The 57,671-nt window shown below is 62.3% G+C and carries 49 protein-coding genes (1 of these 49 only partly in view); 30 read left to right on the top strand and 19 right to left on the bottom strand.

Annotation, left to right across the window (positions count from 1 at the left end; all coding sequences use genetic code 11):
• The first annotated feature begins 922 nt into the window (after nucleotides 1-922).
• The 6 genes from zwf to AC1DX3_RS18620 all read left to right on the top strand — a co-directional run bounded on the left by zwf (nucleotide 923) and on the right by AC1DX3_RS18620 (nucleotide 7,891).
• Nucleotides 923-2,434: a glucose-6-phosphate dehydrogenase gene (gene zwf / locus AC1DX3_RS18645; RefSeq protein WP_476990836.1), complete on the top strand. Its 1,512-nt coding sequence runs from the start codon at nucleotides 923-925 to the stop codon at nucleotides 2,432-2,434.
• Nucleotides 2,427-3,203: a 6-phosphogluconolactonase gene (pgl, locus tag AC1DX3_RS18640; RefSeq protein WP_476990835.1), complete on the top strand. Its 777-nt coding sequence runs from the start codon at nucleotides 2,427-2,429 to the stop codon at nucleotides 3,201-3,203. Before zwf ends, pgl begins: the two co-directional genes overlap by 8 nt.
• Nucleotides 3,204-3,214: 11 nt before the next feature.
• Nucleotides 3,215-5,029 (top strand): phosphogluconate dehydratase, encoded by a 1,815-nt coding sequence (gene edd, locus AC1DX3_RS18635; protein WP_476990834.1) that lies wholly within the window; start codon nucleotides 3,215-3,217, stop codon nucleotides 5,027-5,029.
• Nucleotides 5,030-5,034: 5 nt separating this feature from the next.
• A complete protein-coding gene (gene glk / locus AC1DX3_RS18630; protein ID WP_476990833.1) occupies nucleotides 5,035-6,051 on the top strand; it encodes a glucokinase in 1,017 nt (338 codons plus the stop codon).
• A 43-nt stretch (nucleotides 6,052-6,094) separates the two neighbouring features.
• Nucleotides 6,095-6,727, top strand: a complete 633-nt coding sequence (gene eda, locus AC1DX3_RS18625) for a bifunctional 4-hydroxy-2-oxoglutarate aldolase/2-dehydro-3-deoxy-phosphogluconate aldolase (protein ID WP_476990832.1) — start codon at nucleotides 6,095-6,097, stop codon at nucleotides 6,725-6,727.
• 129 nt (nucleotides 6,728-6,856) lie between these two features.
• Nucleotides 6,857-7,891: a LacI family DNA-binding transcriptional regulator gene (locus AC1DX3_RS18620; protein WP_476990831.1), complete on the top strand. Its 1,035-nt coding sequence runs from the start codon at nucleotides 6,857-6,859 to the stop codon at nucleotides 7,889-7,891.
• Between the two features lie 6 nt (nucleotides 7,892-7,897).
• Here AC1DX3_RS18620 and AC1DX3_RS18615 read toward each other — a convergent pair whose 3' ends face one another.
• A complete protein-coding gene (locus tag AC1DX3_RS18615) occupies nucleotides 7,898-10,594 on the bottom strand; it encodes a hypothetical protein (RefSeq protein ID WP_476990830.1) in 2,697 nt (898 codons plus the stop codon).
• A 630-nt stretch (nucleotides 10,595-11,224) separates the two neighbouring features.
• Here AC1DX3_RS18615 and AC1DX3_RS18610 point away from each other — a divergent pair.
• The 6 genes from AC1DX3_RS18610 (at nucleotide 11,225) to AC1DX3_RS18585 (ending at nucleotide 20,827) form a co-directional block, all read left to right on the top strand.
• A complete protein-coding gene (locus AC1DX3_RS18610; RefSeq protein WP_476990829.1) occupies nucleotides 11,225-13,879 on the top strand; it encodes a glycoside hydrolase family 3 protein in 2,655 nt (884 codons plus the stop codon).
• A 194-nt stretch (nucleotides 13,880-14,073) separates the two neighbouring features.
• Nucleotides 14,074-15,678, top strand: coding sequence for a sodium:solute symporter family transporter (locus AC1DX3_RS18605; protein ID WP_476990828.1), 1,605 nt, complete (start codon nucleotides 14,074-14,076; stop codon nucleotides 15,676-15,678).
• 105 nt (nucleotides 15,679-15,783) lie between these two features.
• Nucleotides 15,784-18,159 (top strand): GH39 family glycosyl hydrolase, encoded by a 2,376-nt coding sequence (locus AC1DX3_RS18600; protein WP_476990827.1) that lies wholly within the window; start codon nucleotides 15,784-15,786, stop codon nucleotides 18,157-18,159.
• A gap of 58 nt (nucleotides 18,160-18,217) precedes the next feature.
• Nucleotides 18,218-18,568 carry a hypothetical protein gene (locus tag AC1DX3_RS18595; RefSeq protein ID WP_476990826.1) on the top strand — a complete coding sequence of 117 codons (351 nt, stop codon included), beginning with the start codon at nucleotides 18,218-18,220 and terminating at the stop codon, nucleotides 18,566-18,568.
• Nucleotides 18,568-19,140 (top strand): YbhB/YbcL family Raf kinase inhibitor-like protein, encoded by a 573-nt coding sequence (locus tag AC1DX3_RS18590; RefSeq protein WP_476990825.1) that lies wholly within the window; start codon nucleotides 18,568-18,570, stop codon nucleotides 19,138-19,140. The genes AC1DX3_RS18595 and AC1DX3_RS18590 overlap by 1 nt, the downstream gene beginning before the upstream one ends.
• Before the next feature lie 88 nt (nucleotides 19,141-19,228).
• Nucleotides 19,229-20,827: a winged helix-turn-helix domain-containing protein gene (locus tag AC1DX3_RS18585; protein ID WP_476990824.1), complete on the top strand. Its 1,599-nt coding sequence runs from the start codon at nucleotides 19,229-19,231 to the stop codon at nucleotides 20,825-20,827.
• Here AC1DX3_RS18585 and AC1DX3_RS18580 read toward each other — a convergent pair.
• The 5 genes from AC1DX3_RS18580 to AC1DX3_RS18560 form a co-directional block, all read right to left on the bottom strand.
• Nucleotides 20,810-22,849 carry a TonB-dependent receptor domain-containing protein gene (locus AC1DX3_RS18580; protein ID WP_476990823.1) on the bottom strand — a complete coding sequence of 680 codons (2,040 nt, stop codon included), beginning with the start codon at nucleotides 22,847-22,849 and terminating at the stop codon, nucleotides 20,810-20,812. The genes AC1DX3_RS18585 and AC1DX3_RS18580 overlap by 18 nt on opposite strands.
• A 105-nt stretch (nucleotides 22,850-22,954) precedes the next feature.
• Nucleotides 22,955-24,091: a PAS domain-containing sensor histidine kinase gene (locus tag AC1DX3_RS18575; RefSeq protein WP_476990822.1), complete on the bottom strand. Its 1,137-nt coding sequence runs from the start codon at nucleotides 24,089-24,091 to the stop codon at nucleotides 22,955-22,957.
• On the bottom strand, nucleotides 24,092-24,826 hold the full coding sequence (locus AC1DX3_RS18570) for an alpha/beta fold hydrolase (RefSeq protein ID WP_476990821.1): 735 nt from the start codon (nucleotides 24,824-24,826) through the stop codon (nucleotides 24,092-24,094).
• A gap of 184 nt (nucleotides 24,827-25,010) precedes the next feature.
• Entirely contained in the window at nucleotides 25,011-25,448 is a 438-nt protein-coding gene (locus AC1DX3_RS18565; RefSeq protein WP_476990820.1) for a response regulator, read from the bottom strand.
• A gap of 12 nt (nucleotides 25,449-25,460) precedes the next feature.
• Nucleotides 25,461-25,649: an ATP-binding protein gene (locus tag AC1DX3_RS18560; protein WP_476990819.1), complete on the bottom strand. Its 189-nt coding sequence runs from the start codon at nucleotides 25,647-25,649 to the stop codon at nucleotides 25,461-25,463.
• Here AC1DX3_RS18560 and AC1DX3_RS18555 point away from each other — a divergent pair.
• Nucleotides 25,636-25,983, top strand: a complete 348-nt coding sequence (locus AC1DX3_RS18555) for a response regulator (protein ID WP_476990818.1) — start codon at nucleotides 25,636-25,638, stop codon at nucleotides 25,981-25,983. The genes AC1DX3_RS18560 and AC1DX3_RS18555 overlap by 14 nt on opposite strands.
• Nucleotides 25,984-26,096: 113 nt before the next feature.
• Here the strand turns inward: AC1DX3_RS18555 and AC1DX3_RS18550 are convergent, their stop codons facing one another.
• Genes AC1DX3_RS18550 through AC1DX3_RS18540 form a run of 3 tightly spaced genes read right to left on the bottom strand, consistent with a single transcriptional unit; the run spans nucleotide 26,097 to nucleotide 30,279 of the window.
• On the bottom strand, nucleotides 26,097-27,548 hold the full coding sequence (locus AC1DX3_RS18550; RefSeq protein ID WP_476990817.1) for a PepSY-associated TM helix domain-containing protein: 1,452 nt from the start codon (nucleotides 27,546-27,548) through the stop codon (nucleotides 26,097-26,099).
• Complete coding sequence (locus AC1DX3_RS18545) at nucleotides 27,545-28,150, bottom strand: hypothetical protein (RefSeq protein ID WP_476990816.1); 606 nt, start codon at nucleotides 28,148-28,150, stop codon at nucleotides 27,545-27,547. The genes AC1DX3_RS18550 and AC1DX3_RS18545 overlap by 4 nt, the downstream gene beginning before the upstream one ends.
• A 5-nt stretch (nucleotides 28,151-28,155) precedes the next feature.
• Nucleotides 28,156-30,279, bottom strand: coding sequence for a TonB-dependent siderophore receptor (locus tag AC1DX3_RS18540; protein ID WP_476990815.1), 2,124 nt, complete (start codon nucleotides 30,277-30,279; stop codon nucleotides 28,156-28,158).
• Nucleotides 30,280-30,516: 237 nt separating this feature from the next.
• Here AC1DX3_RS18540 and AC1DX3_RS18535 point away from each other — a divergent pair, with 237 nt between their 5' ends.
• Genes AC1DX3_RS18535 through AC1DX3_RS18505 form a run of 7 tightly spaced genes read left to right on the top strand, consistent with a single transcriptional unit; the run spans nucleotide 30,517 to nucleotide 38,450 of the window.
• Entirely contained in the window at nucleotides 30,517-31,875 is a 1,359-nt protein-coding gene (locus tag AC1DX3_RS18535) for an MBL fold metallo-hydrolase RNA specificity domain-containing protein (RefSeq protein WP_476990814.1), read from the top strand.
• Nucleotides 31,872-33,401, top strand: coding sequence for a thymidine phosphorylase family protein (locus AC1DX3_RS18530; protein WP_476990813.1), 1,530 nt, complete (start codon nucleotides 31,872-31,874; stop codon nucleotides 33,399-33,401). Before AC1DX3_RS18535 ends, AC1DX3_RS18530 begins: the two co-directional genes overlap by 4 nt.
• Nucleotides 33,398-34,276 (top strand): ribose-phosphate pyrophosphokinase, encoded by an 879-nt coding sequence (locus tag AC1DX3_RS18525; protein WP_476990812.1) that lies wholly within the window; start codon nucleotides 33,398-33,400, stop codon nucleotides 34,274-34,276. Before AC1DX3_RS18530 ends, AC1DX3_RS18525 begins: the two co-directional genes overlap by 4 nt.
• A 59-nt stretch (nucleotides 34,277-34,335) precedes the next feature.
• The gene (locus AC1DX3_RS18520; RefSeq protein ID WP_476990811.1) at nucleotides 34,336-34,812 is read left to right on the top strand and encodes a (2Fe-2S)-binding protein; all 477 of its coding nucleotides are present in this window, start codon (nucleotides 34,336-34,338) and stop codon (nucleotides 34,810-34,812) included.
• A 2-nt stretch (nucleotides 34,813-34,814) separates the two neighbouring features.
• Nucleotides 34,815-37,004, top strand: a complete 2,190-nt coding sequence (locus AC1DX3_RS18515; RefSeq protein ID WP_476990810.1) for a xanthine dehydrogenase family protein molybdopterin-binding subunit — start codon at nucleotides 34,815-34,817, stop codon at nucleotides 37,002-37,004.
• Between the two features lie 7 nt (nucleotides 37,005-37,011).
• Entirely contained in the window at nucleotides 37,012-37,863 is an 852-nt protein-coding gene (locus AC1DX3_RS18510) for an XdhC family protein (RefSeq protein WP_476990809.1), read from the top strand.
• On the top strand, nucleotides 37,860-38,450 hold the full coding sequence (locus AC1DX3_RS18505; protein WP_476990808.1) for a nucleotidyltransferase family protein: 591 nt from the start codon (nucleotides 37,860-37,862) through the stop codon (nucleotides 38,448-38,450). The genes AC1DX3_RS18510 and AC1DX3_RS18505 overlap by 4 nt, the downstream gene beginning before the upstream one ends.
• Here AC1DX3_RS18505 and AC1DX3_RS18500 read toward each other — a convergent pair.
• From AC1DX3_RS18500 to AC1DX3_RS18490, 3 genes are all read right to left on the bottom strand, one after another.
• The gene (locus tag AC1DX3_RS18500) at nucleotides 38,419-38,613 is read right to left on the bottom strand and encodes a hypothetical protein (RefSeq protein ID WP_476990807.1); all 195 of its coding nucleotides are present in this window, start codon (nucleotides 38,611-38,613) and stop codon (nucleotides 38,419-38,421) included. The two genes, AC1DX3_RS18505 and AC1DX3_RS18500, sit on opposite strands and share 32 nt — an antisense overlap.
• A 74-nt stretch (nucleotides 38,614-38,687) precedes the next feature.
• The gene (locus AC1DX3_RS18495) at nucleotides 38,688-39,257 is read right to left on the bottom strand and encodes a hypothetical protein (protein ID WP_476990806.1); all 570 of its coding nucleotides are present in this window, start codon (nucleotides 39,255-39,257) and stop codon (nucleotides 38,688-38,690) included.
• Nucleotides 39,254-39,739 carry an RNA polymerase sigma factor gene (locus AC1DX3_RS18490; protein WP_476990805.1) on the bottom strand — a complete coding sequence of 162 codons (486 nt, stop codon included), beginning with the start codon at nucleotides 39,737-39,739 and terminating at the stop codon, nucleotides 39,254-39,256. Before AC1DX3_RS18490 ends, AC1DX3_RS18495 begins: the two co-directional genes overlap by 4 nt.
• A gap of 121 nt (nucleotides 39,740-39,860) precedes the next feature.
• Here AC1DX3_RS18490 and AC1DX3_RS18485 point away from each other — a divergent pair, with 121 nt between their 5' ends.
• On the top strand, nucleotides 39,861-41,759 hold the full coding sequence (locus tag AC1DX3_RS18485) for a glycine betaine ABC transporter substrate-binding protein (protein ID WP_476990804.1): 1,899 nt from the start codon (nucleotides 39,861-39,863) through the stop codon (nucleotides 41,757-41,759).
• Nucleotides 41,746-42,555: a quaternary amine ABC transporter ATP-binding protein gene (locus AC1DX3_RS18480; protein WP_476990803.1), complete on the top strand. Its 810-nt coding sequence runs from the start codon at nucleotides 41,746-41,748 to the stop codon at nucleotides 42,553-42,555. The genes AC1DX3_RS18485 and AC1DX3_RS18480 overlap by 14 nt, the downstream gene beginning before the upstream one ends.
• Before the next feature lie 6 nt (nucleotides 42,556-42,561).
• Here the strand turns inward: AC1DX3_RS18480 and AC1DX3_RS18475 are convergent, their stop codons facing one another.
• From AC1DX3_RS18475 to AC1DX3_RS18460, 4 genes are all read right to left on the bottom strand, one after another.
• Nucleotides 42,562-43,611 carry an endo-1,4-beta-xylanase gene (locus AC1DX3_RS18475; RefSeq protein ID WP_476990802.1) on the bottom strand — a complete coding sequence of 350 codons (1,050 nt, stop codon included), beginning with the start codon at nucleotides 43,609-43,611 and terminating at the stop codon, nucleotides 42,562-42,564.
• A complete protein-coding gene (locus AC1DX3_RS18470) occupies nucleotides 43,611-44,024 on the bottom strand; it encodes a flagellar export protein FliJ (protein WP_476990801.1) in 414 nt (137 codons plus the stop codon). Before AC1DX3_RS18470 ends, AC1DX3_RS18475 begins: the two co-directional genes overlap by 1 nt.
• A 70-nt stretch (nucleotides 44,025-44,094) precedes the next feature.
• Nucleotides 44,095-45,426, bottom strand: a complete 1,332-nt coding sequence (fliI, locus tag AC1DX3_RS18465) for a flagellar protein export ATPase FliI (RefSeq protein ID WP_476990800.1) — start codon at nucleotides 45,424-45,426, stop codon at nucleotides 44,095-44,097.
• A 101-nt stretch (nucleotides 45,427-45,527) separates the two neighbouring features.
• On the bottom strand, nucleotides 45,528-46,415 hold the full coding sequence (locus AC1DX3_RS18460) for a CmcJ/NvfI family oxidoreductase (RefSeq protein ID WP_476990799.1): 888 nt from the start codon (nucleotides 46,413-46,415) through the stop codon (nucleotides 45,528-45,530).
• Between the two features lie 122 nt (nucleotides 46,416-46,537).
• Between AC1DX3_RS18460 and AC1DX3_RS18455 the strand changes: the two genes are divergently transcribed.
• Nucleotides 46,538-47,350: a hypothetical protein gene (locus AC1DX3_RS18455; RefSeq protein ID WP_476990798.1), complete on the top strand. Its 813-nt coding sequence runs from the start codon at nucleotides 46,538-46,540 to the stop codon at nucleotides 47,348-47,350.
• Here the strand turns inward: AC1DX3_RS18455 and AC1DX3_RS18450 are convergent.
• Nucleotides 47,347-48,192, bottom strand: a complete 846-nt coding sequence (locus tag AC1DX3_RS18450; RefSeq protein ID WP_476990797.1) for a tetratricopeptide repeat protein — start codon at nucleotides 48,190-48,192, stop codon at nucleotides 47,347-47,349. The genes AC1DX3_RS18455 and AC1DX3_RS18450 overlap by 4 nt on opposite strands.
• Nucleotides 48,193-48,321: 129 nt before the next feature.
• On the opposite strand from AC1DX3_RS18450, the gene AC1DX3_RS18445 reads away from it, so the two are divergent.
• From AC1DX3_RS18445 to AC1DX3_RS18435, 3 genes are all read left to right on the top strand, one after another.
• Nucleotides 48,322-49,221 carry an SIMPL domain-containing protein gene (locus AC1DX3_RS18445; protein WP_476990796.1) on the top strand — a complete coding sequence of 300 codons (900 nt, stop codon included), beginning with the start codon at nucleotides 48,322-48,324 and terminating at the stop codon, nucleotides 49,219-49,221.
• A gap of 18 nt (nucleotides 49,222-49,239) precedes the next feature.
• Entirely contained in the window at nucleotides 49,240-49,569 is a 330-nt protein-coding gene (locus AC1DX3_RS18440; protein ID WP_476990795.1) for a ribonuclease E inhibitor RraB, read from the top strand.
• 72 nt (nucleotides 49,570-49,641) lie between these two features.
• Nucleotides 49,642-50,547 (top strand): SIMPL domain-containing protein, encoded by a 906-nt coding sequence (locus AC1DX3_RS18435; RefSeq protein ID WP_476990794.1) that lies wholly within the window; start codon nucleotides 49,642-49,644, stop codon nucleotides 50,545-50,547.
• Between the two features lie 322 nt (nucleotides 50,548-50,869).
• Here AC1DX3_RS18435 and AC1DX3_RS18430 read toward each other — a convergent pair whose 3' ends face one another.
• Nucleotides 50,870-52,540: an EAL domain-containing protein gene (locus tag AC1DX3_RS18430; RefSeq protein WP_476990793.1), complete on the bottom strand. Its 1,671-nt coding sequence runs from the start codon at nucleotides 52,538-52,540 to the stop codon at nucleotides 50,870-50,872.
• A 219-nt stretch (nucleotides 52,541-52,759) separates the two neighbouring features.
• Between AC1DX3_RS18430 and AC1DX3_RS18425 the strand changes: the two genes are divergently transcribed.
• From AC1DX3_RS18425 to AC1DX3_RS18415, 3 genes are all read left to right on the top strand, one after another.
• A complete protein-coding gene (locus tag AC1DX3_RS18425) occupies nucleotides 52,760-53,929 on the top strand; it encodes a patatin-like phospholipase family protein (protein ID WP_476990792.1) in 1,170 nt (389 codons plus the stop codon).
• 200 nt (nucleotides 53,930-54,129) lie between these two features.
• On the top strand, nucleotides 54,130-55,026 hold the full coding sequence (locus tag AC1DX3_RS18420; RefSeq protein WP_476990791.1) for an SEL1-like repeat protein: 897 nt from the start codon (nucleotides 54,130-54,132) through the stop codon (nucleotides 55,024-55,026).
• A 46-nt stretch (nucleotides 55,027-55,072) separates the two neighbouring features.
• On the top strand, nucleotides 55,073-56,038 hold the full coding sequence (locus AC1DX3_RS18415) for a hypothetical protein (protein WP_476990790.1): 966 nt from the start codon (nucleotides 55,073-55,075) through the stop codon (nucleotides 56,036-56,038).
• 3 nt (nucleotides 56,039-56,041) lie between these two features.
• Here the strand turns inward: AC1DX3_RS18415 and AC1DX3_RS18410 are convergent, their stop codons facing one another.
• Nucleotides 56,042-57,409: a hypothetical protein gene (locus tag AC1DX3_RS18410; RefSeq protein WP_476990789.1), complete on the bottom strand. Its 1,368-nt coding sequence runs from the start codon at nucleotides 57,407-57,409 to the stop codon at nucleotides 56,042-56,044.
• Nucleotides 57,410-57,621: 212 nt separating this feature from the next.
• Here AC1DX3_RS18410 and aqpZ point away from each other — a divergent pair, with 212 nt between their 5' ends.
• Nucleotides 57,622-57,671 carry the 5' portion of an aquaporin Z gene (gene aqpZ / locus AC1DX3_RS18405; RefSeq protein WP_476990788.1) on the top strand. 640 nt of this gene lie beyond the right edge of the window, so only the first 50 of its 690 coding nucleotides appear in the window; the start codon lies at nucleotides 57,622-57,624; the stop codon falls past the right edge of the window.

The raw sequence follows: 57,671 nt of genomic DNA, 5'->3' as shown, positions 1-57,671 counted from the left end.
TCGGACGTGGTCAAAAACTTGGTCATGTTTGTTGCATAACGCAACAAACAGCACGCGTCAAGGCGTCTCGTGACAAAAAGAAGTGCGGCGAACGGCCGGATTAAGACCCATATTACGCCGGATAAGGACAAGGGCATGGCCGATAAATGGGTGGAAATGGATGAAAATGGATGAGGCAAGCTGGCTAAGGCGTGATCAGGTCGCGCCTTTCGCTGGTGCGGCGACAAAACTATGTCCATTCGACGGCCTCCAAACCACGATTTAAGGCCAGATAAGCCCTTTGTAACCGCTCCATACCACCTCCGGGACGGCAAAACGCGTCCGAAACCGCGCAATTTATCGTGGTTTTCACCTTCCAATTCGGCCATTTCGCGCCCCTGCGGCTTGCCAAGCCGCGAGCGCTGGCCGTCGTGAATGCGCCAGCCATCTCAGCATGAATTATATTTTGTCGTAACTATTATCTTATTTCGTAATTTAACCCTTGACATGGCAAGGCGACTTTGTCACGCTGACCGGTTTCCTGAAGCTTGATGTGAGGTGTCACCCTGTCCAAAATACCCGGCCGCGTTCCCAACCGAAGAGATATGCAGCGACACCCCGTTTCGTCCTGACATAGTTGACGATGACGCGAACCATAGGCGAACCCGGCATGCATAGCCTTATGCAGAACCCCCGCCCAGCCTTGCTGACATATTTCATGATGGCGGGAAATGTCGGATCGCCACCGCCGATCCAGCGGGGCTTTACAGCCATATGCCGGCGCAAACGCGACAAACGGTTCTTGTGTTCCCGGACGGTTTTTCCTATAGCGAAGCGCCGTGCCATTTTCATAGTTGACCCTGCGAAGTAGGACGTATATGACAGCGCTGTCAAGGCGCCGGTCACAAGGCGTTCCGCTAAGGTCGAGGAACACAGGATACTCATGTCGACACAACCGTCTGCGTCTGGTTCAGCCCCCGGTGGCCGCCAACAGGTTTTTGTTCTGGTCGGAGGGACCGGGGATCTGGCGATCCGCATGTTGTGGCCATCCCTGGCCATGCTGGATCAGGACGGTTTCTTAAGCAGCAATCTGCGCATGATTTCGGTCGCTCGTGAAAAGGTGGCCCACGACGCCTTTGTGACGCGCGTTTCGGACGCTGTGCAAAAGCGTGTCGGCGGCGATCTCGAGCCCGAAACCATGGGTCGTTTCACCGAGCGCCTCAGCCATATTTCACTGGATGTCGCCGACGCCGAATGGGGCGACAAGCTGAAGGCCGAACTGCTGCGTGTCGGCGGCGGCGATCTGGGTGCCCTGGAAGTCACCTATTTTCTGTCGGTTTCGCCCAGCCTTTTCAAGCCGATCTGCGAGCACCTGCGCAAGGCGGGCTTAAGCCACGCCCCCAACCGCGTCATTATCGAAAAGCCGATCGGCCGCGACCTGGCCTCGTCCAGGGTCATTAATGACTCGGTCGCCCACGCCTTCGACGAAAGCCGCACCTTCCGCATCGACCACTATCTCGGCAAGGAGACGGTGCAGAACCTGATCGCCCTGCGTTTCGGCAATACGGTGTTCGAGCCGCTATGGAACGCCCAGAGTATCGATCACGTCCAGATCACCATCGCCGAAACCGTCGGCGTCGCCGATCGCCTGGGCTATTACGACGAGTACGGCGCATTGCGCGACATGTTGCAAAACCACCTGTTGCAGCTGTTGTGCCTGACCGCCATGGAGCCGCCGTCGGGCCTGTCGTCCGACGCGCTGCGCGACGAAAAGGTCAAGGTGCTGCGCAGCTTGAAGCCGATCGATGCGTCGAACGTCCACGCGACGACGGCGCGCGGCCAGTACGGCCCGGGCTTTGCCGAAGGCCAGCCGGCCGCCGGTTATGAGGCGGAAAAAGGCTCGCCGTCGAACACTGAGACCTATGTCGCCGTCAAGGCCGAGATCGCCAACTGGCGCTGGGCCGGCACGCCGTTTTACCTGCGCACCGGCAAGTGTCTGCCGTCGCGCGCCACCGAAATCTCCATCCAGTTCAAGGCCTTGCCGCACTCGATCTTCGGCGGAGAGGCGCGCGCCAATCAGTTGGTCATCCGCCTGCAACCCGACGAAGACATCAAGCTGACCCTGATGAACAAGGCGCCGGGCCTGACCGCCGACGGCATGCATTTGCAGCCGCTCGACCTTAGCCTGTCCCTGACGGCAGCCTTTGATGGCAACGGAAACAAGCCGGCGCGCCGCCGCATCGCCTATGAGCGGCTGATCCTCGATGCGCTGAACGGCAACAATGCCCAGTTCGTGCGTCGCGACGAGGTCGAGGCGGCGTGGACCTGGGTCGACGGCATTATCGAAGCCTGGCAAAAGGCCTATCCGAAGCCGCAGATCTATCAGGCCGGCACCTTCGGGCCGATGAGCGCCTATACCATGCTCGACCGCGACGGGCGCACCTGGAATGACTGAGTCCGGCGGCGAGCTTCTGACCTTTCCCGCCGCCCAGGGCGAGGTCCGCGTCCATTGTTTTGCGTCGAAGGATGAGGCCGGCGCCTATGTCGCCGGTGTGATCGCCGGCGCCTTGCAAGGCGCCGTCTCGGAACGCGGCAAGGCCCTCTGGATCGGTTGCGGCGGCACCACGCCCAAGCCGATCTATGAGCGCCTGGTCGCGCTCGATCTCGAATGGGGCAAGATCGTCCTGACCCAGGTCGACGAACGCTTCGTGCCGACCGACGACGCGGCGTCCAATACGCGCATGATGCATGAGGCTTTGGAGCCAGTGCTCGACGACGCCATGGGCGACAAGGGCATGTTGTTCGTTAGTCTGGTCCAGGATATCTCCGATGCCGCCACCTGCGCCGCCAAGGCCGAGGCAAAGCTGCTCGAGCTGGGCGGAGGCGCTGCGCCGGACTTCGATATCGCCTTGATGGGCATGGGGCCGGACGCACATTATGCCTCGATCTTCCCAGGCCATGCGATCAACGGCTTCGTCTATGGCACCGACGCCCTGGTCGTGCCGGTCGACGCGGCTACCGACGGCGCTGAGCCGGTTTTGCCGCGGATTACCCTGAGTGTGCCGGCCATCAATCGCAGCCGCCGCATCGTCTTTTTCATCACGGGCCAAGCCAAGCTGGATGTGCTAAAATCCGCGGCGCTGTCCACCGACCCGTACACCTCCCCGATCGGCGCCTTTCTGGCGCAATGCCCTGTACCCGTTGACTTCGTATGGGCGGCGTAAGGAAGATACCTATGACCCAACTGCATCCCGTCCTCGCCGAAGTCACCAACCGCATTATCGAAAGGTCGAAAGCCGCGCGTGAAAAGTTCATGGCGCGCGCCGACCGCTACAAGTCGACCGAACCGCGGCGCAAGAAGCTGTCCTGCGCCAACTATGCCCACGTGGTGGCGGCGTCGACCAGCGACGAAAAGCTGCAGGCCGCGTTGGACAGCGTGCCCAATATCGGCATCGTCACCGCCTATAACGACATGTTGTCGGCGCATCAGCCCTATCACGACTATCCCGAAAAGATCCGCCTGGCCGCGCGCAAGGTCGGCGCCACATCCCAGGTCGCCGGCGGCGTGCCCGCCATGTGCGACGGCGTGACCCAGGGGCGCCCAGGCATGGAACTCAGCCTGTTTTCGCGCGACGTCATCGCCATGGGTACGGCGGTCGCCTTGAGCCACGACGCCTTCGACGCCGGCTTGATGCTGGGTATCTGCGACAAAATCGTGCCGGGCCTGGTCATCGGCGCCTTGTCGTTCGCCCATTTGCCGATCATCTTCGTGCCGTCGGGCCCGATGGGTTCAGGCTTGCCCAATCCCGAAAAGGCCAAGGTGCGCACGCAATACGCCCTGGGCCAGGTCGGGCGCGACGCCTTGCTCGCCGCCGAAATGGCGTCCTATCACGCCGCGGGGACCTGTACCTTCTACGGCACGGCCAATTCCAACCAGATGCTGATGGAAATGATGGGCCTGCACGTGCCGGGCGCCGCCTTCGTCCATCCGTCGACGCCCCTGCGCGAGGCTCTGACCGCCGCCGCCGTTGAGCGCGCCGCCAAGACCGCCGAGAACAGCAAGAACCCGAGCCGCCTGGCCGATGTTCTCGATGCCAAGGCCTTTATCAATGGCGTCGTCGGTTTGATGGCGACGGGCGGATCGACCAACCACGCCCTGCATTTGCCGGCCATGGCGCGCGCCGCTGGTGTCATCCTGACCTGGGAAGACATGGACAATATCTCGCGTGTCGTGCCTTTGCTGGCGCGCGTCTATCCCAACGGCTCGGCCGATGTGAACCATTTCCACGCTGCCGGCGGGATCGGTTTCGTCATCCGCGAACTGCTGGCCGCCGGCCTGCTGCACGAAGACGTCGAAACCGTTTGGGGTCATGGTCTCAGCCTCTATGCCAAGGAGCCGGTGCTGGACGACGGCGTGCTCATCTGGCGCGATGTTCCGGCCAAAAGTCTCGATGAAAACGTGCTGCGGCCGTACGCCAATCCGTTCTCGCCCGAGGGCGGCCTGCGCGAAATCAAGGGCAATCTCGGCAAGGCCGTGGCCAAGGTGTCGGCAGTGAAGCCCGAGCACCAGATCGTCGAGGCGCCGTGCGTGGTATTCGACGACCAGGACGATTTCCTTGCCGCCTTTAAAGCCAAGTCACTCCCGCAGGGTGATTTTGTTTGCGTTGTCCGCTTCCAGGGGCCAAAAGCCAATGGTATGCCGGAATTGCATAGCCTGACGCCGTCCTTGTCGAGCATACTCGACGCCGGTCATAAGGTGGCCCTGGTCAGCGACGGACGCATGTCCGGTGCTTCGGGCAAGGTCGGCGCGGTCATCCACCTGACACCGGAAGCGGTCGATGGCGGTCCGATCGCCAAACTGCGTGACGGCGACGTCGTGCGGGTGGACTGCGAAAAAGGGACGATTGACTATCTCGGGGATGCCACCGAGTTCGCACAAAGACCGAATGCCGTACAGCCCGAAGAGGCGGACGGCATGGGTCGGGAACTTTTTGCGCACATGCGTAGGGCCGTTGGACCGGCCGACGCAGGCGGCGCCGTATTCTGGTAGGCATAATGACAGCGCATTTCGAAACGACTTCACTCAAGACGACCGGTGGACGGACTCTTTACGGCCTGGTTGGCGATATCGGCGGCACCAATGCCCGCTTCGCCATCGCCGAACGTACCGACGGCAAGACGACGCTCCGCGATTTCAAGACGCTGGAATGCTCGGACTATAAGGACGTCTATGATGCCCTGACCGCCTATTTCGCCATGACCGGCGGCAAGCCGGCGCTCGACTATACCTGCATCGCCGTCGCCGGTCCGGTGAAGAACGGCCGCATCAAGTTCACCAATCTCGCCTGGGAAGTGGCCGAGGACGAACTGGTCAAGTCGACCGGCGCGCGCCGCGCCCGCTTGATCAACGACTATGCCGCCCTGGCCTATTGCCTGCCGCACCTGGCGGCCGAGGACACCAAGCCGATCGGCGGCCTGGCCTCGGGCTTCGGCGATGTCCACGCCGTTATGGGCGCCGGCACCGGATTCGGCGCCTCGGTCCTGGTCGGCGGCCCCTATGGTCCCTATTGCCTGTCGACCGAAAGCGGTCATGCCAGCTTCGCGCCGGTCAATGATTACGAGGTCGAGATTCACCGTTTCCTGCGCAAGAAGCACGGTCGCGTGACCATCGAAATGCTGCTGTCGGGCCCGGGCCTGGTCAATCTCTATCAGGCCATTTCGTCGATCCGCGGCGAGGCGCCCCAAGACCTGACGCCGGCCCAGATCACCCATCTCGAAGGCGACGACGCCCAAGGCTGCCGTTACACGGTCGAGGCCTTCCTCGACATCATGGCCAGCGTGTGCGGCGACCTGGCTCTGTGCCATGGCGCGACATCGGGCATGTTCATCGCCGGCGGCATCGCGCCGCGTTTGATCAAGCATATCGACGAACTGCGCTTCCGTGCGCGCATGGAGGCCAAGGCGCCTCTGTCCCATATGGTTGCCGCTATTCCGTCGCGCATCATCATGCATCCATATGCGGCCCTGTTGGGCTCAGCAAATGCTTTAACTGACGCTGAGATCGTGGCTTAAGCCCAATCATTCGCAGATTACACAGAACTAACAGGTAACACCCATGTCCACCCATCCCGACGTGCCGAAATTCATGACCATGGGCCCCGTCCTGCCGGTCATGGTCATCCCTTCCCTGGACCAGGCCCTGCCTTTGGCGGATGCCTTGATGGCTGGCGGCATCAGCGTCCTGGAAATCACCCTGCGTACCGATTGCGCGCTTGACGCCATCAAGCTGATCGCCAAGGAGCGCCCGGATGCCATCGTCGGCGCCGGCACGGTTCTGACGCCCAAGGACGCCGAAAAGGCCGCCAAGGCCGGCGCCAAGTTCCTGGTTTCGCCTGGCCTGACAAAGACTCTGGCGCACCAGGACGCCCTGCCGCTGCTGCCGGGCGTCGCCACCTCGTCGGAAGTCATGAAGGCCCTGGAATGGGGCTTCACCCATTTGAAGTTCTTCCCGGCCGTCCCCGCCGGTGGCGTGCCGTATCTCAAGGGCATCGGCGGCCCGCTGCCCCAGGTCAAGTTCTGCCCGACCGGCGGTATCGACGCCAAGAATGCGGCGGAGTTTTTGGCACTGGACAATGTCTTGTGCGTCGGCGGTTCGTGGGTAGCGCCGGCCAAGGCCATGCAGGACGGAAACTGGGCTGAAATCACGCGACTCGCGGCTGAAGCGGTGGCGACTTTCGGCAAAAAATAAGAGTTTGAAAACGTTCGCTTCTTAGCCATTGACAAAGCTGTCATTGGCGACGCAAGCTGACCATACCAATTTCAGGCTCAGGGACACGCGCGGGTGACGCAAATCAAAGCTCCGCCACTTAAGACTCCGATGGCGCCAAACGCCGTTTCCACCATCAATGATGTGGCGCGGCTGGCGGGTGTGTCGATCAAGACCGTGTCGCGCGTCATGAACAATGAGCCGAATGTGCGTGAGGAAACCCGCGCCAAGGTCAAGGAAGCCTCGAACCTCCTGCATTACCGGCCGAACCTGCTGGCGCGCTCGCTGGCCGGGTCGCGCAGTTTCCTGATCGGCCTGTTTTACGACAACCCGGTCGCCAGCTATATCCAGGACATGCAGCACGGGGTCATCAAGCGTTGTCGTGAGACCGGCTATCACCTGCTGGCCGAGCCGCAGGATTCGACGGCGCCGGACCTGGAACGCGCCATTTCGGGCCTGTTGGCCACCATAAGGTTGGATGGGGTCATCCTGACGCCGCCCTTGTGCGACATGGCCGTGGTGTTACAGGCCGTCGAGGCCGCCGGCGTGCCCTATGTCCGGGTATCGCCGCATCTTTATCCGCAGCGTTCGGCCAGCGTCCATATGGACGACAGCCTGGCCGCCTATGAGATGACCCAGCATCTGATCCGCCTGGGCCACCGCGATATCGGTTTTGTCCTGGGCCATCCCGAGCACGGCGCCACCTATCTGCGCCACGAGGGCTTCCTGAAGGCCATGCGCGAAGCCGGGCTTGAGGTCCGCGCTGAATGGGTCAAGCAAGGCTATTTCAGTTTCGAGTCGGGCATCGAGGCGGCACGGCAATTGTTCGCCAAGGGCGCGCCGCGGCCGACCGCGATCTTCTCGAGCAATGACGAAATGGCGTTTGGCGTCATGGCGCACGCGCAACAGGCCGGCGTACGGATTCCCGATGAGGTTTCGGTGGTCGGATTCGACGATACGCCCGGTTCTCTGCTGATCTGGCCGCACCTGACGACCATCCGCCAGCCAGTCTCCGAGCTGGCCTATGCGGCGGCGGATATCCTGTTGTCGCGTAATAATGGCGATGACGATGCGCCGAAGTTCGCCCAGACCAGCCGGCTATTGCCGTTTGAACTGGTCACGCGGGATTCGGCGAAGGCGGTCTAAAACGACCTAAAAGATCGTGTGGGCGTTGACGTCGGCTACGGTGGCGGCCACCACGGTGATGGTGTTCCCGCTGCCGAAATTTATCACGACATTGCCACCCGATTGCGTCACCGTATGCGATACCGCGTGGTAGGCGCTGACATTGATGGTGTCCGCCGTGGTGAAATCGGTGATGGTATCGGCGCCACTGCTGGTATTGAACAGAAAGATGTCGGCGCCGTTGCCGCCGGTGAAGCTGTTATTGCCGGTATTGCCGATCAATGTATTGGCCTTTGTGTTGCCGGTGGCGTTTATATTAGCGCCTCCGGTCAGGGCCAGGGTCTCAACAAAGCGACCGCTCAACGAATAGGTCACTGTCGAATAGATAATGTCGGTGCCTTCGGTGTCGGCTTCGGTGACGACGTCGCCAGTATCGTCGACATAGTAGGTGTCGTTGCCCTGGCCGCCGATCATGGTGTCGGCGCCGGTCTGACCGTCCAGCACGTTGTTACCGGCATTACCGGTTAGGCCATTGGCTCCGCTGTTGCCGGTGGCGTTGAAATTGCCGGTGCCGGTGAGGATGAGGTTTTCGAGATTGGCACCCAGTGCGTAGCTGAGACCGGCGCGCACGGTATCGGTGCCCTGGCCTGCCAGTTCAGTCACGACATCGCTGGCGACATCGACCCAATAGGTGTCATTGCCAAGGCCGCCGATCATGGTGTCGGCACCGGCCTTGCCATCGATCAGATTGTCGAGACGGTTGCCGGTAATTGTGTTGTCGAGGGCGTTGCCATTGCCGGTAATGGCTGAGCCGGTCAGGACGAGGTCTTCGACATAGCCTGTCAGGGTGTAGCTGACTGAAGCGAACACGACGTCGTCGCCGCCTGAGGCATTGGAAGATTCGGTCACGATATCGCTGGCGTCGTCTACATAATAGGTGTCGTCGCCGAGGCTACCCGCCATAGAATCGGCGCCGCCACCGCCATTCAGAACATTTTCCAGGCTGTCGCCCGTGAGGACATCATTACCCAGCGAGCCGGTAAGGTTCTCGATGCAGTAAAAATGCGTCTTGTACCCGCCCTGATTGGCTATGCCGGTAACCAGGTTTAGGGTAGCGGCGGTTTCCAAGCCGGCGGCGCTGTAGGTGTCGTCGCCTGCGTCGCCATAGACCTTGTCGGCCCCGGTCGAGGAGATGAAGGTGTCGTCGCCATTACCGCCATAAGCCAGGTCGTTGCCGTTGCCGGCCTGGATTATGTCATTTCCACCCTGACCTTCGATATAGTCGTCCCCCGCGCCACCCGACAGGGCATTGCCGCCGGCATTGCCGATCAGGGTGTTGTCCGCGGCATTGCCCGTGCCGGTGAGCGGTGACAGGCCCATCAGCATCAGGTTCTCGAGCCCCTCGCCCAAAGTATAGTTGACATAGGTCTGGACCGTATCGTTACCCCCGTCCGGGTCTTCCCAGATCTTATCGCCGGCAGTGTTGGCGACGTAAGTGTCGTCGCCGTAACCGCCGTACATGGCATCACTGCCCGAGCCGCCATCGAGGATGTCGGCGTCGCCGGTGCCGTAGAGGATCTGATTTCCGACCAGGGTATCGGCATAATGATAGGTGCGCGAATAAAGTTGGCCATAATCGCCATTGCCGAGGTCGTTCCAGGTTACCACATAGCCGCCGTCCTCCAATCCGGCAATCCGGGCGTGGCTTTGCTCGCCCGCTACATCAATGGTGTTGACGTGCTGCTCGGGACCGACCTTGTGACCGTCGGCATCGAACCTCTGGCTGCGAATATTGAGCCCGGTGCCGTCGCTGTCGCCATTGGTCCAAACGATGGCGAAGCCGCCGTCGCTTAGGATCGCGATGTCCGGTGATTCCTGCGAACCGGCCGCGGCCGAGACCAGGATAGAGTCGCCGATAAGTCCTCCGTCATCGCCGACCAACTGGGCATGGACAGCAGCGCTGGCGCCACTACCCTCTTGCCAAGTTATGACATAGCCGCCAGTGGGCATGGCTACAATGACGAGCGCGGTTCGGTTGACGCCGCCGCTTGGCATCAGAATGCTTTCGACGGCCAAGGGTGTCCGATCGGCAGCAAAAATGCGCGTATAGATGTTATAAAAGCCGTCACTGCCGATACCGGCCCAGGCGGCGACGATCTGTCCGTTGTCCAGCCCGGCCACGGTCGGGTCGATTGGCGTATTCCCCAGGGTGTCGACACGCGCTGAACCGTACCAACTGCCATTTGAATTCAGCGTCGCGAGGTACATGCCGGCGGCCGTACTGTTGTTGGCTGTGCGAACGTTCACCAGGGTGGCGGCACCGCCGGATAGCGTGGTCGTCGACGCGGTCTGATCGGCATAGTAGCTGTACAGGACTCCGCCGCCGGACTGCTCATCGGCGGCGTTGAAGACCAGAGTGCGCAGGGCTTGGTTCGTCGCGGTGGTGGCGCTGACATAGGTCAACGCGTATCTGCCATCGGCGAGGGTTGTCACACTTGGAAGGGTTTCCAGGTTCTCCTGATCGAAAATGTTGACGGCCGCGCCGCGGGGACTGCCATCGGCGTTGAAGTGTCGAGCGACGATGCCGTTGGAATAAACATTCGATGTCGACCAGATGACAACATATGAGCCGTCGGTCAGGGTGGTTACGTCGCTGCTGTTGGGGTGATAATCGAAGATGGCGCCGACCTCGTATTCCGGGGTAGGGTTCAATATGCTGGTCATGGCGTTATTCCCTTGTGGTCGATTTCCCCGAGCGGGCAAAGGCTACCACGACGACGGTCAAACGCAACGAGGATGCAACCGTGTTATCCGAAAAGTGATGCGCCGGGTTTGCGAAAGGTTTGGCAGGCTTAGAAGCAAAAAAAACCCGACGGTGCACGAAGCTCCGTCGGGACTTAAGGCCAGTGCCTTCCAAATAATGCCACATTTAAGAAGGCGCTTTAAAACCACTAAGTGACACGGCTGTGAAAAAGGGAAAGAAGCCGGGCCGCCAGGACGTGATTTTAAAAACAGACCCGATACAAAACGCCACAAGGACGTACCGCACCGGGAAACAGGGTAGGACCTGTATATGGCAAATCTGACAACGCTGTCAAATAAATAATGAAACCAAATATATTATTGCGGTGCACATCAAAAATACTGCACTTGCGAAAGGTTTCGCGCAAATCACGACGTGGCTTGACGCTGCGTGATAGCGCTGTCATTGAATTTCACCATAACCTCTGACGTCACAGTCAAAAGAGGATGTAGGGGCCGGGGGCTTGCACGCACAAGACGCGCGACTTTTTGTCTGCTACATAGTCGAAAAAGAAATGTTGGGAAGTTAAAGAACCTATGTCCAGGAGCCTCATGTCCGCCCCGTTTAAATCCACCTTGAAGCTTGGGGTCGCCCTGAGTGTCATGTTGTCCCTGGCTATGACCGGGACCATGGCCGAGGCGAAGAAGCCGCATAAGGCTGCTGCCCACAAGACGGTACATAAGGCGGTTAAAAAATCGACCAGGAAGGCGAGCCGCAAGGCGCCGGTTAAAAAGGCCGTGGCAAAGAAAGCGGTAACGCCGGCCATCATCGCCGTCGATCCGGCCTGGCCGAAACTGGGCGATGCTGGCCTGATCACGCCCGAGACCGAGGCCCAGATCACCGACATCATGAGCAAGATGACGCTGGAGGAAAAGGTCGGCCAGACCATCCAGGCCGATATCAACTTCATTACCCCTGAAGATCTCAAGACCTATCCGATCGGCTCGATCCTGGCCGGCGGCAATTCGGCACCGCAGAAGAACGAGCGCGCCACGCCCGACGCCTGGTTGAAGCTGGCCGACGACTATTGGCGTGCCGCGCTGGAACGCCCGACCAATGCGCCGATCCCGGTTTTGTTCGGCATTGACGCCGTCCACGGCCATTCGAACCTGGTCGGTGCGGTCATCTTCCCGCACAATGTTGGCTTAGGCGCCATGCACGATCCGGACCTGATCGAAAAGATCGGTGAGGTCACGGCCGATGAGATGTCTCTGGCCGGGGTCGACTGGACGTTTGCACCGACGGTCGCCGTGGCGCGCGACAAGCGCTGGGGCCGGAGTTACGAGTCTTATTCGGAAAACCCCGCCGACGTCGCCGCCTATTCCGGTATGATGGTCGAGGGACTGCAAGGGCCGGACGGCGGCAAGGACGGTATCAAGCCCGGCCATATCATGTCGACGGCCAAGCACTTTTTGGGCGACGGCGGCACCCAGGATGGTAAGGATCAAGGCGATACCGAGGTCACTGAAGCGGATTTGGCGCGCATCCATGGCGCCGGTTATCCGCCGGCTATCCGTGCCGGCACGCTGTCGGTCATGGCGTCGTTTTCGTCGTGGAACGGCCAGAAGATGGCCGGCAATAAACGCCTGATCACCGGCGCGTTGAAGCAGCGCATGCATTTCGACGGCTTCGTCATCACCGACTGGAACGCGCAAGGCCAGGTGCCGGGCTGCGCCACGGACGATTGCCCAGCGGCGATGAATGCCGGCATCGACATGTTCATGGCGCCCGACGGCTGGAAGGGCATGTTCGACCACACCCTGGCAGAAGTGAAGTCCGGTGTGATCCCGCAGGCGCGTTTGGACGACGCCGTCCGCCGTATCCTGCGCGCCAAGATCAAGGGCGGGCTGTTTACGTTGGGCGCGCCGCTCGACCGTCCGCTGGCCGGCCATTGGGAAAACCTCGGTTCGGCCGAACACCGCGCCGTCGCCCGTCAAGCCGTGCGCGAATCCCTGGTCCTGATCAAGAACGAGAACCACATCCTGCCGCTCGATCCGGCGGCCCATATTTTGGTTACCGGTTCCGGCGCCAACGATATCGGCAAACAGGCCGGCGGCTGGACCATTACCTGGCAGGGCACCGGCAATACCAATGCCGATTTCCCCAACGGTGAATCGATCTGGCAAGGCTTCGAGGAAGCGGTCGAACAAGCCGGCGGCACCGCGTCGTGGAGCGAGGATGGCGTCTATAAGGAAAAGCCCGATGTCGCCGTCGTCGTTATCGGCGAAGATCCTTACGCCGAATTCCAGGGTGATCGCAGCAATCTCGATTATCAGACCGGCGACCGCACCGACCTGGCCCTGATCGAAAAGTTGAAGAAGCAGGGCGTCCCCGTCGTCACCGTCTTCCTGTCGGGACGGCCGTTGTGGACCAATCCCGAGATCAATGCATCGGACGCCTTTGTCGAAGCCTGGCTGCCGGGGACCGAAGGCGGTGGCGTCGCCGACGTTCTGGTCGGCGATCTCAACAAGCAGGCGCGTTACGATTTCCGCGGCAAGCTGACCTTCTCGTGGCCGAAATATGCCAATCAGGGGCCGCTCAATGTCGGCACTGCCGATTATGATCCGCAATTCGCCTATGGCTACGGCCTAACCTACGAGGACAGCGGCGACGTGCCGCGCCTGTCGGAAGATTCCGGCCTCAAGGACGTCGCCGTGACCAATGTCGACACCTATTTCGCCGCCGGCCGCGTCAAGGCGCCATGGCAGCTTAACCTGATCGACGCCAATGGTTCCGCACAGGGCGACCACGATCCGTTCAGTAGCCCTGGCGGCATGGTCATGCAAAACCCGGTCGACGCCGGCAAGCAGGAGGCCGGCCGCTCGCTGGTCTTTACCGGCACCGGCCCCGGCGAAGCCGCCTTCAGCGGCACGCCGGTCGATCTCAGCCGCCAGACCACGGGCAAGATGACGGTCGGCCTGACCTACCGGTTGGATGCGCCTCTGCAGGGGCCGGTCTATATGGCCATGGGCGAGACACTGGATACGACGCACAAGATCGACGTGTCATCGGTGATGACGGCGCCGGTCGGCGAATGGGCGACCTTGAAGATTACGCTCGATTGTTTTGTGGCGGCCGGTGTCGATCCGAAGGCGATCGGCGTGCCGTTCGCCCTGAGCTCCGGCGCACCGCTGAGCATCAGCTATAGCGGCGTCAAGCTGGCTTCGGACGAGGGCGATGCGACCTGCCCGGCGACGGGCCAATGAGGACGGGCCAGTAGATTAGATAAGACACTCCATTGCCCGCGTAATGGCGGTGGGGTGTCTTACTGAACCATACGACCGGCGCCAAGCCGGCGGAATAACGGCGTCACGAACAGGGCAATTGATTCAGGCGCAAACCTGTGTCATTTGTATGATAATTGAGCCAAGCCCAAATGGGCGCATCCTCAGGGGAGACCATGCCTAATCTGACCCAATTCCTGCCATCGAGCAGTTTTCTGTCGAGTATCGACATCTGGATCGTGCTGTTTTACGCCGTATCCATCTTCGTCCTGGCCCAGATCGTCGGGCGCCGCAAGGCCGACGAAGCCGTCACCACCAACGGCTATTTCCTGGCCGGCAACCACCTGCCGTGGTGGGCTATCGGTGCTTCGCTGATCGCCGCCAACATCTCCGCCGAACAGATCATCGGCATGTCCGGTTCGGGCTACCGCATCGGCCTGGCCATCGCCTCCTATGAATGGATGGCGGCCATCACCCTGATTATCGTCGGCAAGTTTTTCCTGCCGGTCTTCCTGAAAAACGGCATCCAGACCATGCCGGGCTTCCTGCAAACCCGCTTCGGGCCCAGCGTGAAGTACTTGATGGCCATCTTCTGGCTGCTGCTCTACGTCTTCGTCAACCTGACCTCGATCTTGTGGCTGGGCGGTACGGCGGTCACTACGGTCACCGGCATCGATCCTTTCACCGTCCTTGTGGGACTGGGCATCTTCGCCCTGTTGTACCAGATATCGGGTGGTCTGAAGGCCGTGGCCATGACCGATATCGTTCAGGTCACGTTGCTGGTGCTGGGCGGTTTAATCATCGTCGCCATCACCCTTACCAAGATCGGCGGCGCCGACAACTTCGGTGCGGCGATTTCCGGCTTCAATACCATTCGCGAAAAGTTCCCCGAACACTTCCACATGATCCTCGACAAGACGTCGCCCTTCTACAAGGACCTCCCGGGCATCGCCGTCCTGGTCGGCGGCATGTGGATCATGAACATCTCCTATTGGGGCTTCAATCAATACATCATCCAGCGCGCCCTGGCCGCCAAGAATATCGGTGAAGCACAAAAGGGCATCGCCTTTGCCGCCTATCTCAAGCTTCTGATGCCGCTGATCGTCGTCGTTCCGGGCATGGCCGCCCTGATCCTGTCGCCCAACTTGGCCGTTGCCGACCACGCCTATCCGGAAATGATGAAGCTGCTGCCGACGGGTCTCCTGGGTCTCGTTTTCGTCGCCCTGACCTTCGCGGTCATCTCGTCGACGGCCTCCAAGATCAACTCGATCGCCACCATCTTCACCATCGATATTGTGGCGCCGCTTAATCCGACCGTACCTGAAAAGACCCTTGTCAATATCGGACGGATTGCGTCGATCGTCGCCGTGGCGATCGCCATCTTCACGGCGCAACCGCTGCTCGGCAAGTCAGATCAGGCCTTCCAGTATATCCAGAACTTCACGGGCTACTTCACACCGGGCATTGTGGTTATCTTTGCCCTGGGCATGTTCTGGAAGCGTTGTTCGACCGCGGGCGCCTTTATGGCTATCCTCGGTGGCGTTTTGATCTCGGCGGTCTGGTCTTACCTGCAGCCGGACTATCCGTTCATGCTGCGCGTCGGCTGGGACTTCGTCGCCGCCCTTCTCGTCGCCATCCTGGTGTCGCTGGTGGTGCCGAACAAAAAGGAAGTCTCGACTCTGTCGCTGGAAGGCGTCAGCTTCAAGACCTCGACCGCCTTTAATATATTAGCGGTGGGTGTCATCGTCATCCTGGTCGCTTTGTATACCGTGTTTTGGTAACGCAAACGGATCGTTATTAAAGAAAGCGGCGGGGGCAACTCCGCCGCTTTTTTGTTGGACCGGACGCACGTTAGCGCTAACGTCCCGCAAAACAGGGAGATGACCATGATCCGCACTGTATGGACGACACTGGCTATAGCATGCGCCCTGGGTGGCGCCTTTGGAGCCGGCACGGCTGGCGCCGCCGAACCGGCCCGGCATATCGCCGTAGATGTCGCCCAAAGCCAGGGCGCCTTCGATCGCTTCTATGATCTGTCGGTCGGTTCCGACTATCCTGGCACCCTGATCCGCGACGACAGTCTGGGCCAATTACAGACTGTCGAGGATGAGCTCGGCTTCCGCTATGTTCGCTTCCACGCCATCTTCCACGACATCCTGGGCACCTATAAGGAGGTCGATGGCAAGCCGGTCTATGACTGGACGAAGATCGACTATCTGTATGACCACCTGCTGAAAATCGGCATCAAGCCCTTCGTCGAGCTCGGTTTTACGCCGACGGCCATGAAGACGTCGGACAACCATATCTTCTGGTGGAACGGCAATACCTCGCACCCCGATCCCGCCAAATGGGCCGCCCTAGTCGAGGCCTTCGCCCGCCATCTGGAGGAGCGCTATGGCAAGGCCGAGGTCGAATCCTGGCCGTTCGAGGTGTGGAACGAACCCAATCTCGACGGCTTCTGGGAAAAGTCCGACCAGGCCGCCTATTTCTCGCTTTACGACTCGACTGCGCGCACCTTGAAGGCCGTGGATCCGGCGCTGAAGGTGGGCGGGCCGTCAACCGCCGGCGCCGCCTGGGTTCCGGAATTCATTGCCCACGTCAAGGCGTCGGGCGCGCCGCTCGACTTCATTACCACCCATACCTATGGCGTCGACGGCGGCTTCCTCGATGAGGCCGGCCAGAGCGACACCAAGCTGTCGCCGTCGCCCGACGCTATTCTCGGCGATGTCCGCCGCGTTCGGGCCGAAGTGACGGCGTCGGCCATGCCCGGGCTGCCAGTCTATTTCACCGAGTGGTCGACCTCCTACACGCCGCGCGATCCGGTCCACGATTCCTATATCAGCGCACCCTATATCCTCAGCAAGCTGAAGGGCTCGCAGGGCCTTCTGCAAGGCATGAGCTACTGGACCTTCAGCGACCTGTTCGATGAGTCCGGTCCGCCGCCGACACCGTTCCATGGCGGTTTCGGTTTGCTGAACCGCGAAGGTATCCGCAAACCCGCCTTCTTTGCCTATAAATATCTCCACGAACTGGGGCCGGTGGCCCTGGCCGGCGACGCGCAGTCCTTCGTGACCCGCGACGGCGACGATGTCGCGGCCTTGGTCTGGGACTTCCGCCAGCCGGTCCAGGACAAGAGCAACCGGCCCTTCTACACCAAAATCGTGCCGACTGAGGATGTGGCGCCGGTTCAGTTCGATCTCAAGGACATGAAGCCCGGGCGCTATATCGTCACCGTCTTCCGCACCGGTTATCGCCACAACGACCCGATGAGCGCCTATATCGACATGGGTCTGCCCAAGACGCTGACACCGGAGCAGATCGACGACATGCAGGCCAAGACGCGCGACCTGCCCGAAACCACGACGACCGTCGTTGTCGGCGCCGACGGCAAGGCCAGTTACAGCGTCCCGATGCGCGCGAACGATATTGTCCTGACGCGCTTCGAACGTCTCCCCGACATGGCGGCCGCATCCACCGATACCGTACCGCTGAAAGTGCTGAGCTATAATATCCGCATCGATGTCGCCGGCKACAATCCGCGCTGGGACGAGCGCAAGGCCGCCATGGTGAAACAGATCGCCTTCTATGCGCCAGATATTTTCGGCGTTCAGGAGGCAGTCCTGCCGAACGTCGATTATCTGGCCGGGCAGCTGGGCGTCTACGATCATTACGGCGTCGGCCGCGACGATGGCGCCCAAGGCGGCGAGTCGACCTCGATTCTCTGGCGAAAGGATCGCTTCGCGACCGTCAGCACCCATACCGAATGGTGCTCGCCCACACCTTCCGTGCCGAGCCTGGGCTGGGGCGCCGCCTTCAAGCGCACCATTACGCGGGTGGTCCTCAAAGATCGCGCGAGCGGCAAATTGCTGGATGTACGCAATGTCCATTTCGACAATGTCAGCGACGAGGCGCGGCGCAACTGCGCGCTCCAGGTCGAGCACATGCCGCCTGTGGCGGGCGCCACCGCCATCGTCCTGGGCGATCTCAATTCCGATCCTTCGACGGCCGCCTATCAGACCTTCACCGCGGCCGAATCCGGGTTGAATGACGCCCGTGTGGTGGCCAGGGTCGAGTTCGGACCGCAATCGACCTTCAACGGTTTCGATACGACCAAGGACAGCGGCAAGAATATCGACCATGTCTTTGTGCCAAAGGGCCTGACGGTATCGCGTTACGCCGTTCTCACCGACACCATGGGCGGCCGTGCGATTTCCGATCACTATCCGGTGTTGGCCGAGCTCGCCCTGCCGCTTTCCCATTGATTCTTTACGGCGATTTGGCGAGGTTCCTCGCCGCTGGGGCGCAGCGAGGTACATCCCCATGGTCAAGACCGCCGATAAAGACAAGCCCGATAAGGATAAGGACGTGCGTTATGGACACGTCAAATCCAAAGCCGACATCGATAAGATTTTCAGCGAGATACGCGAGGACATCGTCCAGGCCAGGAGCCGCGAAGCTCTGACCGAGCTCTATCGCCGCGCCGGTTATCTCATCACCTTGACCTATGCCAAATCGTGGGAGCAGCACCTGGGCGACAAGGCCGCCGGCGTGCGCCATGAAGCCGAAGAGGATTTCCGCAAAACCGCCAGGTTGATCAACGACCGAGCCGCCAGGATCGGTATCAAAGCCGACTATGACGAGGCCTGGGGCAAGATGAAGGAGCGTGCGTGATGTTTACCCTGAGAGTCGATGGCATCAATAATGGACTGCCGATCCCCGAAACCTATGCCACCAGCGTGCCGGACGGCTCCGGCGCCGTGAAACCGGGCCGCAACAATCGTCCGGCCTTTTTCTGGAGCGATCCGCCCGAAGGCACTCAAGCATTCGCCGTCATGGTGGTCGACCGCGACGTGCCGGCGGATTTCTCCGATGCCAATCAACCGGGCCGGACCATCCCGGCCGATTCGCCGCGGCGATCGTTTTATCACTGGCTGCTGAGCGATATTTCGGGCGACACGACGCGTATCAGCGAGAGCGAAATGCCGGAAGGGATTATGGGCGCCAATGACTTTGGCGACCGCGCTCAGGGCAAGGGCGGTTATGACGGCCCCAGCCCGCCGTGGAATGATGAGCGCGTCCACCGTTACCACTATATCGTCTATGCGCTGGACACACGGTCGCTGCGTTTGAAGCCGGGCTTCCATGGCGATGAGATGCAAGCGGCGCTGAAAGGCCATGTGCTGGGCACGGCGCAGGTCATCGGCACCTATACGACCAATGCCCGGTTGGCCCAGCACGTCTGAGGGCGCAGCGCTTGAACCCTGCCCGGAAATCTCTACACTCGCTGCGATAACGCAATGAGGCGGGATGGAAGAGGCACGGGTAACGGTCATGCGCTTCAGGGGGATCGAAATCGACCCCGCGCGCAATCGTGTCGTCAGAAATGGCGTGGCACTCACGATCGAGCCCAAGCCGATGGAGGTGCTGTGCGTGCTGGCGCGGCGAAACGGCGAGGTCGTGTCGCGCCAGGAGCTGATCGATGCCGTGTGGGGCGTCACCTTTGGCGGCGACGAAAGCCTGACCCGAGCCATCTCGATCCTGCGCAAGGTGCTCAAATCCGCCGGCGACGATCCGGAGGTGATCCGGACGATCTCCAAGCGCGGCTATGTTTTTGCGGCGGAGCCGGAAGACGCCGTCGTGCCGGCGGCAGCGACACAGCGACCTCGCCGGTTCTGGCCATGGCTCGGGCTGGCGGCGGCCGTCCTATTGGCGGTGATCGGCCTTGTCGTCTGGCATTCGCTGCCGCCGCCGGTCTCCGCCATCGAAGGTATTGTCGTCATGGTCAAGCCGCTGGACGGCGACGCGGCCCCGGCCGCTGTGGCGACCAACGACCTGACGGCAGCTCTGGCGCGCTTCGACCAGATCCGCGTGCGCAAGTTTGACGCCGCTCGCCCGGATACACGCCACGACTACGTCTACGTCGTTGCCGGCACGATCAAGAGCGGGGATGGCCGCACCCGCATCGCTGTCCAGGTTCAGGACTATGCCAGCGGCGACACCCTGTGGTCAGGCAGCGAGACCTATGCCGGGGAAGCTGGCCACGACGGCGCCATTTCCGCCCTGTCGGCCCAGCTCGAACCCGCCGTGCTGCAAATCACCAAGACGAGGGTGCAGAAAAAGCCGGCGATCACGCTGAGCCCCTGGGAACTGGTTCTGCTCGGCACCTGGGTGCCCGGCGCCGACCGGGAATGGCAGGGGCCACCGACGGATAATTCCTATTGGGTGTGGGACCGGGCGATCGCCAAGGACCCCGATTTCGCCCTGGCCCACGCCAGCCTGGCCCAGGTCATGGCCAATTTCGCCCTGTTCGACCCGCCATCCGATACGGCCACCCATGCCGAGCGCGCGGCAAAGAGCGCTGACCGCGCCCTGCAACTGGCGCCCTATGATGCCGGTGTCCTGTATCAGATCGCCCTCTACGACAGATATGCCGGCCGGCGCGACGCGGCCGTGGCGACCCTGAAACATGTCGTCGCGCTGGAACCCGATAATCTGACGGCGCAGATCGAGTTGGCTTTTGCGCAAGGCCAGTGCATGGCAGCGAGTGGCGACGCCATCGCGCGGCTGAAGGCGCTGGACGACACCATGCCGCCGTCCGATCCGCGCCATTGGGTGATCCTGTCGCGCCAGGCCGACCTGGCCCTGGGCAGCGGCGACTATCGCGCGGCCGCGGACTATGCCCGCCGTTCGCGCCAGATCGTGCGCCAGATGTGGTCATCGATCACCCTGGCGGCGGCGGATGCCGAACTGGGTCAGACGGCGGAAGCGCGTGAGGTCGGGATGGAGCACCAGGGTCAGTGGCCGCATCTCGATTACAATCGCTTCGCCGACGGCAATTTGACGCGCTGGTGCTATGGCGGCGATACGCGTCACGCGGCCGACGCCTTTCACAAATTGGGGCGGATCATTGCCTCAAAATCCCCGGCTTAGGGTGACGTTCAGCCAACGCTTGGGATGCTGGGTCTGGATTTCCGTACGGTCGAGGGCGCCGGTGCGGTCGGGCAGGTAGAAAGATCGCCGGCGCAACCCGGCGGCATCGGTCGCCGAGTTGAGCGTCACCCGCAAGGTAAAGGCGCCGAGCCGGCTGCGTTCGATATAGAGGTTGAGCATCGGGCTGACCCGCGCCGCGTCGACGCCGGCGAAGCGGTATTTGGTCAGATAGTCCGTATCTATATGGTCGAAGCCCCAGGCGAGGTGATGCTTCGGGAAATCCTGCCGGAAAGTGATGGTGTCGCTGTAGGTCGGAAGGTTCGACAGGGGACGTGGCCGGCCGGTGACCGGGTCGGTGACGCGGCTATCCTGGCGCATCAGGTTCAGGGTCACGGACGCCTTGGGCAACAGCCGGTCGAGCGGCAGGGTCAGGTTGGCGCTGATGCCGTCGATGCGGCCTTTGCCGATATTGCCGGGCGCGTCATAGGTGACACCGTCCTGGCTCACCGGCACCAGATCGGCGGTGTCGGTCAGGGCATAGTGATAGAGTTTGACGCTGAGCGCCGTGCGCGGGCCGAAATGCCAGTCGCCACTGAGTTCGGTGCGCCACGAAGTCTGCGGGCGAAGGTCGGGATTGCCGCCGTTGAGCACCGAATCCTTCAGCGATTCCGCCGACAGGAAGTCGTTGAAATCAATCTGGTCGACGTCGCGATAGGTGTGCAAAACCAGCTGATTGCCGCCACCGATCCGTCGCGTCACGGTCAGGGACGGTTTGAGATAGGCGAGGTGCACGACCTGATTGGTGTCGCCACGGAAGGTCAGGGTGGAGGCTTCGCGCGTCAATCGCGCCTCAAGGGCGAGATTGCTCGACAGGTCGCGGACATAGCTGGCATAGAGCTCGCTGCGGTCTTCAACGATGCGCGAATTGGAGTCGGGCACCGGGATGGGATAGGTGACGCCGCCCGCCGCGAAGGTGAGGACCAGGGCGCCGTCCATGCTGTTGCGCGCCGCTTCGCCGCCCAGTTCGAGATGGCTGGCGGCGGACAGGTCGCGCGTCATCTGGCCGCGAAGGATGGTTTCGCCGCTTTGGCGATCGAGGCCCTGATGGAAGATCGAAGCGATGCCGGCGTCGGGTGCGATCTGGCTGGCCGTCACGCCGCTGAAGAAATGTTTGCGATTAAGAAAGCCCGACAGGTTGAGACGCCATGGGCCCAGAGCGCGTTCATATTGGCCGCCCAGCTCGTAGACCGCCGTGGTCTCGGTATAGGGCGTCACCTGGCCGCCGAGCGAGGTACCGACGGCAGATTCGTTCCAGCGCCGGGTGTCCTCGTGATAGCGCGAATACATGGCCTGGCCGGTCAGGCTGAGCAGGCCGCCGGCAAGCGGGCGGCTGGCCTGGCCGTTGAGCTTGGCTTCGTAATAGATGCGCGGGGAATGCTCTGTGCCTGTGTTGAGAAGGGCGCCAGCGGCGTCCAGGTTCGTGCAGTCGCTCACCTGGTCGCGCACAAGGCTGTAGGTCGAGGCGCCCAGGCTGTAGCTCATCACGCCGTGGCGGCCGGTCCAGCTGATAAAGCCGTTGGGTGCGGCGCGGTGGCGGTTGGCGTATTCGGTGCCGGCCGAGGCATAGCCGCTGCCGGTCGAGGCAACGCGAACGACATTGGCCAGGACAGGCTCGCCCGACGGATCGCCGGCGACGGCATCGCCGGACAAGACTTCGATGCGCAGGACCTGGGCCGCCGGGATCAGTTTGAGCACGTCTTCGAGAGTCTGGTTCTTGATGATGGGCCGCTGGCCGTCGATCAGGACGTCGCCCAGCGCTCCGGAAAACCCGCGCCGGTCACTGCCGTTCTTGAGTGTAAAGCCGGGCGTATGAACGATCATGTCGAGCGCGGTTTGCGGGGCATAGCCGGCATAGAAACCGGCCGGGTACACGCCGCCGGATGGGGCTTCCGCATGGGTGGGGACGGCTGTGGCCATGGCGGCGACGAGCCACAGGAGGTGAAGGCGGGAGGGTGCGGTCATGAAATCTGCCTAGGTGTCGTGGACGATGACGACAGAGTGGCAGGGGCAGAGCGGCAAAGCCTGACGGATGCCATGACTTTGGGTGATGGAAATCTGATGTTTGGGTTAGCACGCCGGGTTTGCGATCGGCATACGGAAGGTAAAGCGCGTTTGCACCGGCGACGACGTGGCCGACAGGGTCCCGCCATGGGCGCGGGCAATCTCGGAAGAAATATACAGCCCGAGGCCCAAGCCGTTTTGGCTGGGCCGGACCTCTTCGCGTGTAAACGGGTCGAACAGGCGTTCCAGCGCTTCGGGAGGGATCGGCCTGCCCGCATTGGCCACCGACATTTCAAAACCTTCGGGAGCTATCGTGGTGCGGACCACGATCGGACCGTCGGCCGAGCCATGGGTGATGGCGTTGGCGAGCAGGTTCGACAACAGCTGCGACAGCCGGGCGACATCGCAAACCACGGCCAGCCGATCGTCGAAGTCGGTCTCTATCCTTCGTTCGGGCCAGGTCGTGCGCAATTCGTCGACGACATGCAACAGGACCGGCGCCATGTCGGTTTCTTTTAAGTCGAGCGTCATGCCGCCACCCAGGCGGCCGCGGGCGAAATTCATAATGTCGTTGATCAACAGGGCCATGCGCTCGCTGCTTTTTTGCGCCAGGCTCAAGACGCTGCGCGCCTTGTCGTTCGGCAAGAGGGCTGACAACAGGGTCAAACTGGCGGTAATGGCGCTCAACGGGTTGCGCAGGTCGTGGCCAAGCACGGCGATGAATTGTTCGCGCAGAACCGACTCTTCACGTTCTTTAAACAGTGAGCTTTCGGCCAAGGTCCGGGCATCGCGCAGGTTTTGTTCGTAGAGACGCCGGTCTGTCGCCTTGAAAAGGGTATAACGGATGAAGAGCGGCACCTGGTCGATATCGCGGCGTTCCATGGCATTGGCCAAGACGGGGAAGCGTTCCGCGCCATTGAAAGACAATTCGAGCGCGACTTCGTCGAAAAAGCCCTGCATCCGCAGCAGCGGCCCGAGATGAGTCTCGTAATAGATTTTTCCTCCGATCGTCAGGAGATCGGAAAACCTTTTGCCGGCCAGATCCGGGACGGAACAGCCGAACCAGGCGGCCAGACGGGCATTGGCGCGCATGATCTCGCCACGCGGATTGGCAATAAGGTAACCGCACAAGGCGTTGTCGAAGAAATCGTCGAAATCTTCCGCTTCCGGCGCGGCTGCGCCGTGGTCGTTCGAACCCGGCATTTATGCAAACGCCTTGATGGCGGCAATGGTTTCTTCGGGCGCGCTGAGATTGGGGCAATGACCGGTGGCCGCCATGATGACCAATGTGCTGTTCGGCATATGGCGGTGGACATATTCGCCGACGCTTTCGGGCGCGATGACATCGTTGGAACACTGCAGGATAAGCGTCGGTATGTCGGTCGTGGCCAGGATGTCCCGGCTGTCCGACAGGAAGGTGGTGCGTGCAAAATGCTTGGCGATATCGGGATCGGTGCGGCAAAAACTATTGCTCAGTTCGTCGCTCAGGTCCGGACGATCGGGATTGCCCATGATGACCGGTGCCATGGCCATGGACCATCCCATGTGATTGTTATCGAGGGATTCCAGCAGTTCGTCGATCTGTGCGCGCGTGAATCCGCCTGTATAGTCGCCGTCATTAATGTAGGACGGCGAAGGGCCGACCAGGATGAGTTTGCTGAAAAGCTCGGGTGCCTTGGCCGCGGCGATGATCCCGAGCATCGAACTGACGGAGTGGCCGACGAAAATGGCATGTCTCAGGCCCAGTTCGCGACCGATCTCGACAATGTCGTCGGCATAGCCTTCGAGGCTGTCGTACTTAGCATAATTGTAGGCGGCGAGATCGGACTGGCCGGCGCCAACATGGTCGAACACAATGCATTTGTGGCTGTCTTCGAAGGCCGGTGACACAAAGCGCCACATGTTCTGGTCGCAGCCGAAACCGTGGGCGAAAAGCATGGCGGAAGCGCCTTGGCCTGTAACAGTCACGTTGTTTCGTTTCACGACATTCATGCGCAAATCCCATAGTTTCAGGGATAGTAGTCTATTGCCCGCCGTAAATAAGCAATGCCCTAAAAGCATAGCTAATGAACCGTCGCGGCTTTGGGTGCGGGCGATGTGGCCGGGGGGCATTATGTTGACGTCAAACCGGCTCAAAGAAAAGCTGCTCGATCGTCTCGACCACGTCCTTGAACGCGTCTGGATCCATGGGTTTAATGACATAGCCGCTGGCTTGAAGGTCGTTACAGCGTTTGACGTCGGCGGTGGCCTCGGAGCTCGTCATGACGACAACGGGTATGGACTTCAGCTCGGGATCTTCCTTGATGAGCATGAGAAGACTCTTGCCGCCCATTCCCGGCAGGTAGAGGTCGAGAAGGATGAGATCGGGGCGGTTCTGCCGGCTATGGGCGCCGTGACGTTTCGGCATGGCCCAGGCTTCCTCAGCTGTGCCGGCGACGGTGAAATTGTTGGCGACCCGGCCGTTCCTGAAGACGCTCAGGGCCAGCAGCTCGTCGCCGAGATTGTCTTCCACCAGCAGAATTTCGGCCTTGCGGCCATCGAGGATTACGTGATCAGCCAAGGCAGGTCTCCCTCAAGACGGTTCACCCTCGGGCAGGGTAAAGGAGATGATGGCGCCCTCATCGGGCGTTGACGACACCCAAATCCGGCCGCCGTGTTCAACAATCTTCTTGCAGACAGCCAGGCCGAGCCCCGTGCCCTTAATGGCGCCCCAAGCATGCAGGCGGCGAAAGGGTTCGAAGACCTTCTTGATAAAGGACAATCCAGGCGACGCCGTCCTCATCAAGCTGGCGTTTAAGACGGCTCGGCTACCCGGCAAGATTACAGTGGCGGGAACAGGCGAAATCGGTCTTGCTATTCTGCGCGGAGACGGCGAATTCGCTAAGGTCCGCCATCCGGATATTATTCTGCTGGACCTCAATCTGCCGCAAATGCATGGCCTGACATTTCTCAAGTTCGTCAAAAAGCGATCCGAAACTAGCGCTCATACCGGTCATTATTCTCAGCAGTTCCAGTGCGGAACACGAGGTCATCGCCGCCTATGCCGGCCAGGCCAGCGGCTTTATCACCAAGCCGATCAGTCTCGACGACTATGACGAGATCGTGGCCAGCATCGGCTCGTACTGGTTCAAGCTGGTGCAGACGCCCACCACCTACGACACAGGCGACGAAATGCGGCCGGCCAGAACCGGCACCTCGGGCTGACTGGTCAAGCCCGCTTGGTGGGTAACAGACATACCGAGGCCACGGCCAGGAAGGCGATGCCGGGCCACAGGCCGGCGGTTGAAACGGCCGCCGCGCCGAACCTCACGGCATGGATGGCGAGCATAGCGATGAGGGCGACGCCGAGCGCCTGGCGGCCGATCGCCGAGACCTGAGCCGGCGAACGCGCTAGCAGGCCGAGCAGCGACAGGGCGGCCGTCAGACTCCAGAAGACGGGAACGAAGGGCAGGCTCAGGCCGAACCAGGCGCAGGCGGAGACGGTCATGGCCAGGGGCGCACCCCAGACGAAGCCCGTCCACGCCTTGTGCAGGCGCGGGCACGGCTTGCCCTTTTTCGCCGACTTCACCAGCCAGATATCCATGCCTGTCGTGCAGATCAGGCACAGGCCCGCTCCGAGGAGCAGATAGGTCCAGCGCACCCAAACCCCGCCGAACGAACCGAAATGCAGTTTGTACAGGCTGGCATAGATCTGCTTGCCGGCGGCGCCATCCTGCAGGCCGAGATGACCGGTCAGGTGACCGTCACGATCGAAGGTGAACTCTTCGCCATAGATCACCCGGTCCTTGATATCGGCGGTGATCGTCAGGCTCTCGTGGTCACTGCCGGGGCTGTCGATGGCGATATAGCTTGGTGTGGCGTCGGGGTGGTGGACCTTGAGCTCGGCATAGGCGGTGACGATGGCGTTTTTTGCCAGGGCGCCGTCGTGGTGAAGGGCCGGCGGTGGGCCGTAGATCGGTGCCGATGCAGCGGCCGTGTCGCCCTTATGGAAGACCGCGGCATTGGCCAGGAGGATCAGGCTGGACAGGCCGATCAAGGCGCCGGACAGGGCCATGACGATGTGAAAGGGCGCGGCCCATACGCCGATGCGGTTATGCAGGTCGGCACGTTCGAGGCGCGGTTGGGCGCGCCGCCGCCACGTAAAGGCATCCTTCAAAATGCGGGGATGCGACAACAGACCACCCAGGATCAGGGCCAGCAGGATCAGGCCAGCGAGGCCGACCACGATCATGCCGATCGACGACGGCAGATGGAGATAATAGTGCAGTTCGGTCAGGGCATTGGTCAGTTTGTGGTCGCCGTCACCGGCATAGACGCCCCTTCCGTCATAGGCGTGGACCTCGGCGCCATGGGTGACATTGAGACGCGGATTATCGTCCGTCGGCGCATAGATATAGATGCCGGTGTCCTGGGCGGTCAACCGGTGGCGTGTATCGTCCACCGCCCTTTGCACGGCCGCGCCCGAAACCGCGGTGACATCGGGCAGGTTGGGTGTCTCCCAGCGCTGAAGGTCGAGATAGAAGACCGTCACCGTGCCGCTCAGGCAGATCAGATAGAGCAGGCCGGCCATGGCGAGCCCGAGTATCTTGTGGCCGGTCAGGTTCTGCTGGACGAAGGCCGCCGGCACTTTCGGCCATATCGGTTTCCGGGAAGCTTTCATGGCCAGACCATGCCCCCGGGAATAACGACCAGGCCGGCCGCCATCAGGGTAACAAAGGTCAGGCCGGCGGCGGAGCGCCAGGGCCGGCGGCTGGCCAGCAGGATGACCAATGCCGTGGCCGCGGCCAGGGTCGAGACCAGGGCCATGCCGATCAGCCGGTCGGCATCGTCGCCCGGGACATAGGCGCACCATGCCAGGCCCATGGAGATACCGAAGGCCGGCGCGATCAGCAGGCTGCCCGTCAAACGCACGGCGACGCGCCCCCAGTATCCCGCACCCAGGGTCAGGCTGTCCGAAGCCCCCTCGTCGCGGACGCGGCCGGCCTTGACGGATTTGGCCGGTTGCGCCAGGCCATGGGCCGCGACGATAGCGAGCGCCAGGACCATGACCAGGACGGCGGCCAGGGCCAGGCCCTGATCGGCGGACACCGTCGTCGCCCATCCGCCCAGGCCCAGGGCTAACAGCGCCCAGCCGGCCGACAGGCCATGGCGCCAAAGGCCGTCGCGCGCGCCTTTGCGCCGCCAGGTGAGATAGACAGCGGCCAGCCCGAGCACGAGGCTCAGGCTGGCCGTGATTTGTAATGAAGAGGTGAGGGTGGCCACGGGTTTTAGAAGGTGTAGTTGAGGGTCAGGGACACGCTACGCGGCGCGGCGTAATAGGATTGGTTCCACATCAGGCTGGTCAGGTATTTTTCATCCGTAGCGTTCTTGATATTGAGCGTGGCGCGGACATGGTCGCTGACCTTGACCCCGGCCATGAGGTCGAGCACCGCATGGGCTTTTTGCGTCACGACGACGAGGTCCTGCATCGAAATGTCGTCCTGCCAGCGCACGGCTGCGCCGAGCTTGAGATCGCGCAAACGCGGGATATCGTAGGTCGTCGACAGCTTCAGGGTCCGGCGCGGCAGATAGGTCCGGACATTGCCGCCGTCCTGGCCCTTGATCGTCAGTTGCGTCCACCCGCCGCCGACCTGCCACTGGTCGGTGATACGGCCGCTGACCTCCAGCTCGTAGCCCTTCACGAAGGTATCGACGCCGGTATAGTAGGACTTGCCCGTGGCGTCGCCGTCATAGTCTTCGTCGGTAAAGGTGCCGGCATATTCGGCCAGGCCGTATTGCTCGGACTTGAAGACTGCGGCCGTGGCGTAGAGGCGCTTGTCGAACCACTCGCTCTTGATGCCGGCCTCATAGCTCTTGCCATGGGCGGCTTCGAGCTTGTGCAGGTCGAAATCGATCTCGGACTGCGGATTGAAGATGTCGGAATAACTGGCATAGAGCGACATCTGCGGCGTCAGGTCGTAGACGACGCCGGCATAGGGGCTGACGGCATCCTCGTCGCGCGATTGATCGGCGCCGTAGGAGGTGCCGGTGGAGGTCAGCTTGATGGCGTTGAAGCCGACCACGGCCTTCAGGCGGTCGCTCAGGTTCAGATGCGCCGCGCCATAGACGCGGTCCAGGCGGTCGACGGTATCGGCCTGCAACACGGCGTCGGGATAGACCGGTTCGGCGACTTCGAGACGGCCCCAGTCGCCCACGGCCGGATAGGCCGGGTAATCACCGTAAAAGGCTTCATATTCTATGCCGGCTGAGCGGGACGACGACGCGCCGACCACCAGCTCATGGTCGCGCCCGAACAGATGCAGCGGCCCAGACGCATAGATATCGGCCATGTCCTGGTTATATTCCGACGGATAGATGCCGGTCATGGCAAAGACGCCAAGGCCCGTCGTTGTGTCGGGATTGCCGAAGGCATAGAGCAGCTTGGCCTTTTCCTCGAACGTCTTGTGGGTCAGGACGCCCTTGACCAGCCAGCCATTGTCGAAACCGTAGCTCAGCTCTCCAAACGTGCTCTTGTCGTGGACATCCCAATAGGTCCAGTCGGCCGAGGTCGAGGCCGAGACAGGATAATTGATCAACGAGCCGTTGCCATATTCCAGCGGCAGGGCGCCCCACAGCACGCCGGTGGCCAAATTGTCCTGCTGCGAATAGCCAGCCGTCAGTTTCAGTTTCGGCGTGATGTCCCACGACAGGACGCCGTAATAGACATTCCGATTGACGCCGTAATGATCGAGGTAGGAATCCTTGTCCTCATTGGCATAGACCAGGCGGCCGGTGACGCTTCCCGACGCGTTGAGCGGGCCGGAGACGTCGGCCTCCAGGCGCTTGTCGTCCCACGACCCGTAGCTGGCCGAAAGCGAGGCCTGGACGTCCTTGGTCGGGCGCTTGCGGATATAGTTGATGGTCGCCGACGGATTGCCGGTGCCGGTCATCATGCCGTTGGCGCCGCGGACGGTTTCGACGCGATCGAACAGAGCCGTGTCGAGGTCGCCGAACTGGATGCCCCAGATCAGCGGCAGGCCGACGCCGTCGACCTGGAAATTGGTGATATCGAAGCCGCGGGCATTGTAATAGGTGCGGTCGGTCTCGACCTTTTCGACATTGATGCCGGGCACCTGGGCCAACAGATCATTGGCATCGGTCAGGGCGAAGTCCCGCATCTGTTCCTGCGACACCACCGTCACCGATTGCGGCGTTTCGCGCAGGGTGAGATTGAGTCCGGTGGCGCCGGCTGTCGTCTTTAGCAGGCGGTTACCCTGGACAATGACCTCCTTGATGACGTCCGCACCATCGGCGGCGTCGGAAACGTCCGCGGACGCCGCGCCGGCCAGGGCCAGGAACGAGGTGGCCATAAGAAGGGCACGGAAACGGAAAGGACGAACGGCGGGGGACATGGCGGGAGGCTCCGAATTGCGAATGCGAATGATTATCATTTCGTCATAAGCAAGGGCCGTTCATGAGTCAATTACGAATGCGAATTATTCGCAATTTGCAGGCCAAAAGATTCTCGGCGAATGGCATATCGTTCCGAAGCTCAGACCCATGCGCGCTCTTGAGTTGATGTTGATCAAAGTCAATCGACACAAAGGATGCCAGGTTGGGCGATACAGCCTTACAGGGGAAGCGATGTCATGTTGAATTTGACCAGTCTGGGCGGGGCGGGGACCGTCACGGGCTCGAAGCATCTCCTTGAGTGCGACGGGAAGTCGCTGCTCGTCGACTGTGGGCTTTTCCAGGGGCAGAAATACCTGCGCGAAAAGAACTGGGAAGCGTTCCCCCTCGATTCCGCCAAGGTCGGTGCGGTCGTTTTGACCCATGCCCATCTCGACCATTCAGGCTATATTCCGAAACTGGTCAAGGACGGCTTCCGCCACAGTATCTTCGCCACCGCGGCGACCGTGGACCTGTGCGATATCCTGCTGCGCGACAGCGGTCACCTACAGGAAAACGATGCCGATTTCGCCAATCGCCACGGCTTTTCCAAACACCGGCCGGCCCTGCCGCTTTATGGTATCCACGACGCCGAGCGCAGTCTCGATTTCTTCAAGCCGGTGGAATTTAATTCACCGATCGATCTGCCGGGCGGCGCCCGTCTGACCTTCCGTCGCGCCGGCCATATCCTGGGTGCCGCCACGGCCCAGATCGAATGGGGCGGGCGCACCGTCGTCTTTTCCGGCGACCTCGGGCGCTATGACGATCCGATGATGTTCGAACCCGAAGCGGTGGACGAGGCCGATATACTGGTCGTTGAATCGACCTACGGCAATCGTCGCCACGACCGCAGTGACCCGACCGATGGCCTGGGGCAGATCGTCGAACAGACGACGGCCCGCGGTGGCACGGTGGTCATTCCCGCCTTCGCCGTCGGCCGCGCCCAATCCTTGCTCTATCACTTGTGGCAGTTGAAGCAGGCCGGCCGGCTGACCCATGTGCCGGTCTATCTCGACAGCCCGATGGCCAGCGACGCCAGCGATATTCTCGGCCGCCATCTCGACGACCAGAGGCTGCCGCCGGAGGTCTGCCGCGCCGCCTGCGCGGTGGCGACCTACACCCGCGACGTCGAGGCTTCGAAGGCCTTGACCCGCAACGCCATGCCCAAGGTCATCATCTCGGCCAGCGGCATGGCGACCGGCGGCCGCATCCTCCACCACATGAAGGCTTATGGGCCCGACCGGCGCAACACCCTTCTGTTTTCAGGCTTCCAGGCGGCCGGTACACGCGGGGCCGCGCTACTGGGCGGCGCACGCGAGGTCAAGATTCACGGCGAATGGGTGCCCATCCGCGCCGAAATCGCCAACCTGTCCATGCTGTCGGCCCATGCCGACGCCGATGAAATCCTGCGCTGGCTGGGCGGTTTCAAGCGTCCGCCCAGCCGCACCTTTATCGTCCACGGTGAGCCAGACGCCGCCGAGACCCTGCGCACCCGTATCGAGGGCGAATGCCGCTGGCCGGCCGTGGTCTCCGTGCCGATGCAAAAATATACCCTATGACGACCGCCGCGCCCGTCCAGGTCAACCATGCGCCCCAGCTCAGCGCCCGGCGTATCGGCCTGATCAGCCAGCAGGAGGCCATCGTCCTGATGCGGACGGACTGCCACGTCTGCCGCGCCGAAGGCCTGGCGCCGCGGGCCCAGGTGGTGATTACCGCGCACGATGGCCGCCAGGCGATCGCGATCCTGTACCAGGTCGACGGCGACTGGTTGGGGCATGGCGAAGCCGGACTGTCGGAGAGTCTGTGGGAGCGCCTGGGTGTCGCGGAGGGTGCCGCCCTGTCGGTCCGTCACGCGCCGGCGCTCGAATCCCTGTCCAATGTCCGGCGCCGTATCTATGGCCAGAGGCTGACGGCGCAGGCCTATCACGAAGTCGTCGCCGACGTGGTGGCCGGCCGCTATAGCGATGTCCACCTTGCGGCCTTCCTGACCGCCTCCTCGGCCCTGCCGCTCGATCACAGCGAAACCGTCGCCCTGACCCGGGCCATGGTCGAGACCGGCCAGCGCCTGACCTGGCCGCAGGCCATCGTCGTCGACAAACATTGCGTCGGCGGCCTGCCCGGCAACCGGACGACGCCTCTGGTCGTCGCCATCGTCACCGCCTGCGGCCTGACCATGCCGAAAACCTCGTCGCGCGCCATCACCTCACCGGCGGGTACGGCCGACACCATGGAAACCCTGGCGCCGATCGATCTCGACCTCGCCGCTATGCGCCGCGTGGTCGAACGCGAAGGCGGCTGCATCATCTCCGGACGCGCCGTTCACCTCAGCCCGGCCGACGATGCCTTCATCCGCGTGGAACGGGCGCTAGACGTCGATCCCGAAGGCCAGTTGATCGCCTCGGTCCTGTCAAAAAAGATCGCCGCCGGCGCCACGCATCTCGTCCTCGATATTCCCGTCGGCGCCACGGCCAAGGTGCGCACCGACGACGCCGGCGAGCGCCTCGCCGATAGCCTGGTTGCCATCGCCGCCGAGTTCGGCGTCACCGCCCGCTGCCTGCTGAGCGACGGCGCCCAGCCGGTCGGCCATGGCATCGGACCGGCCCTTGAAGCCATGGACATACTGGCCATTTTGCAGAACCGCGATGGCGGGCCGGACGACCTGCGTCACCGTGCCTGCCGCATTGCCGGCATCGCCTTGGAAATGGGCGGCGGGGCAGCCGCCGGCGCCGGGATGGCGATGGCAGAGGCCGTCTTGGCGGACGGGCGGGCCTGGACCAAGTTCCAGGCGATTTGCGACGCCCAGGGCGGTCTGCGTGTGCCGCCGGTAGCGGCCGTGCAGCGCCCACTGCTGGTCCAACACAGCGGGCGGGTCGTCAATATCGATAACCGCAAGGTGGCGCGGCTTGCCAAGCTGGCCGGCGCGCCCGACGTCAAGGCGGCGGGCCTTCGGATACTGGTCAGGCTGGGCGACGAAGTAACGGCCGGCCAGGCGATTCTCGAGGTCCATGCCGACAGCGCCGGCGAAATGGCCTATGCCATGGACTATGCCGCGCGCAATCCCGACCTGATCGGCATCGAGCCGTGACGCGCCGCCTCATCCTCGCCATGCCGGGCAACACGGCCTTCGCGGCGGGTCTGGCCCAACATCTCGGTGTCGCGCAGATCGCCCTCGACTGGCGCCGTTTTCCCGACGGCGAGACTTATCTCCGCCTTGCCGGCGATGTGGCCGGAGCCGAGGTCGTGATCGTCTGCACCCTGGCCGATCCCGATCGCCAGTTTCTCAGCCTGATCTTCGCCGCCCGGATGGCCCGGGAACTGGGGGCGGTCCGGGTCGTCCTGGTCGCGCCCTATCTCGCCTATATGCGTCAGGACACGCGTTTCCAACCGGGCGAGGCCGTCACCTCGGTGCATTTCGCGGCGCTTCTGTCCCAGGGCTTCGACGGCCTGATCACCGCCGATCCGCACCTGCACCGGCACAAGGCGCTGTCGGAGATCTATTCCATCCCGACCGACGTGGTGCAGGCGGGGCCGGCTCTGGCGGCGTGGATTGGTGCAAATGTGCCCAACGCCGTGCTGATCGGTCCCGACGAGGAAAGCGAACAGTGGGTCGCCGCCATGGGACGGGATACCGGCACGCCCTGGGTCGTGTTGCGCAAGACACGCTCGGGAGACCGCGCGGTGCGCATTTGCCTGCCGGACATGGCGGCCTGGCGGGGCCGGACGCCGGTCCTAGTCGACGATATCGCCTCATCCGGCGAAACCCTGCTGGAAGCGGCGCGCCAGCTCGACGCCGCCGGGTTCACCCCGCCGGTCTGCGCGGTCGTCCACGCCATTTTCGCAGGCGACGCCTATGAGCGGTTATTGCCGCGGGTCAAGTCCGTGATCTCGACGGACACCATCGCCCATGCCAGCAACCGGGTGACGCTCACCGGCCTTTTCGCGGCGTCGCAATTGATTTGACGATCCCCGCAACGCGTCTAATGATGCACCGCCGGTATCTCACGGCGCAGGGAGACGACATGATCACGCTCGATATCAATGGACAGCCGCGTCAACTGGATGTGCCCGACGACATGCCGCTGTTGTGGGCCCTGCGTGACGAACTCGACATGAAGGGCACCAAGTTCGGCTGCGGCGTGGCGCAGTGCGGCGCCTGCACGGTCCATATCGACGGCGAGGCGACGCGGGCCTGCGTCACCCCGGTCGGCAGCATCGGCAAGGGCAAGATCGTCACCATTGAGGGCATTGGCGACAGCAAGGAAGGCAAAGCCGTCCAGGCCGCCTGGCTGGAGCTCGATGTCATGCAATGCGGCTATTGCCAGGCCGGCCAGATCATGACGGCGACGGCGTTGCTGGCCAAGACGCCCAAACCCGATGATGCCGCCATCGACGCCGCCATGGAAGGCAATCTCTGCCGTTGCGCGACCTATAAACGCATCCGCGCCGCCATCAAGACCGCCTCGGGCCAGCCGGCCGACGACACACGGAGCGCCTGAGCATGGACACGACACGCAGATTGTTTCTGACGGCGGGCGCGGCGGCGGGCGGCGGCTTGTTGCTCGGGTTCGGCATGGTCGCCTGTACGCCAAAGACGGCGACGGGACCGGCCGCGCCCTTGACCGACTATGTCGCCATCGCGCCCGATGGTACGGTCACCCTGATGGCCAAGAATCCGGAAATCGGCCAGGGCGGCAAGACCAGCCTGCCCCTGCTGATCGCCGAGGAGCTGGATGCCGATTGGGCCAAGGTCAGGATCGAAACGGCGGCATCGGACGCCAAGCGCTATGGCGACCAGTTCGCCGGCGGTTCGATGGCGACGACGCTGGAATATATGCCCATGCGCCAGGTCGGCGCCGCGGCGCGCTGGCTGCTGATCGAGGCGGCGGCCCAGCGCATGAAGGCCGGACACGAAGACTTCACCACCAAGAGCGGCCGTGTCATCCACAAGGACGGCAAGAGTTTCGGCTATGGCGAGCTGGTCGGTGACGCCGCCAAGCTGAAGGCGCCGGATCCTGCCAAACTGGCTTTGAAGGACCCGAAGGATTTCGTCCTGATCGGCAAGCCGCAAAAGGGCTATGACAGCCCGCGCATCGTCAGGGGCGAGCCGATCTTCGGCATCGACATGACCTTGCCGGGCATGGTCTATGCTGTCTTCGTCAAGTCGCCGGTCTATGGCGCGCGGCTGACCTCGTGCGACCTGACGGCAGCCAAGGCGGCCAAGGGCATCAGGGATGTGTTTATCATCAAAGGCTCGACAGATTTGCACGGCCTGCAGGACGGCATCGCCATCCTGGCCACCAGTTGGTGGTATGCCAACACAGCGCGCGACCTGTTGCAGCCGGTATGGGCCGATGCCGCCTTCGCCCAGCACGACAGTCTGGTTTACCGCGAAAAGGCGCAGAGCCTGCTCAAGGGCTCAGGCTCGGTGCAGCAAAAGACCGGTGATGCCGATGCCGGCATGAAGGCGGCGGCGAAGACCTTCGACGCCAGCTATGAGGTGCCGTTCATTCCGCACGTGCCGATGGAGCCGCAAAACTGCACGGCCCAGGTGACCGCCGCCGGTGTCGAGATCTGGGCGCCGACCCAGACGCCGAACGATGGCGCCAAGCTGGTGGCCGATACCCTGAAGGTCGCGCCGGACAAGGTCGTCGTCCATATGCGGCGCTGCGGCGGCGGCTTCGGCCGGCGGCTGGAAAACGACTATATGGTCGACGCCGCGGCGATCGCGCAGAAGGCCGGCGTGCCGGTCAAGCTGGTGTGGTCACGCGAAGACGATGTCGCCCACGACTATTTCCGCCCGGGCGGCTATTACCGCGTTCGCGCCGGCGTCGATGCCGCCGGCAAGCTCCAATCCTATATCAGCCACAATGTTGCCTTTGCCCGCGACGGCAAGATCGCCCAGGGCAACGAGATCGCCGGCAACGCCTTCGCTTTGGCCGTAGCGCCGAACAATCGTGTCGCGTTTTCGCAGATCGAGACGCCGATTCCGACCGGTTACCTGCGCGCGCCGATCTCCAACTCGATCGCCTTCGTCCATGAAAGCTTTAGCGACGAAATCGCCCATGCGGTCGGTCAAGACCCGATCGCCTGGCGCCTCGCCCATCTCGATAGCCATCTCGACGCCTATAAGGGCGATCGCTTCGACGGCTATAACCCCGCCCGTATGCGCGCCGTTCTGGCGGCCGTGCGCGACCGTTCCAATTGGGGCAAGACAGAATTGGCCAAGGGTGAGGGCATGGGCGTCGCCACCTATTTCAGCCACAGCGGCTATTTCGCCGAGGTGGCCAAGGTTAAGGTCGCCGACGACGGCACCTGGCGCGTGCTAAAGGTCTGGGTGTGCGGCGATGTCGGCAACCAGATCGTCAATCCGTCGTCGGCCAGCAACCAGGTCGAGGGCGCGGTCATGGACGGCATCGGTTCCATGGAAGCGGAAATAACCTTCAGCAAGGGCCGCGCCGTCCAGACGAATTTTCATGAAATCCCGATGATGCGCATGCCCAAGGCGCCCGAGGTCGATGTTCACTTCGTGCCCAGCGATTTCCCGCCGACCGGCCTGGGCGAGCCCGCCTTGCCGCCGGTGGTACCGGCGGTGGCCAACGCCATCTTCGCGGCATCGGGCGCGCGCATCCGACAATTGCCGTTGACGCCCGAACGCTTGCTGGCGGCCAGACAGCCGGTTGCTGTTTGACGTGATCTTGCCGCCGCCTGTTTATCGCGACTTCGTCCTGCCCGACCTGATGCGGTGGCGACGGGCGGGCTTGAAGACGGCGCTGCTGACTCTGATCAGCACGACGGGCGCCTCGCCGCGGCCGGTCGGTAGCCAGTTGGCGGTATGCGAAACCGGCGAAGCGGTCGGGCTGATCACCGGCGGCTGTGCCGAGGGCGCCCTGGTCCACGATGCCCTGGCGGCCATGGCGGTCGGCGAGAACCGCACCGAGCTCTACGGCGAAGGTTCCCGCTTCAAGGATATCACCTTGCCATGCGGTTCGGGGCTGCTGGTTCATTTCGATGTCGGTGGAAATGACGATGATATCGCCGCCGTCATCGCCGCGCGGGTGGCACGCCGGCCCGCGGAGTTGGTCATCACGCCGGACTACAGGCGGCGCTACCTGCCGGCCTGCCGGTTGGTGGTTGTGGGCCAGGGTCCGATCCTTGCGGCGCTTATGCAATTGGCGCCATTGATGGAGGTCGAGCTGGATGTATGGTCGCCGGACGGCAGCCAGCACCGCCTGACCTCACCTGAGGATTTCGATGCTTCGGTCCTAGATCGCTACAGCGCCCAAGTTCTGGTTTTCCACGACCATGGTTTCGAGCCGGACTTGTTGCTGACTGGCCTGAAGAGCGAGGCCTTTTTCATCGGCGCCCTCGGCAGCCGTCGCGCCCATACCCGGCGGTTGGAGATCTTGGCCGGTCTGGGCGCGGAGCCGGAAGCCTTGGCGCGCATTCACGGTCCAGTCGGGCTGGCCATCGGCGCCGCCTCGCCGCCGGAGATTGCGCTTTCGATCATGGCTCAGGTTGTCGCGACCTGGCGGCGGGAGGTTATATGAACCGGCTGGCGGCCATTGTGCTCGCGGCGGGAAGCTCGCTTCGGTTCGGTGCTGGCGACAAGCTGCTGGCGGACCTGGATGGAAGGCCCGTCATCGACCATGTGCTGGATACCGTCACTGGCCTTGGGTTGGGCCAGGTTGTCGTTGTAACGCGCGGCAATTTCGCCGGCCTTGCCCACTTGCAATCCGACGACCGCTTGACCGTCGTGATCAATACGCGCGCTGATGACGGCATGGGCGTGTCACTGGCCACCGCGGTCGCGGCCTTGGTCGACTGCGACGGCGCTTTCGTCGTCTTGGCCGACATGCCGTTTTTGCCGTCGGCCTTGTTTCACGATTTAGCCGGAGGCCTCGATGGCCACGATATCGTGGTGCCGTACCATGTGGGTCAGCCCGGTCATCCGGTGCTGTTCGGGCGCGCCTGTTTCGATGACCTGCGAGCGCTTGATGGCGATCGTGGCGCCCGCGGTCTGATCGACGGCGGGCGCTATCGCGTGGCGCGTTTTGCGACCGATGAAGCCGCCATTCACCGCGATATTGACACGGTTGCTGACCTTAGGCCTTCGGGCAACAGGCGCGGCGAGTGACCAACTGCCACAGGACGGAGCCGGTGACGATCAGAGCGGCGGCGATGTACCAGGCGTTTTCCGGCAAGACGATCGGCCCGACAAGATGTTTATAGGCATAAAGGGCGACCAGGCCGCCAAGGGTGACAAAGGCGATGAGCAGGGTGCGGAAGAGTTTCGACATGGAATGTCCTAAGAAGGTGGCCGATCCGGTGTGGAACGACTGACAGGACTTCAGTCGCACCAAGCCCCGAAATCTTACAGATCCTCCTGAAATTCGCGCAGGCGGGCCGACAACTCATCGACTTGGCGGCGGCGCAGGCGTGCCAGGACAAGGCCGGACACCATCATCATGCCCAGCATGGCAATGCCGGCGGCCGTCTGGACGAGTGACAGCCAACCGCTGCTACCAGCACTGATATGCGTTGCATTGGCAATAAACCAGCCCACGACGGCGCCGACCGGGGTGCCGAGATAAAGGTAGCGAGCAAGCTTCAGTCCCCTTTTGGCGCGGCGGATCATCAGATTGAGCAGGCTCAACGTATCTTCGCTCAGGGCCACAGACAGCCGGCGTCCGGCGCGGCAATGCCACAGCAGGCCGGCACCCAGACCGACAGTCCACAAGATCGTCACAACGCCATGGGTGCGCAGGCGGCCCGTAGCCTCTTCAAAGGCGATGATCAGGGTGATGGTGGAAAGCAGCGCGACCAGCGTCCAGTTGAGGCGCTTGTGGGCGGCATCGGCGCGTTTCACGGCGTCGAGAACAGCCTGGACATCCGGTTGCGGTGCGGTCTGCCAAAGGGCGATGAACGGATCGGGTTCGGTCATGCGGCGTCTCCGAAACGTTGGCGGATAAGGGCCTTGGCGCGGTGCAGGCGGACCGAGACATTGCTTTCGCTCAAACCCAGGGCCAGGGCGATATCCTTGACCGCCATGTCCTCGAGATAAAGACTGGCCACGGCTTTCAACGGATCTGGCAGGTCACGCACCGCAGCAACCAGCCGCATCAATTGTTGATTTTGCCCGGTGGTGTCCTCGGCCGACGGCGCCGGGTCGGGCACAGTGTCGTTAAGCGGCTCGGTCTTGCGCACCACGGCACGGCGGACATGGGTGACGCAGATATTCTGCGTGATGCGTGCAATATAAGCCTTCAAGGTGGCATGATCGTTCAACCGCGGCAAGGCCTGCCACACCGCCAGCCAGATATCTTGCACAAGATCATCGACGAGATCCGGTCGGCGTTCATAGACGGTCGCGATCCGGCGCACCATGGCGGCGTGCTCCGCGACGATCGCCTCCAGTTCCATCATGCGCCTGTCTCTGCCATGATGCTTAGTCGCATGACATGGCGCGATCTTACACAAAAAGATGAAAGGCCGTTTGCCTGCGCTCATATAGTCTGATTGAGTAGGTGACGATGGAGAGGACGCAATGAAGCCCTGGCGATACGTGGTTCTGTGCGTGACGATGGTGATGGCCCTGGCCGGCCAAGCCATGGCGGCGCCGTCATGTCCGATCCCGACCCCGGTCAAGTTCGCCGGCGTCAACTGGGAAAGCGGCGAGTTCATCACGGCCGTCATGCAGGAGATGATCGAGCGCGGTTATGGCTGCGCCACCGATACCGTGCCCGGCAATACCGTGACCCTGGAACAGGCTCTGGCCGATAACGGCATCCAGATCCTCGGCGAGGAATGGGTCAGCCGTAGCGACGTGTGGAAAAAGGCCGAGGCCACCGGTACGGTGCGCGCCATCGGTCATCCGTTCACCGAGGCGAACGAAGGCTGGTACGTGCCAGACTATCTGGTCCACGGCGCGGGGGCCGTGGCGCCCGACCTGCACGATGTCGCCCAACTCAATGACCCGCGCTACATCGCCCTGTTCCGCGATCCTGAGCAGCCCAGCAAGGGCCGCTTCCTCAACTGTCCGTCGGGCTGGACCTGCGAAGGCGTCAACAGCGCCAAGCTCAAGGCCTACGGCTTGACCAATGCCTATGTTGATTTCCGCCCCGGCACCGGCCCGGCCATGGATGCCGCCATCACCTCGGCCTATGTCCAGAAACAGCCCGTGCTGTTCTATTACTGGTCGCCGAGCCCAATCGCCGGACGGCTGAAACTGGTGCAACTAAGGGAGCCGCCGTGGACGGCCGCGTGTTGGGCCGATCTGACGAGTAAGGACGGCCGCCATACTCAAGGCTGCGCCGCGCCGGCCGCCGATGTCGCCTATGGCGTCTCGACGCCGTTCGCCAAATCGGCCCCGGCCGTCGCCGCCATGCTGGCCAAGGCGACCTTCCCGATGGACGAGCTCAACGCCAATCTGGTCCAGCGCGCCGACGCCAAATCGACGGCGCGCGCCCAGGCCATCGCCTTCTTGCGCCATCGCCCGGACCTGTGGCGCGGATGGGTCGATGCGGCGACAGCCGAGCGCATTTCGCTGAGTCTGGATGTTGCGCCGGCGAAATCGGCCAACAGTTCAGCCTTTCCGGAAACCTGGACTCTGTCGATCCGTCAATCGGTCAATGACGCGGTGACCGCCCTGGTGCGCGATCACGGCGCCGGCTTCCGTGTCCTCTCCAATGCCTTGCTCGGCGTTGTCGTCGCGCTCGATTCCGTATTGGCCGTCATCCCGTGGTGGCTGCTGATTGCCATCTTTGCAGGCCTGGCGTGGTGGGGGACGCGACGTGTCGCCCTGACCGTCGCAGTCGCCGTGCTGATGCTCGTCATGGGGCTGCTCGGGCTATGGAGCCTGATGACCCAGACCCTGACCCTGATGCTGATCGCCAGTCTGCTGGCGCTGGCCATAGGTCTGCCCGTCGGCATCGCGGCGGCAAAATCGCGCTGGGTCAAGGCGGCCAGCCTGCCGGTACTCGACATCATGCAGACCCTGCCGGCCTTCGTCTATCTCATCCCGGCCCTGATGCTGTTCGGCCTCGGCAAGGTGCCGGCGATCCTCGCCACCGTCATCTACGCCCTGCCGCCCATGATCCGCCTGACGACCCTCGGCATCGAGCGCGTCGACAAGGAGGTGCGTGAAGCCGGCGAATCCTTCGGCCTGACGTCGTGGCAGATGCTGTGGCGCGTCGAGTTGCCCCTGGCGCGGCCGACCCTGATGGCCGGCGTCAACCAGACCATCATGCTGGCCCTGTCCATGGTCGTGGTAGCCTCGATGATCGGCGCCCGCGGCCTCGGCGAACAGGTGCTCAACGGCATCCAGACGCTCGATGTCGGCATGGGCCTGGAAGCCGGTTTGGGTATCGTCATCCTGGCCTTTGTCCTCGACCGCATCACCCAGGGGTTCGGCGGCAAACAGGGAGGGCAGCATGAGCAAGATTGAGTTGCGGAGCCTTACCAAGCTGTTCGGCCGCAAGGAAACGGCGGCCTTAGCGATGGCGCGAGACGGCGCCGGCAAGGCCGAAATCCTGGCCGCCACCGGCTGCACCCTGGCCCTGCGCGATGTCTCGCTCGAGATCGCCGCCGGAGAGGTCTGCGTCCTGATGGGCCTGTCGGGCTCAGGCAAGTCAACCCTGGCTCGCCATATCAACCGGTTGATCGAACCCAGCGCCGGCGAGATCATGGTCGACGGCGCCGATGTCCGCGCTTTCGACGCCGCGGCCCTGCGCGAGTTCCGCCGTCGTCAGGTCAGCATGGTCTTCCAGGGTTTCGGCCTGCTGCCGCACCTCAATGTCCTCGACAATGTCGCCTTCGGCCTGACGGCGCGTGGCGACAAGCCGGATGTCGCCCATCCCAAGGCCATGGAATGGATCGAGGCCGTCGGTCTTTCAGGCAATGAAAAATCGCGGCCGGATGAGCTGTCGGGCGGCATGAAACAGAGAGTCGGTCTGGCGCGCGCCCTGGCGGTCGACACTGCTATCGTCTTGATGGACGAGGCCTTCAGCGCCCTCGATCCACTGACCCGCGCCGACATGCAGGATCTGTTGATCGAGTTGCAACAACGGCTGGGCAAGACGATCGTCTTCGTCACCCACGACCTCGACGAAGCGGTGCGTCTGGGCAGCCGCGTGGTGATCATGAAAGACGGTGAGATCGTCCAGGCCGGGACGCCGGACGATATTCTGAATCACCCTGCGAACGACTATGTTGCCAGGTTCGTCAAAATCCGGAATCGTTAGACCCGGCTACTTCGCGGCGCGGACAAAGGCCTGTGCCACGGGCTTCGGCCGGCCCTGGCTGTCGAACAACAAAGGCTCGTCCGGCAGCAGTCCCTTCTTTTCCTTTGGCGCATTCAGCCAGGAATCACTGTCGCGCAGACCCCATAGGGTCAGGCCGTGGCGTTGACCCGCCGGCACGTCGTGATAGGCCTGCAGAAGTTCCTGAATGACACGCACCTGATCGATGCGCGGTTGCACCAGATTGGTCGGCCTGGTTTCGCGCAGTGAGATGTCGAGCTCTGAAATGTGTACCTTCAGGCCGAGCGAGGCGATGTCCCGGATGGCGGCTGTGATCATGCCGGGCGCGATGCCGGCATTGATATGGGTCTGGGTTCCGATGCCGTGAAGGGGCGCGCCGTTCTTCAACAAGGTCTCGCACAGCTTGAGAAAGGTCGCGCGCTTGGCCGGCGTCAGTTCGAGATTGTAGTCGTTCATGAACAGGATAGCGTCGGGATCGGCCTCATGCGCCGCCTCAAAGGCAAGGCCGATATAGTCGTCGCCCAGTACTTTTTGCCACAAACAGGGCCGCAAGGCGTGGCCGTCGTTCCATACGGGTTCGTTGACGACGTCCCAACTGACGATCCGGCCGCGATAACGCTGCATGACCGATTGGATATAGCCGGCATAGGCGTTGAGAAAGGCGTCGGGCTTGCCGGCCAGCTTGGCGAAATGCTGACCGCCCTCTTCGGCGTACCAGATGAGGGTATGGCCGTGCACGGCCATGCCGTTATTGCGGGCGAAGTTGACGATGCGGTCGGCGCGGTCGAATTGCAGGCTGCCGTCGTCGCGCAGCATGTATTCCATCTTCATTTCCCATTCCGCGGTCAGGCGCGAGAAATGCGTCGAGGCCAGCTTGGTCCAGCTGGGATCGTCGAGCTGCGGCACCTTGACGGCGACGCCGAGCGGGTAGGGGGTGATGGACTTCAGTGGCGGAATATCGCCATAGGCGGCTTGAGCATCGACGCTGTGCGCCACGCCCAGCGCCACGGCGCCGGTCAATACGGCGCGGCGGTGCATTAGGCCGAGCGCTTCATGCGCAAAGCCTGCTCGTCCATTTCGGCGGCCTCGAGGCGCTTGTCGTTGGCAATGCGCTTGAGATTGGACAGTTCGGCGACGTGTTCGAACTTCTTGAGATCTTCGAAAGCCTGGCTGAGTTGGTCGCGGACGCCGTCCTCTTCGTGGACGATCAGATCAAGATCGGCGCTGAGCAAATCGCGGCGATGCTTGAAACCGCGCTTGTAGGCGGTCAGGCTGTGCGACAGCGACGCATCATGCGAGGCGCGCGCGCATTCCAGCTCATATTCGGCATCCAGGGTCGCGACCTTCATCTCGACATGGGTGCGGCGGGTGACGACCTCGGCCAGGCGCTTTTGCAGGGTTTCGACTTCAAAAGTGGACAGACGGATAAGAGATTTGGCCCACTTGGTCATGATGAAACTCCATTTTTTCGCTCAGGCGCCGCGAGGGTTCTCGCGACGGCTTGGGCCTAAACCCTGGTGGTTATGCCCTGGTTAGAATTTCGGCCAAAAGTGTAAAGGACTCGTCAAGAGGTGTGTATTCATCCTTGTCCTGACGCAAAAATTGTTCGATGTCCGGATTGAGGGCGATGGCCCGGTCGACATCGGGATCGGCGCCGGCTCGGTAGGCGCCGATGCGGATCAATTCCTCCATATTGGTGAAGCTCGACATCACCTTGCGGGCCTGGCGGACGACCTCGCGTTCCGGGATGGTCTGACATTCCGGCATGGTCCGGCTGATGCTTTTCAATACGTCGATCGCCGGGAACCGGCCGCGTTCGGCAATCGTCCGGCTCATGACGATGTGGCCGTCCAAAATCCCGCGCACGGCGTCGGCGATCGGCTCATTATGGTCGTCGCCGTCGACCAGGACGGTGAACAATCCGGTGATCGGTCCGGTCTGAGTGCCGTCGTCGAGCAGCGGGCCCGGTCCGGCGCGTTCCAAAAGCTTGGGAAGTTCGGCGAAGCAGGTCGGCGTATAGCCCTTGGTCGTCGGCGGTTCGCCGGTCGCCAGGCCGATCTCGCGCTGGGCCATGGCGAAGCGCGTCACCGAATCCATCAGGCACAGCACTTCCAGCCCCTGGTCGCGGAGATATTCGCACAGCGCCATGGTCATGTAGGCGGCCTGCCGGCGTTTCAACGCCGGCTCGTCCGAGGTGGCGACGACGACGATGGCGCGCTTCAAACCTTCGGGCCCCAGTGTCTCTTCGATGAATTCGCGCACTTCACGGCCGCGTTCGCCGATCAGGCCGACGACGACGGCGTCGCAGGTCGCCTCGCGCGCCAGCATGGACAAAAGGACCGACTTGCCGACGCCCGAGCCGGCAAAGACGCCCAGGCGCTGGCCGCGGCAACAAGTGGTGAAGACGTCCATGGCGCGGACGCCGAGGTTCAGCCGCTCTCCAACGCGGGCGCGCTTATGGGCCGACGGCGGCGCGGCCTTCAGCAGATAGCCTTCCTTGCCCTGGGGCAGGGGGCCGTTACCGTCGACCGGCAGGCCGAAGGAATCGACGATCCGCCCCAGCCAGTTGGCCGTGGGATAGACCTTGGCGCCTTCGCCGGAAATGCGGATTTCGGCGCCGGGGGTGACGCCTTCGACGGGGCCGAACGGCATCATCAGGGCGCGGTCTTCGCGGAAGCCGACGACTTCGACGGGCAAGGGATCGTCGTGGCGGCGAATGATTTCGCAACGTGCCCCGACCTGCATATAGGACAGGCCGCCCTTGGCCTCGATCAACAGCCCATTGACCACCGCGACCCGCCCGTAAACGCGCAACGGTTCGATATTTTTGACTAACTGTACAAGGTCCTGCATGGCGGCAGTTTAAAGTGAAAGATGGTTAATAGTGGTTAACGGAGCGCGGGCAAAAGACAGCCATCGGCATTTTTAAGGTGCGCGTCGGCCATTCGTGGCCCTTACTGCTCATTCATAATGAACACGCCGACGCGATGTTCGCAGCTTTGTCGTTGTGCTGCGTCGTCCGGTGCGGACGGATCGACAAATGCGCTATGAAAACAAGTTTGCAGCCCCGGCCGGCGGCCGTCCTTGAAGGTCTCAAAGACCTTGAAGCTCAGTACTTCCCCCGTTGTCATACCAGGATAAAAGTACCAATCCTGCGCTGCATTATGATGCAATGCCAACTGGTTGGAGGGTTTGCCGCTGAGCGTGAACCCTACCAGAGCTGATGGCACCAGATCCGAGGCAGCGACCGAATTGGGATCGCATACGGCCAAGGGCAGATGTTGCAGAGGGCCATCCATATAGACGGTTCTCCAAAAGTTGATGACCATGAACCCGGCGACTTCCGGCCGGTCGAAGCGACGACGCCAGGCGCGGCCAGTGTCAGGCGTCGTATAGGCCTCCACGCTCTCCTGGTAATCATCGGCCGTCAAACCGTAATCACCATGGACTCCTTTGGCGTAGAAGGGATTTGGCGTGCCCGGGCCACGGCGTAATATTTGCTCACCCTGCTCTATCTCAAGCATGAAACCTGGAAGGAGGCGCGTACGGATCAAACGCTCTATTTCCGGCAAGTAGGTCAGGGCAATGTCGTTGACGGGCGAGTCCGGCCCGCTATCCCAATCCTTGACGGCCGAAATATGGTCCAGCAAGACGAAGCCATGGTCGGCAAAAAAAGCGCTTTCGGAGCGCGTATTTTGCAGGCAACGCGCGTCGCGGATATCAATCGGTGGCACCGAATCCCAAGGCATCGGGCCTTCGGAGGTCGCGTTGAGCCGGATGCGCAAAGGCCGGTCCAAATTGATATCCCGCCGAATAAATCCGTTTAGTGTGGCGAGGGCCATGATGTGCTTCCCACTGTGCTTATAGCAGAGATTGGGCCTGTCCAACATTTTACAAGGGTACTGACGCTTGCCAAACCACAGGTTTGCGGCATTCTGTCCTGCAATATCTCAGGACCATAATCATGACCGATACGACCAAACGCTTCGACGTCCTGACCGTGATCGGCCTGGCCGCCACCGCCTATGTCGTCACCACCCTGTTGCATGAAGGCTTGGGCCACGGCGGGGCCTGCATCGCGGTCGGCGGCAAGCCGATGGCCTGGGGCGCCTACTATTTCGACTGCAATACGCAAGGTTTGCCCGATTGGGCGTTTCGCGCCGTCGCCGCGGCGGGCAATACGGTCAATCTCGTGGTCGCCTTTATCGCCGCGCTGATCCTGAACGCCCGGCTGAAGGATCCGCAGACGGTTCGCGGGCCGGGGACGGTCTTTCTATGGCTGATGTATGGCCTCAATGCCTTTACCTGGGCGGGCTATTTCCTGTTTTCCGGGGTTGCCGGCATCGGTGACTGGGGGACCGGCAAGGAAGGCGTGCTGTACGGCCTGGATAACCAGCTTGTCTTGCGCGTCGTCATGGCCGTATTTGGCGGTGCCGCCTATTTCCTCTTGGGCCGCGCCGCCGGTAGCATGTTGGGTCGGCTGGTCGGCGGCGACAATCGTCAGACGGGGCGCAAGCTGGCCTGGACAGCCTATATTTCCGGCGGCGTACTGGCGATCCTGATCGGCCTGATGAACCCGGTCGGCATCATTATCGTGCTGATCTCGTCCATGGCGTCGTCGCTCGGGGGCACGTCCGGCCTGCTGTGGCTGCACGCGTTCATGCGGTCATCACGGGAAGCCAATTTCAGCCTGGCCCGTAACTGGCTGTGGATCGTGCTGGGCGTCATCGCCGCGGCCAGCTATGCGCTTGTCTTCGGTCCGACCGTCAAGCTTTAGCTCGGCACCCAGTCCTGCAAGCGTGTCTGGACATCGCGCAACTGCTTCGGTGTCCATTCCTTCTCGATCAGTTCCAGCTTGTGCATGGCGTCGCGACGACCCTTGCGCGCCGCCCAGGCGTACCAGCAATAGGCCAGTTCGCGGCTGGCCGGTTCGCCGACGCTGTTGAAATAGTTGTCGGCGACGCGCTCATGCGCCTCGACATCGCCGCTTAAGGCCGCCTGGCGGAACAAGGCGGCCGCCTTGACGGGATCGGGCTTCTTGCCGCTGATTCCGGCCAGGTACAGTTCGCCGAGACTCTTCATCGACGGCGCATGGCCCTTGGCGGCGGCGGCTTCCAGATAGTCGGCGGCGCGGTCGAGATCGCTGATGACGCCCAGGCCATGACGGAACTGGTAACCGGCAAAGGCCAGTCCGTTGACGTCGCCCTCGGCGGCCTTACGCACATGGATGCGCAGCGCCTTGTGATAGGCGCGGTCGGCCAGATCGCTGATGCGCGGCGGCGGCATGTGACGATTGTGGATTTCGGCGATCTTCAGCCAGGCATAGCCATCGCCGTCGCGTGCCATGCGGCCGTAAATCTCGATGGCCATCTCAAGATAATGCCGGGCCGCGCTGTGATTTTCGTGCGCTCCGCCCGTGCCGGATTCGAGAAAGTCTGCACACTGCACGCAGGCTTTCGGATCGCCGCGGCGGGCCTTGCGGCGGGCACGCTGAAACGTGTTAAGCGGGCGGGAATGCTGCAGCCGAGCCGGCCACAGATCCTTGATCAGTAACCACAGCATAACGACGGTGATGGCCAGCAGAGTCAGAAAAATGGGCAGTGGGTCGAGATCGCGCATGGCCGCAGAATGGGCGCGAAAGATGCTAAAAGTCAGGACGTATTTCGCACGGGTGCATAAGGAAGGCCTAAGTAGCGTTTGCGCCGTGCTCGCTCCGTGGTAGCCTTTGCCCGCAACAGGGAGAACATCATGAAACACTTTATCGGCCTGGCCGCCTTGGCACTGATCGCCTGCGCGCCGTCCTTCGCCATCGCCCAAACCGCGTCCGCCGCTGCGTCGTCACCCTACGACAAGGCGCCGTGGTGGATGAAGACTGGTGTCATTACGCAAACGGGTTATGTCTTCACCGAATTGCCCGCCAACCGAGCCACCTTCTCGGCGACCTTCCTCAGTGTCGACGACAGCGAGGACAAGGCCCAGGCCCTGGCGATCGAAAAGACCCGCGCCCTGCAGCAGGCTCTGGCCAAGCTGGGCAGCGACAAGATCCGCGTGACGACCACCTTCAGGATGCAGGCCCTGTACCAGCAGTACAAGGACCACGACGGCAACATGGTCGACAATGAACGCGGTGACAAGATCAACGGCTACGAGGTCTCGGTCGAGATCGCCCTTGAAGTTCGGGACATGGATCAATTGTCCAACGCCTATTCCCTGGTCATGGCGGCGGGCCCGAGTCACAGCCGCGCCATTAATTTCAGCCTGCAACCGGACAATGCCACCAATAGCTGGCTCTATACCGAAGCCGTCAAGGATGCCCGCACCCGCGCTGCCACCGCTGCCGACGCGGCCGGCGGCAAGCTGGGCGCCATCCAGTTGATCGACTCGACCGGCAGGGCGTGCCAGACCGATATCCTGGCCCGCGGCGCGCCGGCCGATGAGGACGCGACGGATTACATAGCCGCTACTGAGGTCGGGGCGCTTCCCGACAAATCAATCACCGAATCCCTGCAAAGGGTGTCTGGCGTCACGACTTCCCGCTTTGGCGGAACCGACGACCTGGAAGCCCGGGCGCTGGCCAATGCCTTTGTTCAGACTCCCCCCCTGAAAAAGCTGACGGCGACGGCCTGTGTGGTGTATGGGCTCAACTGATTGAGGCTGGAGTTACATATGATCCACTTTCCCGATGACGAAAACGGCGAAACCTTACGCGACATGCAGGCCGACGGCGACGACTTGAGTCTGCCGCGCGATATCGACTTTGCCGTTATCTTCGATTCGGAGGCCATGGCGCGCGCCTTTTACGACGCCATGGCCGGCGGCGACTGTCATCTCGAAATCGGACCTTATACCGACGACGATGGACGGGCGAAATGGGATGTCACCGTCACCTGGTTCATGTTGCCCGACCACGCCGAGATTACCGGCATTGAAAACACCCTGGCCGTCCTGGCCGCTCCGATGGGCGGACGCAATGACGGCTGGGGCTGTTTCTCGTAGCCGTGACGTCTTGCCGGCTTTGCGATCACAAAACCCCGTGTTAGCGTGCGCGCCTCAACACGGGGAGACATCATGAAAAAGCTTATCAGTATCGCCGCCTTGGCCGTCCTGGCGTTCGGACCGGCGGCGACCGCCGCCACAGCCCAAACGGCCGCTGCACCGCCCGTCAACACCTCGCCCTACGACAAGGCGCCGTGGTGGATGAAGACCGGGGTCATCACCCAGACCGGTTATGTCTTTACCGAAATCCCCGCCAACCGCGCCACCTTCTCGGCCACCTTCCTCAGCGTCGACGACAAGGAAGACAAGGCGCAGGCCAAGGCGATCGAGATGACCCGCGCCCTGCAGCAGGCCCTGGCCAAGCTGGGCAAGGACAATGTCCGCGTGACCACCAGCTTCTCGATGCGCACCCTCTATGAGCAATACAAGGACAAGAACGGCAACCGCATCGAGGATCAGCGCGGCGACAAGATCAACGGCTACGAAGTCTCGCTCAATATCGCCCTGGAAGTCCGCGACATGAGCGTGCTGGAAAAGGCCTATGCCCTGGTACTGGCAGCCTCGCCAACCTCGTCGCAGCCGATCTATTTCAGCCTGCAGCCCGACAATGCCACCAATACCTGGCTCTATACCCAGGCGGTCAAGGATGCGCGGACCCGCGCCGGCCAGGCCGCCGACGCCGCCGGCGGCAAGCTGGGCGGCATCCAGTTGATCGATCCAACGGGCCGGGCGTGCGCCACCGATATTCTGGCGCGCAACGCAGATGCCAGCCCGGATTACGGCAGTGCCCAAGAAGTCAGCTACGACAAGAGCTTGGCCTATGCGCCTCCGCCTCCTCCGCCCGCACCGATGATGTCCATGGCCGCGCCTGGTACGGCCGAATATCTCGAAGCCAAGGCCCTGGCCAATCCGTTCATCCAGACCCCGCCGCTGCAACGCCTGACGGCGACGGCGTGCGTTGTCTACGGCTTGAACTGAGCCAAAAGCGACACGAAGATCTTATACCGACGGCGCGTAATTTGACTTACCGCCGTCGGTCCCCGAAATGACCGTTGGTGAGAATCGGAGTAGTTGTGGCCCTATTCAGGGTAAAACCGGCACTCCGAATGGCCACCTGCTATTCGTGAGCGGAATTATTAAGCCTTTATGTCGGACGACAGCCCTTGAGTTGCGGCAATTTAAGGTTGCATTGTAACATCGCACGCGGCCCGCTGTTCGCCATTCGGAGTGCGGGTTTACCCTGAATAGGGCCACAGCTACTCCGAATTCTCGCGGCAATGAATTCTCGCGGCAATGAGCCTTACCCCCAGCTCTCGGTTTCGCCCTTCCGGCGCAGGCGCGGCATGGCCGCGGCCACCGGCTTGAAATTGGCTTCGGGTCTGCCGAACAGGTAGCCCTGGCCCAATGTGATGCCCAATTGCTGCGCCATGCCGGCCAGTTGCTCGGTTTCGATCATCTCACCGATGACCTGGCACCCCAGCTCTTTGGCCAGGACGGCGATCGAACGTATCAGGGCGCGCTCGCGCTTGGAGCTAAGCGCCGTCCTGAGGAAAGGGCCGTCGATCTTGATATAGTCGGCATCGAAGCGGCGCAGGTAATTATAGGCCGTGGCGCCGGAGCCGAAATCGTCGAGGCACAGCGAAAAGCCATGACCACGCAGGCTGTTGAGGAAGCGCGCCGCCGGTTCGATCTCCTCGATATGCGACGATTCCGTCAGCTCAAACAGCAGCCGTCCCGCCAGATTCTTATGGTTCTTCAACAGAACGGACAGGTCGCTGCAAAAACGCGGATTCTGAATCGAGGCGCCCGAAACATTGACGGCGATGCTGATGTCGTCGCGTTCGGCCAAGGCCGTAATGGCGCGGCGGCAGACGGCCAGGTCGACATCTATGATCAGGCCCAGCTGCTCGGAAAAGCGGATCGTTTCATAGGGTGCCGGATTGTCGACGAACCGCAGCAGGGCTTCGTAATGGTGGACCTGGCGGGAGGTGAGGTCGACCACCGGTTGGTAATGCAGCTGGAAATCATTGGCGGCGATGGTGGCGCGAATGTTTTCGCGGGTCGCCAGGGTATCCTTCATCTCACTGGCGACCATGTCTTCGAGCGAACGCGGTTCGCCGGTTTGTTGTGCCGCCGGAAAATTCTTCATGACGTATTCAAGCGCCTTGGCGACGCTGTTTTCATCGAGATTGCCGGTGACCAGACGGATGGTGGTAATATTCGGTTGGACGGCGGAAGATTTGACTCCGGCTGCCGCCAGGGTGGCGGACAGGCCTTGCTTGAGCGCTTTGTCGTCGATGTCGCCATTGCGCGACAGGATGGCGAATTCGTCGGCGCCGATCCGCCCCGCCATGTCAGGACTGGCCGCCTCGCAACGCAGCAGGGTGCCGATTTCGGACAGCAGTTGCGTCGAACGTGCCTGGGACAAACCTTCCATCGCCGCCGACAAGCCGCGCAACCCGATCAGGCGCATATTGCGCAACATATCGGCGCCGGCGCCGCTATCGCCGGGGCGGACGGCGCAATTGGCCATGGCCTGGAAATCTTCGGCGTTGAGCAGGCCCGTCGTGCCATCGCGCTCGGGCATGGTGGGCGCCAAGGACGCCGGCAACACCGACAGGGTTAGATAAAGGACCGACCGCCCCGGCAGGAAACAGGCGCCGAACGCCACGGGCGCCGGTTTGGCGCCGGGCGAGGGCAGGTTGAGCGCCACCGGCTCGATGCGGCCGGCGCGTTGCGCGCGGTCGAGGAGTTGTGCAACCACCAGGCGGTCGAGCGTGGCAAAAAGTTCCGTGACAGGGCGCCCCAACAGAGCTTCGGCGGAGGCCCCCAACAGGGTCTGAGTGGCGCCCGTGACATGCTGGATGACACCATCAAGGCGGGCTTCGATCAGCAGGTCGGCTGCGGCGAGGGAAAAAGCGATATAGCGGTCGCGTTGGCTGCGCAGATCGGACGTGACGTGGACGGTCATCGGTTTAAAATACCTGGGGTTGAGGTCGTGTCACCTGCCTTATGCGATTGGCCGCCGGACCGCGCATATGGATAACAAGACTAAACGTAAAAGCCTTAATGATCCGGTAATTTGCGTGGTGAAAAACAACCAAATGCGACCTCTATCATTGGCGGCGGTCGCCTTGAAAACGCCCTGTTGCAGCGCAATATAATGCCTGTCCCCCTTCGAGTACCTGTCATGTCGTTCGACCGCGAAGAACCCTACCACCCCCGCAACACGCTCAACCTGCCTTATCAGCAGACGGTCCTGGTCCTGCAGGGCGGTGGTGCGCTCGGCGCCTATCAGGCCGGCGCCTATGAAGTTCTGCACAATGAGGGTGTCGAACCCGATTGGATCGCCGGCATTTCAATCGGCGCCATCAATGCCGCCATCATCGCCGGCAACGCCCCGGACGACCGGATCCGTCATCTGCGCGCCTTCTGGAACGAGATATCGACCACCGTGCCGGGGCAGGCCCTGGCGCGGCAGCACGAAATGGCCGAGTTCAATTTCCGTCAGTTTAGCGGACTATGGAGCCTGGTCGCCGGCGTGAGGGGCTTCTTCCGTCCATGGTTCCTGCTGCCGTGGCTGAACAAGCCCGGCACGCCCGAGGCTATCAGCTTTTACGATACGGCGCCGCTGCGCGAGACCCTGTTGCGCCATGTCGATTTCGACCGCATCAACCATGGCGCCATGCGGGTTAGCCTTGGCGCCGTCCACATCAAGAGTGGCAACTTCACCTATTTCGACAACAGAGATACGGGTCGCGTCATCGGGCCCGAACATGTCATGGCCAGCGCGGCCTTGCCGCCGGGATTCCCTGCCGTGACGATCGACGGCGAAGCCTATTGGGATGGCGGGTTGGTCTCCAATACACCGCTCAGCTATGTCCTCGATGCCGGCGTCGCCAAGGACACCCTGATCTTTCAGATCGACCTGTTCAGCGCCGTCGGTCCCGAGCCCGCCACCATGGACGAGGTACTGGAGCGCATGAAGGACATCACCTATTCCAGTCGCACGCGCATGAACACCGACGCCTTCCTGGAAAAGTACCGCCTGCGTCACGCCATCCGCGCCCTGGCCGAACATGTTCCGCCAGAGGTGCGCGAACAGTTGTGCGGCGAAAGTCTGCCCGCGGACATCTATGACGGCCGTGTCAGTCTGGTGCACATCATCAACCGCGCCAACCGTCACGAGATCCAGTCGAAGGACTTCGAATTCTGGCGCGTTTCGATCGAGGAGCACTGGCAGGACGGCATGAAGGACGCCCGTACGGCCTTTGCCGCCCAGACCTGGCGCAGCTTCAGCGACCCCGCCACCGGTCTGGCCGTCTACGACTATATCCGGCCGGACAAGCGTCGCGAATGAAGATGCTGTTCAGGCCCGTTTTTTGCAGCTAAGATGGCTGCAATATAAAAACGGGGAAACGCAGCATGAAGCGGGTTATCACCACCGCTCTGTTGGTTATGACAATGTCGGCGGGCCATGCCCTCGCGGCGCCAAAGGCGCCTGCCAGGGCCGCGGCGCCCGCGCCACCCGCCGCGCCTAAAATTCCCCCAAAAGCGCCGATGACATTGGACGAGGTGCGCGCCGCCGCCGCGGCCGGCGATGCCGGCGCGCAGGCTGAACTGGGCCGCGTCTATTATGACGGCCTGGGGTCCGAGATCGATCACGCCCAGGCCTTTGAATGGTACGCCAAGGCCGCCGCGGCCGGTCACGTCCGGGCGCAGATGCAGGTCGCCGACATGTACAATGCCGGCGACGGCGTCCCGCAGGACCTCGGCCAGGCGCGTATCTGGTATCAAAAGGCAGCCATGCAGGGCCTGGCCAGGGCGCAATTCAACCTGGCCCAGATTTACGATCGCGGCCAGGGCGTGCCGGTTGACGAAAAAATGGCCTTTACCTGGTTCGCCAAGGCCGCCGCCCAAGGTCTGGCCGACGCGCAATATAATCTCGCCGTCATGTACGACCAGGGCCAGGGCACGCGTATCAACTATGTCCAGGCCGCCAACTGGTACGAAAAAGCCGCCGATCAGGGGATCGTCGATGCGCAATATAATCTGGCCATGATGTATGCGTCGGGCCAAGGCGTCATCCGTGACGACAAGGCCTCGACCTTCTGGCTGTTCGCCGCGGCGAAGCAGGGCCTATCGGCAGCGCAATATAACCTCGGCCTGGATTATCTGAACGGCAAGGGCGTGCCGCGCGACGAAGCCAAGGCCTATGATTGGCTGATCCTGGCGGCGCGGCAAAACGATCCTGACGCGCAATTCTATGTCGCGCAGATGTATCGTGACGGGCGCGGGACCAGCAAGAACCCGACCCAGGCCTATGCCTGGGCGACCCTGGCCTCGCGTCAGGGTCAGGCCGCCGCGGCCGACTATGTCCAGACGGCCGAAACGACCCTGACGGCCGAACAAAAGGCCGCGGCGCTGAACCTGACGGCCTCCCTGGTTCAAAACTGATACCAGCGCGACTTGCACGCTGCGCGATCACAGCTATAGTTATGCCATGAAGCTGCTGGTGCTGGGACAATCCAACTGCATCCTGAAGGACGGTTTTATTGCCGGCCTCAAAGCCGCCTTGCCCGATGCCGACATGGTCAACGGCTCGGTCGGCGCCGGACCGGGCGCACAGGTCGCCCGCCTGATGGCGACGGATTTTTCCATCTATGACGCGGTCATCTTCGACAGTCTGGTCAATGACGAAAATCTGGCGCGTTTCGTCGGCGGCCACCATTTCTACGCCACCTTGATGTTCCGCATTCTGTCGACGATCGCGGCGCAGACAGAGCTAGTCGTCGCCGGCTTCTGCAACAAACGCCATGCGAACGCACCATCCGAACACGAAAAATTGCAGCGGGAGACCTGCGCCAAGGTCGGCGGGCGTTTTGTCAGTCCGCGCGAAGTCCTGGCCGATGTCGCGGCGCCCTATGCCGACAACTATCATCTGACCGTGGAGGCGAGCATTGCCTTCGCCGGCCACGTCGCCAGGGCGGTTCTCGACACCGTTGCCGCGGTGCCCCGGCGCGACAAGACCGCCGTCCGCTCCTATGCCACCGAGTTCAGTACGATCGAACTGTCGTCGCCGGATTTCGATCCCCTGGGTCCGGTCGTCGAGCAAAGCACCAACCTGTTCCACCTGGCGTCGCGGCGGCTGGTGCCGGGCCAAAGGGTCGATCTCGGCCGGTCTTACCGCCTGATCGGCGCCTTGATCAATGCCTGGCAGACGCGGGCGCAACTGCGGCTCGATACCGACCCACCACGCGTCATCAGCATGATGCATAAACAGAGCAAGGGCTTGCAGATCAAATACCTGCCCTTTCGCGACGGCGCGGTCTGCAGTGCCGTGACCATCCAGATGGATGAGGATGCGCTGGTCGAAAACACGCCGCACGAGCTGAGCGACTATGATGGCGACCAGACCCCGTCAGTCAATCTCGGCAGCCTGGTTTATTGGAACGCCTCGGACAGCTGAGGCTCAGGCAACGACGTCCACCGCCTCCGGCGTGCTGCCTTGACGTTGCGCCACCCGTTCGGCGCGGGCGGCGGTCTCATCCTCGAAATGCTCACCCCGATTAAGGGCGCGTGTCGCGATGGCGCCGACGGCTCGCGTCGCCGCAAGCTCCCTGTCCCGGCAGAAACGCAGCTTGTCGAGATAGGCGCGCAACATACGCCGGCCGGAACTGCTGACGCCGCGATAGGTGTGTTTGATAACCCGGCGCAAAGGCGTATCGCGGAAATCAACCGTCCTGTCGACGCGCTCAAGCATGGCGCTCAGCGTGGCTTCGGCGGCCATGATGTCGCCTGTGTCGGTTTCGAACCGGGCCTTCATCAGGCTGTAATAGGCGTTGTCGGGATCGTGCATGAGGGCATAATCCAGGGCTTCGATCAGGCTTTGTGACGCCACCACACCTTCCCCCAGGGCGACGACGGTCGCGAAGGCGAAGGCTTTTTGCAGGGCGGGCAGGGCGATATCTTCGTCATAGAGGTCGGGCTCCGCCACGATGACGTCGATCAGGTCCGACGGCTCGGCCACGTCCAGGGGGGTCAACAACTCGCGTTCGCCGATCAGGGCGGCGACCCGGGAAAAACCGCTGACCCCGGCATAGATTTCCTGACACCGCGCCATCAGGACGATCTCGGCGAGGGCTTCGGCCAAACCGCTCCACGTCGGCGGCAGATAGTCCCGGGCCAACCGCAAGCCGGCTGTTCTGGCGAGAAGGCGGCAGGTTGTCATGTCCTGGCCGAAGACCAGCGGATATTTGCCCATGTCCAGCAATTGCAGGATGAACGCCTTGGCCAGGGGATAGCACAGCGCTTTTTGATTGAGCGTGCCGACCATGCGAAAGTCGCCATAAACGATGTCGCCGGCGCGCAGGTGCAGGGCAACCGAAGTGGCGGGGGTGGCGGCCGAACGCGCTGCCGCCATGGCGTCCATCAACATCGTGGAAAAGCCGATACGCTCAAAGGCGTCGCGATAGGCGGACGATGGAATCTCATTGGCGAAATCGATGAGATTGTCGAGCGGTTCCTGATTGACCCGCAGACCGCCCGGCGCGCTGGCGAGCGCCGCCCGCACAGCGTCTTGCGAGGCCCGCACCGGCAACAGGACCGGATAGTCCGTCCTGTCGAAGTGCGGCAGGTCGTGGTCAGTAAGAAATTCCGGCGCGAAGGTGACCAATTTGGATTCGATGCAATGGTGCTGAGTGCGCAAGGTCGGGTTGAGGCGCCACTGGAACTTGAAATCGACACCGAAAAACTCGGCCAGGACAATGGCGTTCAGCATGGCCTTCAGGCGCTCGCCCAGGCCGTCATTGCGCGCGGTGAGAAAGACTTTGCCGGTCATCTGCGAAGTTTACCACGCAGGCGATAGGTGTAAAGCGAAGCGGCGCTTCTGCCGATATCTCCCGCAAAATATTGCGCAATAAACCGCCTTTGCCGGAATCGCTGAGCGGTGTTACAACCCTTTAGGGTGACGCATCCAAGGCCGGCACGGGCGTTCCGGTCAGTGGTATAACCACACATGTTGTCCCCGCCTTGAACTCAGGAAGGACAATCATGAAAAAAGCATTCGCGGAACTCGTCGGCACCTTTGTGCTGGTCTTTTT

It is taken from the genome of Asticcacaulis sp. P2_B1, assembly GCF_056404915.1.
The sequence above is the reverse complement of the archived record's forward strand: the minus strand, read 5'-3'. Positions and strand labels throughout refer to the sequence as shown.

Coding starts and splice junctions, on each gene's coding strand:
- AC1DX3_RS18505 (WP_476990808.1), top strand. CDS start 37,860: ATGAACCGGCTGGCGGCCATTGTGCTCGCGGCGGGAAGCTCGCTTCGG.
- AC1DX3_RS18495 (WP_476990806.1), bottom strand. CDS start 39,257: ATGACCGAACCCGATCCGTTCATCGCCCTTTGGCAGACCGCACCGCAA.
- AC1DX3_RS18590 (WP_476990825.1), top strand. CDS start 18,568: ATGTTTACCCTGAGAGTCGATGGCATCAATAATGGACTGCCGATCCCC.
- AC1DX3_RS18450 (WP_476990797.1), bottom strand. CDS start 48,192: ATGCGCGATCTCGACCCACTGCCCATTTTTCTGACTCTGCTGGCCATC.
- AC1DX3_RS18610 (WP_476990829.1), top strand. CDS start 11,225: ATGTCCGCCCCGTTTAAATCCACCTTGAAGCTTGGGGTCGCCCTGAGT.
- AC1DX3_RS18415 (WP_476990790.1), top strand. CDS start 55,073: ATGAAGCTGCTGGTGCTGGGACAATCCAACTGCATCCTGAAGGACGGT.
- glk (WP_476990833.1), top strand. CDS start 5,035: ATGACAGCGCATTTCGAAACGACTTCACTCAAGACGACCGGTGGACGG.
- eda (WP_476990832.1), top strand. CDS start 6,095: ATGTCCACCCATCCCGACGTGCCGAAATTCATGACCATGGGCCCCGTC.
- AC1DX3_RS18430 (WP_476990793.1), bottom strand. CDS start 52,540: ATGACCGTCCACGTCACGTCCGATCTGCGCAGCCAACGCGACCGCTAT.
- fliI (WP_476990800.1), bottom strand. CDS start 45,426: ATGCAGGACCTTGTACAGTTAGTCAAAAATATCGAACCGTTGCGCGTT.
- AC1DX3_RS18420 (WP_476990791.1), top strand. CDS start 54,130: ATGACATTGGACGAGGTGCGCGCCGCCGCCGCGGCCGGCGATGCCGGC.
- AC1DX3_RS18425 (WP_476990792.1), top strand. CDS start 52,760: ATGTCGTTCGACCGCGAAGAACCCTACCACCCCCGCAACACGCTCAAC.
- AC1DX3_RS18535 (WP_476990814.1), top strand. CDS start 30,517: ATGTTGAATTTGACCAGTCTGGGCGGGGCGGGGACCGTCACGGGCTCG.
- AC1DX3_RS18595 (WP_476990826.1), top strand. CDS start 18,218: ATGGTCAAGACCGCCGATAAAGACAAGCCCGATAAGGATAAGGACGTG.
- AC1DX3_RS18550 (WP_476990817.1), bottom strand. CDS start 27,548: ATGAAAGCTTCCCGGAAACCGATATGGCCGAAAGTGCCGGCGGCCTTC.
- AC1DX3_RS18470 (WP_476990801.1), bottom strand. CDS start 44,024: ATGACCAAGTGGGCCAAATCTCTTATCCGTCTGTCCACTTTTGAAGTC.
- AC1DX3_RS18605 (WP_476990828.1), top strand. CDS start 14,074: ATGCCTAATCTGACCCAATTCCTGCCATCGAGCAGTTTTCTGTCGAGT.
- AC1DX3_RS18440 (WP_476990795.1), top strand. CDS start 49,240: ATGATCCACTTTCCCGATGACGAAAACGGCGAAACCTTACGCGACATG.
- AC1DX3_RS18445 (WP_476990796.1), top strand. CDS start 48,322: ATGAAACACTTTATCGGCCTGGCCGCCTTGGCACTGATCGCCTGCGCG.
- AC1DX3_RS18580 (WP_476990823.1), bottom strand. CDS start 22,849: ATGACCGCACCCTCCCGCCTTCACCTCCTGTGGCTCGTCGCCGCCATG.
- AC1DX3_RS18485 (WP_476990804.1), top strand. CDS start 39,861: ATGAAGCCCTGGCGATACGTGGTTCTGTGCGTGACGATGGTGATGGCC.
- AC1DX3_RS18530 (WP_476990813.1), top strand. CDS start 31,872: ATGACGACCGCCGCGCCCGTCCAGGTCAACCATGCGCCCCAGCTCAGC.
- AC1DX3_RS18540 (WP_476990815.1), bottom strand. CDS start 30,279: ATGTCCCCCGCCGTTCGTCCTTTCCGTTTCCGTGCCCTTCTTATGGCC.
- AC1DX3_RS18480 (WP_476990803.1), top strand. CDS start 41,746: ATGAGCAAGATTGAGTTGCGGAGCCTTACCAAGCTGTTCGGCCGCAAG.
- AC1DX3_RS18570 (WP_476990821.1), bottom strand. CDS start 24,826: ATGCTTTTCGCCCACGGTTTCGGCTGCGACCAGAACATGTGGCGCTTT.
- AC1DX3_RS18410 (WP_476990789.1), bottom strand. CDS start 57,409: ATGACCGGCAAAGTCTTTCTCACCGCGCGCAATGACGGCCTGGGCGAG.
- AC1DX3_RS18500 (WP_476990807.1), bottom strand. CDS start 38,613: ATGTCGAAACTCTTCCGCACCCTGCTCATCGCCTTTGTCACCCTTGGC.
- AC1DX3_RS18455 (WP_476990798.1), top strand. CDS start 46,538: ATGACCGATACGACCAAACGCTTCGACGTCCTGACCGTGATCGGCCTG.
- AC1DX3_RS18490 (WP_476990805.1), bottom strand. CDS start 39,739: ATGATGGAACTGGAGGCGATCGTCGCGGAGCACGCCGCCATGGTGCGC.
- AC1DX3_RS18435 (WP_476990794.1), top strand. CDS start 49,642: ATGAAAAAGCTTATCAGTATCGCCGCCTTGGCCGTCCTGGCGTTCGGA.
- AC1DX3_RS18575 (WP_476990822.1), bottom strand. CDS start 24,091: ATGCCGGGTTCGAACGACCACGGCGCAGCCGCGCCGGAAGCGGAAGAT.
- AC1DX3_RS18520 (WP_476990811.1), top strand. CDS start 34,336: ATGATCACGCTCGATATCAATGGACAGCCGCGTCAACTGGATGTGCCC.
- zwf (WP_476990836.1), top strand. CDS start 923: ATGTCGACACAACCGTCTGCGTCTGGTTCAGCCCCCGGTGGCCGCCAA.
- AC1DX3_RS18475 (WP_476990802.1), bottom strand. CDS start 43,611: ATGCACCGCCGCGCCGTATTGACCGGCGCCGTGGCGCTGGGCGTGGCG.
- AC1DX3_RS18620 (WP_476990831.1), top strand. CDS start 6,857: ATGGCGCCAAACGCCGTTTCCACCATCAATGATGTGGCGCGGCTGGCG.
- AC1DX3_RS18585 (WP_476990824.1), top strand. CDS start 19,229: ATGCGCTTCAGGGGGATCGAAATCGACCCCGCGCGCAATCGTGTCGTC.
- edd (WP_476990834.1), top strand. CDS start 3,215: ATGACCCAACTGCATCCCGTCCTCGCCGAAGTCACCAACCGCATTATC.
- pgl (WP_476990835.1), top strand. CDS start 2,427: ATGACTGAGTCCGGCGGCGAGCTTCTGACCTTTCCCGCCGCCCAGGGC.
- AC1DX3_RS18460 (WP_476990799.1), bottom strand. CDS start 46,415: ATGGCCCTCGCCACACTAAACGGATTTATTCGGCGGGATATCAATTTG.
- AC1DX3_RS18615 (WP_476990830.1), bottom strand. CDS start 10,594: ATGACCAGCATATTGAACCCTACCCCGGAATACGAGGTCGGCGCCATC.
- AC1DX3_RS18515 (WP_476990810.1), top strand. CDS start 34,815: ATGGACACGACACGCAGATTGTTTCTGACGGCGGGCGCGGCGGCGGGC.